We start from the raw sequence: 57,671 nt of genomic DNA on the forward strand, positions 1-57,671 counted from the left end.
CTCCGTCTCTTACTACAACGGCCGTTTTAGCTTGTAAACCCATCATCTTTTTAATTGCTTCTGAAGAACGGCCTTTGGCATTGGCTTCAAATAATTTCCCTAAAAGAATCAGCGTAATTAATATAGCACTCGTTTCATAGTAAAGCTGAGTAGTATGAGCAGATGAGCCAAGCGATTTAAGAGAAGAGTATAAACTATAGAAATAAGCTGCGCTTGTACCTAGTGCTACTAAAACATCCATGTTGGCACTTTTGTTACGAAGAGCTTTAAATGCACCTATATAAAATTGCTTACCTACGACGAATTGAACAGGCGTAGCTAAAGCGAGCTGAACCCATGGATTCATCAGCATATGAGGCAAAGGAATAAACGACGTAAACGTAAAATGACTAACCATTGCCCATAATAACGGTACGCTTAAAATAAATGAAAACCAAAACTTTCCTTTTTGTTTACTCAGTTCTTTTTCTCTGTAGCTTTGCTCTTCTTCTTTTTCTTCTGACTTTAGCTTGGCTCCGTATCCAAGCTTTTCAACTCGCTGCGTTATGTCTTGCGGATCTATTTGAGAAGGGCTGTATTCAACAGAAGCCGTTTCTAAAGCAAGGTTAACACTTGCCTTTGTCACGCCTTCTAATTTGTTTAACCCTTTTTCAATACGAGTCGAACAAGCGGCGCACGTCATGCCCGTAATAGCAAATTCGGCTTTTTCACTTACAACTCCGTACCCAAGCTTTTCGATTTTTTCTTCAAAGGCCTGTGGACTTGTTTTAGACGGATCAAATATGATAGTAGATCTTTCCAAAGCCAAATTCACGTTTGCTTCTTTTACACCTTCTATTTTTTTTAACCCTTTTTCAATCCGGTTAGAACACGCTGCGCATGTCATACCCGTAATTTGCAAGGTGGCTTCTTTTTGTTTGTCACTCACCGCATTTCGCCTCCTGTTATATACCTATAAGGGGTATATCTTTCTCCTAAATCAAGCGTGCGAAGGTATTCGCACGCGATGCTGTTTATGCTACGTCATAACCTTGGTCATCAATAGCTTCTTTAATATCTTCGACCGTTACTTGACTTGGATCAAATGCAACCGTTACTTTTGCATCTTCTAAGCTTACTTCTACGCTTTTAACGCCATTAAGTTCGCCTACGCCGCCTTCAACAGCTTTGACACAATGACCGCAAGACATTCCTTGTACTGATAATGTTACGTTTTCCATTTCTAGCATCTCCTTTATTTCATTAATCGTTTAATGGTTGTTAATAATTCATCCACTACTTCTTCATCACCAGCTTGCACACGTTCTACAATGCAATGCTTCAAGTGACCTTCAAGCAAAATTTTACTTACACTATTCAAAGCAGACTGCGCAGCTGCGATTTGAGTAATCACGTCGTCACAATACGTATCTTTTTCAATTAATCCTTTAATTCCTCGAATTTGTCCTTCAATTCGATTTAATCGGCTTGTTAGGTTTTTTTTCACTTCTGGAGAATGGTGACTTTTTCTTTCACTATTTATCGTACAACATTTTTCTTCACTATTCATGTGATTCGCTTCGACCATCTAACATCCTCCCTTCATAATTTCATGATACTATACCCCCCTAACCTATGTAAAGCGAAAAGCTGGCTTCTGCTTACTTTATCTTTTCACCAATTTTAGTAGCTATGCTCATATCATTTTCAACTAACATCAACCCACTTATAGCCTATTCCCCATACGGTTTGCAAGTATTCGTCTACGGGAAAGCCCGCTTTTCTAAGCTTATCCCGAACATTTCGCACATGAGAGTCAATAGTACGGTCTCCAATCTCCGCCTCATATCCCCACACTAACACAAGCAAGTCGTCTCGGCTGAACACACGATTTAAATGCTGAAGAAGTAACCCCACCAATTCAAACTCTTTAGGCGTTACTTGAATCTGCTGATCTTTATATTGTAATACGTGATTTTCCTTGCTCCATACTAACCCTTTGTAGGTGATTTCATGTTTTTCCTTTAACGAACGTCTAAGAACCGCACCGATGCGTGCAACCAATTCTTCTTCGCTAAACGGTTTGGTAATATAGTCGTCTGCCCCTATATTTAATCCTTTTACTACATCTAATGTTTGGCTGCGGGCTGTGAGCATAATGACAGGTAGATCAGACATTTTTCTTACTTCTTGGCAAATCTCCCACCCATCTTCGCTTGGCATCATAATATCTAATAACATCAAATCTGCTTTGTTACCTTCATAAAGATAGCGCAGCGCTTCTGTGCCTTTTTCAAATTTTATACATGTAAATCCGTTTGGCAGCAGATAAAGTTCTAGTAAATCCAGCATCCTTGCTTCATCATCTACTAATAAAATAGTTGCCATCCTATCCATCCTCTCTTAATACAATCTCTACAGTCGTTCCTTTTCCCGTCTCGCTTGTGATTGTTATTTCTCCTCCATGAGCTTCTACAATCTCCTTTACAATTGATAAGCCTAATCCGTAGCCTCCGCTTTTTCTCGAGCGGGATTTTTCCACTCGATACAGCTTGTCAAATACGTAAGGTAGATCTTTTTCTGGAATGCCTATTCCTTGATCTTTAATAGTTATTGTCAATGATTCAGCTGATTTTTTTACACTTAAATCAATTTTAGTCCCTTCTTTTGAATAGTTCATTGCGTTATCAAGTAAATTGATAATCACTTGCTGAAATCTTTCAGGATCTAGTGAAACGTAAAGACCTTGAGGGCAGCTTATCTCCAGCTCCATCTCCTTTTCTTTTAAAGCTAAATGAAAATGCGCGCATACGGTGTGCAAATACGTAGCTAGCTCTACTTTTTGTTTTTGAATAAAAAATGTATGCTGATCCAGCTGCGCCAGCTGAAACAAATCTTTGACTAACTGTGAAATTCTTCCTGCTTCTTCTTCCACAATAGCAAGATACTTATCACGTTCTTGCGGTGTATTAGAAGGCCTTCTTGCTACGTCTGCATAGCCCTTTAAATACATCAAAGGCGTTTGAAGTTCATGTGAAATGCTGCTTAAAAATTCATTTCGCTCTTTTCGTAACCGCTGCAGCTCATTCGCTAACGACTGAATGGACATTCCTAATTGTCCGAGTTCATCTCTTGAATGAGCGCCAAGTTTCACAGACAAATCTCCTTGACTCAGCTTCTCAGTTGCTTTTTTCATTTTGATTAAAGGAGCGGTTATAAATTTAGACAGAGCAAAAATAGTCACAATGGAAAATAAAACGGACACAGCTCCCGCTACGTAAAAATGATGCTGTAGTCTCGCAATCATTTCGTGAATATCCTTTGTGTTTTTGAACATATAAACCGTTCCGAACTGTTGATGGCCTTCTTTAATAGGTGATGCCGTGGCGATATAAGGTTTGCTTTTCCAGTCGCCTTGCATAATTTCACCTTTATATGTAAGAGACTTTCCTTTCCATTTCTCTACTGCTTTTCTTGCACCTTGAATTAAAGGTCTAGATGAACTGATAATTTTCCCTGTTTTATCCGTTATGATAACATCAGTTTCTGCTTCTGATTCCATCAGTGCAACATGGTTAAGCGTCGCCGAATCATGATGCTTCTCTAATACTTCCCGGTGACTGTTTCCTCTTAAACGCAAGCTTTGCAGCTCCTCTGAAATTCGTGTATTGGCAAGACCGCTATATAAATAGAAAAAGAGAGCGGCTTCAATTAGTAAAATGAACATTAAAAACAAGAGTCCAAGCTTAATAGAAATACGATTCATTTATTCACATCCCTTGCTTTCATTATAAAAGTAATAAATGAAGAAACTGTGCAGAATAAAACATACCTAATTAAATAACGGTTATTCTTTGACATTTTACCACGGGTATCTGACAGCTTAGCGTATGAAGTAAGTTTATCATACAGCAAATTTCGAACTTACGAAGCGTGCAGCAATACATAATCCAAAAGCAAAAAGAGATTGAGACATAACAAAATCACTCTAATCTAAAGACGAACAAATTGGATAAGGGAGCTAGTATAAATTACTGGTCACACCGCAGTTGATTTCCGTGCAAGACTTCGCTTTCCGCGGGCGGCCGCTGAGCCTCCTCGTTGTTTCCGCTCCTGCGGGGTCTCACCTGTTCCGCTTTCCCCGCAGGAGTCTTCGTCTTACCCTCCAATCAACTGCTAGAAGCAACTATATACATGAAACCTACGTTCACCATACCAATAAAAAAATCCAAACGAGTTGGATTCTTCATCAAGAATCTCGATTCATCGTTCGGATTTTTCTTTAACTAAATTTGCCTCAGCCTCTTTTTATTTAACAATAATAACAGGACATTCTGCGGATTGAGCAACTTCGTGACTTACACTTCCTAGAAAGGTCTCTTTAACAAAGCCCTTTCCTCGGCTTCCTATCACAATGACGTCTTGTTGATTGTCACGTGCGTATTCAATAATTTTCTTTGAAGCGGTGCCTTCTACACCGTATGCCTCATATGGAATACCTGATTGAGTTAAATGATTGTGAGCTTCAGATAAAATATCGCGGTTTTCTTCTTCTATCAGTGCGTCCAAGTCAACGCTAAAAACAGGCTGCTGCAAGTGAATTCTTTCCTTAATATGTACAATTGTCAGCTTATTAGCATTTACGCTTTCAGCTAGTTTACTTGCATGTTGAAGAGCACGAATAGAAGGTGCGGAACCATCAAAGGCGACTAAGATTTTGTTATACATATCAAGAACCCTCTCTCTTTTTGTTCTTTCATGATGTATTACCATCTAGATGCTGTAGATGATAAAGCAAAAAATAATAAAGTAAGAGACTTCTTGATTTTTGCTTTATCATCCATACTATACTTTTACCGCTTTCAGAAAAAACAAAACATTTATCCGTTTTTTTCCATATAAAAAGCCTTTGCTCACTAGAAGCAAAGGCTGATTGTTTATGTTAGTAGGTTATTTAACAAACTTCTTTTAACTCTTCAGTTAAACGTAAAAAAGTTTCTTTATCTCTTTTTTCTAAAGACTGATCGATTTGCAGTAAAAGCTGTGCTTTTTTAAAGTCACGAAGAGATTTGTTTAGCACTAGTTGAGCTGCTGTCGCGTCTGATACTTTTACTTCTTCTCGTGTCATTTTGCGGGACGTATAGTTTTCCATTACAAGTCAACTCCTCATCCTTTTCGCTATTATATAAGAAATCATATAATTATTCAAATATTTTTTCTTATTTTTCATTTTAAATTTGACCCCCAAAAACCGAGATTAAGACATAGCGAAATCAATTCAATCTAAAGACAAACAAATTGGATACATGAGCTGAACCGCTTGTGACACCGCTGTTGATTTCCGTGCAAGCACTAGAAGCATCTACCCACATAAACGAAACCTACGTTCATCACAATAACAAAAAAATCCGAACGAGTTGGATCCTTTATCAAGAATCTCGATTCATCGTTCGGATTTTCTTTCCACTAAAATAATTTTGTCTCAGCCTCTTGTTATCACAACCACTCTGGGCGTGAAGAACCTCGAGGAACGAGAACCGTCTTATATTCCCCTGGAGTTTCCGACATTTCAATTTGTTCTGTAAGCCCTTGGTACAATCCTAAAGGTGTTTGAGCTGTAAAGAGATCCGGTGCAATGTACTCATGCTTCTCTGACGAACCAGCTGTTTGATGAGCATATGTTTTATCATAGATGCCCATTGATAAGATCCATAAAGATACGCGATCTAATGATACACGCACGCGGTAGCTGCCTCCTTCTTTTGCTCTTCTTTCTAGTGCCATTAAAGCACCAACTTCAAGCAGCCAAGAAACCGCATAATCATTTACCACTACAATAGGAGGCAGCTTAGGATTTTCTGGCGATCCTTCTAACGCCATGACTCCCGTTACGCTTCCCGCTGTTTGGTCAAATCCATTTCTTTTTGCCCAATCTCCTTGCGTTCCGTGCAGGTTAACGGTGCAGTGGATGATTCCAGGTTTTAATTTTGCACACTCTTCAGCTGTTAGACCGTATCTCTCTAGGAATCCGTAGCGACGGTTCGCAAAAAAGATATCTGCTCCTTGTAGAAGTTCAACCATTTTTTCTTTTCCTTCTTTTTCACCGATATCCAGCGTTGAAGAGCGCATACCGACATTAGACGTAGCGTAAATCGTATCATGCTCCCAATCCGTTGGCTTCCAAATATTTAAGACGTCCGCACCGTGTAAAGCGAGAGCTCTACCGAATCCTGCTCCTGCAATAACGTGACCAAGCCCTAATGCTCGAATACCGTCTAGCGGCGTTTTAGGGTTCTTGGAAAAAGGAATTGGCTCACTTTCTCCAATCTTTTCAATTTCAATCAAAGGAAGCTGCGCTACTTCTTCATACACGGACTCATTCATAAACTCTTTAATTGTCCGCACAACAGGCATGATAACTCCTCGCTCCGCTGCAGCTTTTTCCAATTCTTCTGCATTCCATCCGCGAATCGCTTTTGCCACTGCATCAGGGTCTTCTATACAATTTAATAGCTTGAGCGTTTCATGCTTAGAGCGTGGATACGGATTCAGCGGCATTACCCATTTGCCGTCTTTTGTTTGATAAAAGCGAAAGCCTAATGGATTATAAGGATCATTTGCTTTACTCGGTGCGTACCCATTAAGCTTTTCCCATTTTTTATCGTAAAAAGGTGATAATCTTCGTATCGCTTTTCGTAAATCCATATGAATATCTTGACCTTTTCCTCCCCGTATTCTCCAAATTTTTGAGACAGCTACTGACTTAGCAACCAGTGCAATAGCTGCTGCTGAGGCAAGTCGCAGCGTACTAGGAACAATTGGATCTTCTCCGTAAAATGTAATGTTTCCTCCACTGTCTTTTGCTGATAAGCCGACTCCTTGAAGCACATTTTCCAGCTCTTGATAGATATCAAAATCACTATTATCCGTTAAACGATTTTCATTTGCTTTCACAATAGATTTTGTTAGCTGACCTTTCGTAATGTTGCTCATGTGTAGTCCCTTCTTTCCTCGTATAATTACCTCATTATGTCCCTGCTTGCTGAAGTTATGCCCTCATCGAGTTAAATCAAAACACTTTAAATATAACCTTTACGTTAACGTTAATATTATCTTAAAACGAATGTATCATATATCACTTGGGCGAACAAATAATTTGTTTCATAAACAAACAAAAGCGTTTTATGTTTTTGTACATAAAACGCTTTTTCCTATTTTATATTTTCTTTTTCGAACTACTTTTCGATTGGTTTTTTTAATGCATGTAAATTTTCTTCTGCAGAAAGCATGACCTGGTTCATAATATCTTCCGCATCTTTAATGGCTTGGTTATAAAAGTGAGGACCTATATGTTCTTTAATAAACTCCAATACATTTTCCGCTGCAAATTCACTGATTTCTTCATCTCGTTCGTTATAAAAAAACGTTTGAATTTCATTCAGCATTTTATCTTTGTCTTCTTTTGAAAAATTAATAAACATAAACAAAACTCCTCTTTACATTGATATCTGTCTACCTGACATCATAGCAAGAGGAGCTGAGAAAATGCAGTCTTTTTTTCTTGTGATTTTTGTGTACAATGCTTGTGTTGATTTGAATTAGCTAGACACTTTCATAGCCGGTTTTTCTTTTATGCGGCTTGAGCGTTTTTTCATATCCTGTAAAATCTCTAAATATCTCTTTTCCGTCAACTCATATTTTACGAGTGGGACAAGTGATAACAAGCAAAGAATACCCGGAATAATCGTAAAGATTAAAGCAATCCAAATGAGCGTGCTGTGTGACTGAATTTGATTTGGCACGTACCCTACTGCTGAAAGGATGTACCCACCTACTGCTCCACCCACTGCTGAAGCGACCTTTGTTTTGAAAATATTCGTAGAAAACACCATTCCTTCTGCTCGGTTCCCCGTTTTCCATTCGCCGTATTCTACACAATCAGCGAGCATAGATGTTTGAGCAATGTTACTAACCCCACCGCCAAAAGAAGCTAAAAAGCTTAAAATCATCACTGGCATAACGTGGAAACCCGTTGCAAACATTGTAAGAGTGGCTACAGCATTTAGGGCAATTCCCCCTATTGCTGCACGTTTCTTTCCAAATTTATTTGAAATGAAAGGAGACGCGATCGCTCCTACAATTTGTGCTGTGAAAAATAAGGTTAAATAAAGAGACGCGATGTTCTCTGCATTTAAATTGTATTTAAAATAGTAAATAGAAAACGTAGTTCGAATCGTTAAAATTGTTTCAACTAAAAGCATTGAGAAAATCAGGTAGCGCAACGGTCTATTTTGAATAAATAAGTTCCAAACTGCTTTTGGCGTCTGCTTTTCCTGTCTTTTTACGGTATAGTTTTCTTTTACTCCTGAAAATGTGATGATCATTGTAATCATTAAGATACACGCATAAATAAGACTAAGCATAAACCAGTTTCCAAAATAATGAGCTAGTGGAAGAGTTAATAAACTAGCAAATAAAGACCCTACTGCTGCAATGGTTCTAGGAAAAGCTACAACTTTATTTCGTTCTTTTACATCTTGTGTAATCGTTGCTGAAAGCGACCAATAAGGAATATCCATGATAGCAAAGCTTGTTCCCCACGCGATATAAGTGATATAAGCATAAATTAATTTTCCTGTGTGAGAAAGATCAGGACTAATAAAACACGCGACTGTAGCAACAGCTGCAAAAAATCCGCCTATTAAAAGATAGGGCCTAAACTTACCAAATCTCGTTTCTGTATTATCAACAATCATTCCGATAATAATGTCTGCAATTCCATCCCATATCCTTGCAATAAGAAATAAGGTTCCTACGGCTGCAGCATTTAATCCTACGCTGTCCGTATAAAAAATCATTAAATATGTACTTGTTAATGCATAAATAATATTGTTTCCAAAGCTCCCCATTCCGTATGATAATACGGTCTTTAGAGAAACTTTTGACTGTACCCCCATGCTCATATAACCTAACTCCCTTCTCCTATAAAACGCTTTCATATCATATTATGAGTGACTAGAATCTCATTGCTTTATGAGATTCTAGTCTCCTGTTGCTACTACATGTTTTCTACAACTCGACTTTCGTAAGGCTGCAGAACAATATCTTTAAATACTTTTACTTCTGGCGTATGGTTCATAAGGAAGTAATAACTTGTCTCTCCAAGCTTGCGAGGATATACTTCAACTCCATCTTCACTTTCCGTATGCTCAATCTGCTGCTGTTTTACAATATCAAGCGCAATTTTTTCAAACGTTTGCCCTTCAATTCCACAGCCTACATAATAAACCGTCCCGCGACCAAACTGATTTTTTGTTACAGCGGCTTGATTATAAAATGGATCATCATACTCATACAGCACTTCAGCTGTTACAGGTGTGATAATGTCTCTCCACACGGACGCACTTGCTTGTTCTCCTTCATACGATCCTTTTCCTTTAATAGCTGCTTTTTGAGTAGAAGACAGTGCTTCCACTTCATGAATTTCAATCCCTGTTATTTCTTTTACATATCCGGGCAGCGTCTGTTTAAAGTGAATATTATTTTGTTTGTCTTTAATGCCGGTTCTAAACGTAAAAACGATAACGCCTCCGCTTTCAGTAAATTCAGTAAATCTTTTACCTAGTTCTTCATCAATGATTTGCAAAGCTGGAACAACCAGTACTTTATAGCTTGAAAAATCTCTTGTAGCAGGAATAACATCAATAGGTGTATTCAACTTATAAAACGGTGTATACCCTCTAAGAAGCTCTTGCGTAAAGTCAAACCCTTCACTTTGCTGCTGAAAGCGCCATGACCATATATTTTCATAGTCATATAAAACAGCAACATCCGACTTAATGTCAGATTCAAGTACATGTTCGTACTTAACGATTTCACTAAATAACGACTGAACTTCTTTGTAGCGTCTTCCATAATGATTATCGTGACCTACAATTCCGTAGCAGTATTGCTCAGCTCCTCTTGTCATTCCGCGCCAACGGAAATACAGCATGTCCGTGCATCCATGAGCAAACGCTTGATAAGACCACATTTTTGCCTGATTAGGCCTCGGTAGATAACCGATGACATCATGACCTTGAGCACCCATTAATTCCTCTACAATCCAGAAATTTTTATGTAGCAGACCTCTATTAAAATCATGTCCCAGTGCAATATGAGCAGGGGTAATCGGCTCTGTTTGACCGCCCCATACCGGATAATTGTCATAGGATACAAAGTCCATGACTTCTAGATTCTCTTCATGGTCAAACCATTTATCAAAAAAGCCTCCTGAGACGTTCGTTGTCAACAGCTGGTGATCACCTTTATATCTCTTCACAATTGCTGTTTGTTCATGAGCATATCTGTTTAACGAAAAAGAGCGAAAGCGCGCCCAATCAAGCTTTAACGAAGGACTGTGTGTCGTAATTGTTTTTACAGGCATAGGCACTTCGGTAAAGTCGTTATACGTTTGTCCCCAGAAAATAGTGCCATACTTTTCATTTAACTCATGAATATCTTTATATTTTCTTTCCAAAAACTGCTGAAACTCTTTATGACATTGTTCGCAGTAACACATATCACTGCCTTCATGGCCAAATTCATTGTCAACTTGCCATGCTACGATTGCTTCTTCTGAGCAGTAGTGCTTTACTAGTTGTTCTGTAATCTGAGCGCTATACTGCCGGTAAAGAGGAGAATTAAAACAATATTGACGTCTTCCTCCAAATGCTCTGACCGCCCCATTTTCATCTATTGATAAAATAGAAGGATGCTGCTTCGCAAGCCAAGCCGGAAAAGTGGCAGTAGGGGTACCAAACATAATGTCAATATTCTGTTTTTTAAGCTTATTGATAACGCTATCAAAAAAAGAAAAGTCATATTGCCCTTCTTTAGGCTCCATAAGATGCCAAGCGAACTCCCCTATTCTCACCATATTTGATCCTAACTCTTTAATACCTTGGATATCTTCTTCTATCATATTCTCTGGCCAATGTTCAGGGTAATAATCGACGCCGATGTACATTTTTCTCTACTCCTATCTATTTCTTTATTTCATTAAATGAACGTTTTGCTGTTACTTGTTAAGGTATTCTTGGAAACGGTGATCAAAAGCAAAAAAATCACATTTCCTGTCTTCATAAATAATTCTCTATTCAACTTTTAAGATACATACTTTCTAATCTTTTAAAACGCTTACAAGTTTATTTTATGAACTTTATTCAAAATATTCAATGGTAAAAATTTAGAGAAAAACATCCTTTTTTTGCTCTTTATTAAAATAAAGAATAAAACGCTTACAAAGACAAATGTTTTTATAATTCTTTTATATATCTTCCCTCACACTCCCCACATCCACATTTAGGTAATAAATTGCTTAGAAAACACTCTTCAAAAGTCATTTCTTTCATACATGTTATCTATCAATTAGTAAGAGTCATTTGACTTATCTATAAAATAGTAAAAATTCCAGAGCAGGTTTTTACCATTATTAACACATTGATCCTACGTTCACCATCACAACAAAAAAAAGACCGCACAATGAATCGATAATCTCGATTCATTGTGCGGATACTTCTTGGGCTAAAATACGTTTGTTCTACCTCTTACTTGCAGCTGATTATGAACACGCCCTTTTACGGATTTGTATTCATGCAGCTTCCATTTATACAAAACTCTTCAAACACAGGGCTCTTTACATTCTCCATTAACAATGGGGTTGCAACATGCTGGAAATTAGAATGACGAATTGTTAGGTTTGTAACGGGAGAACGTTCATAGGCTCGAATCCATAAGCCGTATTTCCCTCCATTGCTTTGCAAATTTTCTATGTTGATATTACGAACGACGGGCGTAAAACTCCCTGTGTCTCCTTCTTCATAGTACATGTCTATTTGAATCACTTCACTGCCAACGCTTTTGACCGTATTGCTGCTAAAGTCGATATCTTCAATCGTTCCGCCGCGAACTGAATTTGTTTTAATACGCAGCGCCCGGTCTAGATTGGGACTGTCCATAACATTGTGCTGAGCAAATACGTTCCGGACGCTTCCTGATATTTCGCTGCCGATCACAACGCCCCCGTGGCCATCTTTCATTTCGTTTCCTTCAATAATAATATTTTCACTTGGTACGTTGATTCTTCTTCCATCTGCATTACGCCCCGACTTAATCGCAATACAGTCATCCCCATTGTCAAAATAAGAATCTTTAATAAGCACATTTTTACTCGATTCAGGGTCTACTCCATCATTATTAGGACCATGACCTATAATTTTTACATCATCAATTAAAATGTTCTCGCTTAAGACAGGGTTGATTTGCCACATGGGCGAATTTAAAATGGTTACACCTTTTATCATGATATTTTTGCTGTGATAAGGCTGAATAAAACTAGGTCTCAAATAGTGCCCTTTGCCAAATACGCGCTCTTTAACAGGAACTTTCTCTTCTGCCATTTTAAACAGCAAATCGCGATCTTGCTGTTGATTGGGCTCTCCTGCTTTCCATCCAAACTCCTTTTTTCCTTTCCAGGGCCACCAATGTTCGTTATCACCCTGTCCATCTAACGTACCTTCTCCTGTAATCGCAATATTTTTTTCGTTATAAGCATAGATAAGCGGTGAATAATTATATAGCTCCACGCCTTCCCATCTTGTTAAGACAGCAGGTAAGTATTTGTCAGGATTTTGACTAAACTGAATGGTAGCTTTTTTCATTACATGAAGATTTACGTTGCTTTTTAAATAAATCGCACCGGTAACATAAGTTCCTGGTGGAACAACAACGCGCCCTCCTCCTGCTTTGTTAGCCGCTTCGATTGCTTTTTTAAAAGCAGCCGTTGAATCAGACTTTCCATCTCCTGCTGCTCCGTACCTCTTAATATTAAACGTACGGTTCGGAAATGAAGGAGGCTGAATTTGTTCTTTAACTGCTGTTATTTTTTCACTTGCTGAAAGAGCTTCTCCTTGGGCAGAAAACGGTAAAATAAGCATCAGAGTCATCACAAACAAAGAAAGCACATATTTTTTCACTAGCTTTTCCCCTTTCGTTTAACAATCTAGTAACCGACTTATTTATAAAGTAACGCCTGTTTTAAAAATGGCCATTTCTTTAAAATCATTTTTTTCGTTATTTACAAGCTCTCCGCTAGAAACCCCGATCATGTACTCAATAAAGCTTTCTAACGTAGCTTCTTCTGTGTCACCTTCAACCAGTACCCCTCCATTAAAATCAATCCAGTGCGGCTTCTTGTTATAAAGAGCGGTGTTTGTAGAAATTTTTATAGTGGGCACAAACGTTCCAAACGGCGTTCCTCGTCCCGTTGTAAACAGTACAATATGACACCCTGAAGCCGCTAAAGCAGTTGAGGCAACTAAATCATTTCCAGGAGCACTTAGTAAATTTAAACCGTTAGTTTGTAAGCGATCTCCGTAATTTAACACGTCTACGACTGGGGCCGTGCCTGCTTTTTGAGTACAGCCAAGTGATTTATCTTCTAACGTTGTAATGCCGCCTGCTTTATTGCCGGGAGAAGGATTTTCATACACCGGCTGTTTATGATTGAGAAAATACGTTTTAAATTCATTAACCAGATGAACAATTTTATCAAATGTTTGTTCATCAACAGCTCTTTCCATTAGCAGGGTTTCTGCACCAAACATTTCAGGTACTTCTGTTAAAACTGTTGTGCCTCCTTGAGCAATGAGCCAGTCAGAGAATTTACCGAGCAGCGGATTTGCTGTAATACCAGATAATCCATCTGACCCACCGCATTTAAGACCTACTTTCAGCCTGGAAATATCAACGTCTTCTCTTTTATCATCTTTAGCAGCAGCATAAATTTCTTTTAACAAAGTGACTCCTGCCTCAATTTCATCCTCGACGTCTTGAGATTGTAAAAACTTCACTCTGCTTTCATCAATTGTACCTAGCGCTTGTTTAAATTCTGTTAAGCTATTATTCTCACATCCAAGCCCTAATACTAATACGCCTCCAGCATTTGGATGCTGTACCATTCTCGTAAGCATAGTTCTTGTATTAAGGTGATCATCACCGAGCTGAGAACATCCGTAATTGTGTTTTAAAACGGTTACATGTTCAAAAGGCGAGATATCACCTATTTCTTTTTGAAACTGTTTAATCATTTGTTCGGCTATACCATTTACGCACCCTACCGTTGGAATAATCCAAAGCTCATTTCTAATTCCAATGTCTCCGTTTTTGCGGCGATACCCTTTAAACGTTAGCGATTGTTTTTTTTCTTTAGGAGCTGCTAACTTTTGATGAAATTCATATTCGTTAACATTATTTAAATTTGTTTTTGTGTTATGCGTATGCACCCATTCACCAGGTGAAATAGAGTGCGTCGCATGCCCGATTGGAAAACCATATTTTATAATGTTGCCGCCCGCTGAAATTGGCGTAAGAGCTATTTTATGGCCCCTTTTTACTTCTTCTTTTAGAGAAATTTCTTTTCCATCAACCATAAGGTTCTCTTGTGCTAAAAAATCTCGTAAAGCTACTGCTACATTATCTTCCTCATGAATACGAATTACTTCTTTCATATGCTTCACCTCTTACTGTTTAGTTGCGGTTACATAGAGAATTTCTTTTATTGCCTGTTTCATTCCGAGAGTTTCAATGGCTAAGACTCCATTTGTTACGGCTTCTGTTAAGCTAGGAATCGTATTTAAATTCTCTCCCCAATGCTCTTTATATCCCAGCACTTCTTTTACAATGTAAGAAATGCTTTTTTCAGTACCGTCAAACGTATTCCAAAGAGATTCGTACATTTCTAGAACTGCAGGGTCATCTGATAGTTCAATTTTTTCTCCTTCTCTTTTTCCTTTATAAAAAGAAATGAGGGCACTGAGAGAAAATGTAAGCAAAGCCGGCAGCGCTCCTTGCTTTTCAACGTACTCTTTAAGAGTTGGGATGTTTCGCGTTTTAAACTTTGTCATGCTGTTCAAAGAGATGCTCATTAATGCGTGGTGGATAAACGGATTTTGAAAGCGTTCTAATGCAGATTTAGCAACTGGCAAAGACTCTTCTTCCGAAACTGGTAAACTAGGAATAATTTCTTCATACAGACACTTTCGAATAAACGTTCCGATTACATCATCTTCGACTGCTTCTCTGACCGTATTTAGTTCCGCTAAATACGCAACAGGCATCATAGCAGTATGAATCCCATTTAAAATTCTGACTTTCTGCAGCGCATATGGTGCAATGTCGTTCACAAATTTCACATGTAAACCAGCTTCTTCCGCGGGAAACTCTTCTTTTACCCACTCAGGTCCCTCAATAACCCATAAGTAAAATGGCTCTGCGATCACAAAAAACTCATCTTCATAACTCAGTTCATTGAGCAGATTTTCATCGTTTGGATAACCTGGCACAATTCGGTCAACAAGCGTGCAGCAAAAAGCATTTGCTTCGTGTATCCATTCGGTAAACTTTTTCTCTAAATTCCATTTGTCGGCATAGCGCAATACCATTTTCTTTAACAAATCCCCGTTTCGCTCCACTAATTCACAAGGAAGGATAATAAGTCCCTTTGTTGGATCTCCTTGAAAAGCTTGAAACCGCTTATATAGAAATGCCGTAACTTTACCAGGAAAACTCGTTTGCGGTGCATGTTCCAAGCGGTCTTCTTCTAAAAATGCGATACCTGCTTCTGTTGTATTAGAAATAAGAAATCTTAGCTCTTCTTTCTCCGCTAATTGCATATACGCCTCATAATCTTCATATGGATTTAGACCTCGGCTAATAGATTCAATTACTTCATGTTCTTTGACTGCTTTACCGTCTTGAATTCCTTGAAGAGAAACCGTAAACAAACCGTCTTGCTCATTCAATTTACCTGCATTTCCCGTAATTCTCGGATTGACAGCTACTATACTGCCTTTAAATGCAGTGTGTTTGTTCATTTGATGAATTTGCCAATCAGCAAACCCTCTTAGAAATACGCCTTCTCCAAACTGCAGTACTTTTTCTGGGTATATACGTGTGTTAGCTTGCATCTGACGGTTTAACTTCATGTTAGCATCTCCTTCTTTGCACACATTAACATTGTTATTTTTATAGATTTTTATATTGTTTTATTTCTTAAAAATGTTAACGTTAACATTTTTGGGCCGGTTATACTAAATAACCGGCTACATAGATGAGCGTGACTTTACAGACTGGCGAACCATTAATTCGGTATTAATTAAAACTTTATTTTGCAGCATCTTTTTGTCATCTTTGTCCATTAATGATAAAACTGCTTCTGCTCCGGTCATGCTGATTTTCTCGATTGGTCTTTTAACGGTTGTGAGTGAAGGAGTGGTGTATTTGGCTAATTCAATATCATCAAATCCAATAATTGAGATATCACTCGGTACGTTTAGCCCAGACTCGAATGCGGCGTTCATAGCACCGATTGCCATATCATCATTTGAACAAAAAACAGCAGTAGGCGGCTGCTTTAACCTTAACAGTGCTTTCATTCCTTCATATCCGCTTTGCATATCGTAATTTCCTTGAATCATATACTCTTGGCGAATGGAAACATTGTGATCAATTAACGAGTTAAGAAATCCTTCCTTACGCTGTTGAGTTGATTTAAAACCTTCTATTCCTTCTATGATTGCAATATGCCTGTGACCTAATTCAATCAAATATTCGCCGGCTTTGTAGGCTCCTTCTTTGTCATTTGACAAAATATTAATAATCGATGAATCGTCAACTTGACGGTTGAGCACAATCAACGGGATGCCTTTTTCTACTACGTTATATATAAAAGTGTTATCACGGTCGCTTTGACTCATTAAAATAATCGCATCAAAGCGTTTATTGTTGATGTACGTATAATCATCATAATCGTCAATGCCTCTTACAAATAAATTATACTGAACATCAATTACTTTACTTACCCCTCTAATACTATCTACTAAAAAACTTGGTGACGTACCGTTTGCCATGCTCGTAAAAAACAATCCAATTGTATGAGATTTTTGAAGCACTAAATTTTTCGCATGATAATCAGGAATATAGTTAAGCGTATTTGCAATCTCTAAAATTTTCTTTTTTGTTTTTTCTTTAATAAGCGGACTATTGTTTAATGCACGTGAAACCGTTGTATGTGATACGTTTGCTAGTTTTGCAATATCCTTAATTGTAACACCCATTTCATTTACCTTCCTTTAATGAATCAGTATCGATTTTTATTATAAGGATATCACAAGTTAGTAGGAATAATAAGCAAATGGTGAATGTTATGACAGTTTTGACTAAGACCTAGCATGAATATCTTGGACAATCTCCGCGTGTTTCTTATCCGTTAGCTTATACATAAAACCAATAATCACTGCAGCAATGGACAAAGCAATAGCAGGATATAGTAACAGCAAACTTTTAATTCCCACTAATGTACCTGCCTTTTGTGCCACGTTTGGGATATACCCAACTAACCCTAAACCAATACCTGATAAGAAGCCGGATAGCGACTGAGCAAGCTTTCGAGAAAAGTTGAACAATGAATACGTTGTGCCTTCTTTTCTTTCGCCTGTTTTCCATTCACCATAATCAATAATATCTGATACAAATGCCCATGTAATCCCGTTAGGAATGCTGATACCTATAAAAGCAATACTTGCTAAAATCGTAAAAATTACGACGTTAGAAGGCATAAAGAAATTTACTGTGTCCGCTGCAATACTGATTCCTAAGCCAATCATTGCAGCTTGCTTTTTTCCAAATCGGCTAACAAGCTTTGGCAGCATAATGACTCCTAGAAAGGATGAACCAATAATAATAAAGTTCATGTAAGCCATCAATTTAACATTTCCTAAATTATACTGTGCAAAGTAAATAAGCATAGCTGATTTAATATTGTAAGCTGAAATGGTAAATACCGTCATAAACACTAAAATTAAAAGAGGTTTGTTACTTACAAACGTTTTAAAAATAGACTTGACTGATAGTTTTTCTTTTGGACTCTCTTTTACGACAATGCGTTCTTTGCAATTGCGATAGCATACATAAAAAGCGATGATTCCAATGACCGACATAATTCCCATAACAACGGGATAACCGATTTTTTCATTTGGAAATAACAGAATGAGCGGTACAACAGCAATGCTGGTTACAAACAGTGCACCTAGCGATCCTGTTTGACGAAAAGCAGCAAGAGACGTGCGATCAGAAGTATTTTGAGTCATGGATGCGCCTAGCGATCCGTATGGAATATTGACAAATGAATAGCCAATTCCCCAAATCATATAAGAAGCGTACGCATAAATTAATTTACCCGCCGGTGAAAGATTTGGCGAAATAAACGTGAGTACGGTTAAAATGGCTAACACCATACTTCCGAATAGTAAATACGGCCGGAATTTCCCTTTAGCTCCGATGTTTTTTCGGTAATCAATGGACGAACCAACAATGGGATCACAAACTGCTGCAAATAACTTACTTACTAGAAAAATCCCTCCCGCAGCCGCGGCAGGGATGCCTGCCACATCTGTAAAGAACTTCAACAAATAAAGCTGCCCTAAATCAAACATGAAACCGTTACCAAAATCACCCATACCATAAGATATTTTTTCTTTTACACTAAGATTTTTCTTTTCTACTTTTATTTCAACCTTTCTTTCTGTTGCCACAACACTCATGGTAATCCCCCTTCTCCCCTTGCAATTCTTTAAACTATTTTGCCCCTTTATTTTTGCAGCGTATAGGCTGGGAAGCTAAAGTAGTCTTTAGCATTTTCATAACATATTCCTTTTACAATTTGCTCAAGCAGCTGTTGGTCATTAGGTACTTCCCCTTCTTCTACCCACGTACCAATTAAGCTGCATACTAGTCTTCTGAAATATTCATGCCTTGTATACGAAAGAAAACTTCGGGAATCTGTTAACATGCCGATAAACCGACTAAACAACCCAACATTTGATAACGCTTTCATTTGTTCTAACATACCTTCTCGTTGATCATTAAACCACCAAGCCGTGCCAAGCTGCAGCTTGCCAGGAATACCGTCTCCTTGAAAGCTGCCAATTATACTTGCTAATACATAATTATCTTTTGGATTTAACGAATATAAAATCGTCTTTGGCAAACTATTTTGTACGTCCATTTGATCAAGAAGCTGTACGAGAGGCTCTGCCACTTGTCCGTCATACATCGAGTCATACCCTGTATCTGGACCTAACTGACGAAACATTTTGGTGTTATTGTTTCTAAGAGCATGAAGGTGAAATTGCATTGCCCAACCTAGCTCATTATACAGCTTCCCTAAAAAGATTAACGTATATGACTTGTATTTACTTTCTTCTTCAGTACTTACGCCTTCACCTTTTAAGGCTTTTAAGAAAATCTCCGAAACTTCTTCTTTCGAAGTCTTCGTATATACCATTTTATTTAGTGCGTGATCAGATAAACGCCCTCCCATGGAATGAAAAAAACGAGCTCGACTTTCAAGAGCTTTTAACAAATCATCATAGGTGTGAATGGAGCGGTTTGAACAATCTTGCAACTTTGCAATCCAGCTCTTAAACCCTTCTTGGTTGATTTCAAGCCCTTTATCCGGACGAAAACTTGGAAGTACTTGGGTCTCAAAACCTTGGACATCTCTTAGTTTCATATGATACTCTAATGAATCTGTTGGGTCATCCGTTGTACAGATAACTTTTACGTTAGAACGTGTAATAAGATCTCTTGCACCAAACTTACCGCTGCGTAATTTCTCGTTTGCTTTTTCCCAAATAAACGGTGCCGTCTGTTCATTTAATATTTCATCAATATCAAAGAAACGCTTTAACTCTAGATGCGTCCAATGATATAGCGGATTTCCAATCGTCATTGGAACTGTTTTAGCCCACGCGAGAAATTTTTCATAGTCACTCGCTGATCCTGTTATCTTTTCCTCTTCAATTCCGTTCGCTCTCATCAGTCTCCATTTATAGTGATCTCCATCTAGCCAAACGTTAGTTAACGTTTTAAACTGTTTATTCTCATAAACTTCCTGCGGGTTTAAGTGGCAATGATAATCAATAATCGGCATATCTTTTGCGTAAGTATTATACAAGTGTGCTGCTGTTTCATTTGTTAATAAAAAATGGTCATCCATAAACTTTTTCATTTCCATTCACTCCTTCGTTTTTTTGTTAACGTTAACAAAATTAGATAAATTGATGAATAATCTTATTTATAGATAACTATATTAATAAGTTATAATCTTTAATACTAAAAATGTTAACGTTAACATTTTATTTAATTCTATTACTTATTTCTAAATTTTACAACAATTTATCTTTATATTTTTAAATTTTTTTCTCTCTTTATTTTTATATACTGATTCTTCATTTTAAAAAACAGGATTTATGACATGTTTCCATAAGAATTAAAGCAAGTTTTTTCACATAGGGCTTATACAAGAGTAATAAGGCGAGCGGCTGTCTTTAATGCTATAATAAATTTCATATGCAAAATATCACTACTAGCATTTAAATCATACATAGCCGCTCCACCTTGTTTTCGTATCATTTAAAATAAAGGAATTTTAAAGAGAAAAGTGAATAGTATAAACATGCACTTTATTTACTATCTCTTTTTAATTTTCATATATTCATTGCTTTTAAAGGAGAGGATATCATGCCAGGAGCCACAAGCATGGTCGTAATCGGGATTACTGCCTTAATTGTATTTGGACCAAGTAAATTGCCGGACATAGGACGAGCATTTGGACATTCCCTGCGAGAATTTAAAAATGCAGCAGAAGGAATTATACAAGATGACGACAAAAAAACTCCAGAGGATACCACTAAAGATAAAGAGGAAAAAGCCTAATTTTTATTTAAATGAAAGTTATACAGACTAAAAAAGCCCACTTTTAACGTGCAGTGGGTTTCTTTTTTGATGTATGATAGTAAAAAATAGTAAAGAAAGAGGGTAACTTTTTGTTTAAATCGAAACTGCATTTTTGGACATTAGAACTATTAATGATTGCTTTACTGATTTACATTTGTAAACATATTTCGTTTGTTTTTCTACCAATCGGTGTGTTTATCTCCACTTTGTTTTTCCCTATTCTTGTAGCTGGTTTTCTTTTCTTTTTATTCGAACCAATTGTGTCATTTCTCACAAGAAAAAAAGTGCCAAAAACACTGGCCATTTTACTATTATACGTTGTTTTTATCGGCGTAATTGCTTCTATTGTGGGCGGTGTGGGACCTACCTTATCTAAACAATTAACTGATTTGGCTAAGAATATTCCGTCTTACATTGTAGAGACGAGAGAGTACATAAATGATTTATCTAACTCAAGATGGTTTAACTGGCTCGTTGAACAAAAATATGTGTCGCTCGATCATATTGAAGAGTCACTTTTAAACTACGCGTCTACTTTACCTACGAATCTCACAAACAGTATTTCATCTGTTTTAAGCGTCGTAACAAATATTACACTTACGGTTGTAACCGTTCCTTTCATTCTTTTTTATATGCTCAAAGACAGCCATAAACTTCGTAAAAATACGCTGCGTATGGTTCCTGCTTCTTATCGAAAAGAAACGTTGCGTACAATGAAAGAAACAACAAATACGCTAGCTACTTATATTCAAGGCCAAATGCTCGTTTGTTTGTTTGTCGGTATTAGTACATTCATTGGTTACCTCATCATTGGGTTGCCTTATGCATTAATACTCGCACTAATAGGAGCCCTTACTAATATTATCCCGTACGTCGGCCCTTTTATTGGCGTAGCACCCGCTTTAATCGTAGGCTTATTATACTCTCCTACAAAAGCGATATTAGTAATTATCGTCGTCGTAATCGTTCAACAGCTCGATGGGAACATTATTTCTCCGCTGGTAATTGGAAAGAAATTAAACACTCATCCTTTAACGATTATTATTTTATTGCTTGTTGCGGGTAATATTGCAGGAATACTCGGAATGATCTTAGCGATTCCGGCTTATGCTGTAACAAAAACAATTGTGATAAATATTGTAAGAATGATTCAATTCAGAAACAAATCTATCAAGTTATAAAATGCAAAGGCAATACAATAAAAGGACCTTCTCTTGAAGGTCCTTTTATTATTCCATAGGTTCAGCATTCACACACCATAAGATGATTTCCATCTGGATCTTTAAATATAAACCAGTGATCGTGTTCAATTCCTGTCGTTAGCTCTACTTTTTTCTGTTTCATATACTCATAAGCTTCTTTGATATCGTTTGTATTCAAATGAAAAGCCGGTGTTTTAAAAAGCGTATTTTTTGAATAAGTTTTGCTATCTAATACAATTCCTGTTCCATTCATAGGTATCACATATAAATGATCATATAAAATGTCTCCATCTGCCGGCAAACCTAGCACGTCACAATACCAGTCTCGTGCTTTTTGTATATCTTCTACAGGAATAAAAATCGTGCCTACTTCATTTAATATAGGGTTCATTCATGACCTCCAGGGTATGTTTAGTAGTTTTAGAAAGTATTCTCTTTTAACCGCTGATATCCTTTTATTTTAAATTGCTTGCTATTCATCCAGTAAACTCCGCAGCAGAATTAGCAGTCTTGCGAACAGAGTTATCCTTCTTACATAAGGTACACAGCAAATGTATATACTTCATGACCAAATTTGGATTGCGAAAAAAGAAAATAAGAAAATCTCCCCCTTCGCCCCCTTTGCACGTGTATAATGAAAAATAGACTATAGATAGTAGCCGTCTTTTGTTTGTGGCATCGAACTTTCGTGCATTACAATAGGTTTAAAGCTACTATCCAACTAAGAATTAAAATGACTAACTTAAGATTAAGGAGGTTAGATGTGTATGGATTATTCATCTTTACTCATACGCGAAGTCATTGATAGAGTATCTAAATTACGCCTCTTATCTGTTTATAACGAAAGTATAAAAGGTGATTTAGAGAGCACCATCCTCCCTCTTTATCAGCAGCACTTTGAAAATAAAGATGTAAACGAAGCGTTGAGGATTTTAAAAAAAGACTTTCTCAATCGTACGAAACGCAGGTGGTTAGATGCTGCTATACGCGACTATGAGCAAAAAAAGCCCAAGAAGAATAAAGAGCTGATTGGGGAATACAGAGCGCTAACAGCTTATTATAAAACAAACGGAAAAGAACTCTTTTGCAAACAGTTTGAAAACATACCGTCTCCGGAAGAAGTCATTAATAAACGAATTGATATCCTACGTGAATGGAGTCAAGAAGATAGCTTCTTTTTAACTGATTATCCTTATATTCATCAAAAAACCAAAACGCAGCGAGAAAAAGCAATTCATACGGATATATCTATTATTATTGGGCTGACTATACTGGACCCTAGCTTCCAAAACGGAAACCATAGTATTATTGAAAGCCCATTTTCAACTGTAGAGAACCCTTTTTTCTCTAACTCAAGAGCAAAGCTTCTCGTCGAGCAACCCCTATTAGAGAAAGAAGGAAAAGAATATTTCTTAAGTACTTATAACTCTGAAGACGGGACAGATTACGAATTGTTAATAGAAAAAGAATACGCTGAAGAAAATGGAAATAAAATTAGTGATTTAGATCGGTTTGATTATAAAGTGTTTTTAGAGATCATGAGCCAACGCGACGAGTTGTTCGCTACACAAAAAATCATTAATGTAAAGATTGGTGACCTTGTGAAAGCACTTTATAAAACAGACAGTAAGCGCAATTACCAGATGATAGAAGAAAGAATTACAAAAATGAAGCACTACAGCATGTCAAAAGTACAGCATAATAAGACAATTGCCTATGGTATTTTTGACTTTGTGGATATTACTACGATGCCAAACGGAACGCGAATTGCTGAAATTCACGTCAATGAAGTGATATATAGAGACTATATTCAACGCCAAACGGTGCGTATTTACAAAAATAAAGTAGAAAAATTAAGTTTAGACGCCGCTTACCATTTGCTATTCGTTATGCAAAAAGAGCGTCTCATTTGCTATGAAACAAAATCTTCATACAATGTCACAAGAGATTATTTATATTTTTCGACAAGAGTCCGCTTTCGAAAAAGACGCAAAAAAGAAAACCTTGTCGAAATTGAAACAGCCTTAGATGAGCTAGTCGAACAAAAACTAGCTGTCCAATCTTATAAAAGAGTGGGCCAAGTGTTTCAGATCACCTTTATTCCTGTGGGAGAAAGTGAAGTAAAAGACTTATTAGCCGGTGATTACGAATATGCTCCCCTTTCTATCTATCAAAACGTAACAAGCTCTATAGGCTAAAAAAAGAATGCTCTTATGATCTTTATAAGAGCATTCTTTTTATCTGCCTACCATTAGTTACTGCATTTTTTGCTCCACATTTCCGTGCAAAAGTGTTTTTTTGCTCCAATTCTCCATATAAACATACTATTTCCCCTGCTGATATAGTTATTAAACTTCACCTTCCCTATCATTTTGTGAACTTTTTGTGTCTAAAAGAAGTGTTATAACTAATTTTTGCTCCAGGTTCCCGTGCAAAAGTGTCGTTTTTCTTTCTATACTGCATTTACTATAAGTTTGGCTCCAATCTTCCGTGCAAATATGCCACTTTTACATAATTTTTCTTGAGACAGCGACTTCCCCCCTTCGTTTTCTGCATTTTTTGCTCCAAATCTCCGTGCAAAAGTGTTTTTTGCTCTAGATTTCCGTGCAAACATGCCACTTTTTTAAAAAAGCGCGATTTTTTCTGCAAATGTTCATTTATTCTCTGTAAAAATGTGAACTTTCTGTGTCTAAAAAAGGGCATTTTTTTGTTTTATGTCCCTATTTTCCGTGCAAATGTGTCACTTTGTTGCCCAAATCTTTATTTTTATCATTTTTGCTCCTATTCTCCGTGCAAATATGTCATTTTTACATCAAATTTTTTTTTGAATTTGTCACATTACGTGTATTTCATCCGCCATAATACGACATTTGTCTTAAGAATGCTGTTTTATCAACGTTTATGAAATGTCACGCTATTTTTGCTCCACATCTCCGTGCAAATATGTCACCTTGTAAATAGATGTCTCGTCCCTTGGTATCACTAGTCTTTTAAAAAAATGCACCATTTTCCCGTGCAAATATGTCATTTTACAGCCTATATGACTGTGTCTATACTGTAAAAGATGACGTATATAGTTTTGGAAAGGAGGTAACTACATGAGTATACAAAAGCTGGCACTAAAACGGCACACTCTGATAGCAAACAAGCTGCTGATTGTCATGAGTGGTTTAAATAGAGAGACGAAACGAGACAACAGCTATTACTATGAAAAACATTCATTTGGTCTAGCAAAAAACTTTGTAGACATAAAGTGGACGGGTTCTCTGATGAAGCAAATTTTAGCTTACGTAGCCAAATGTAACAGCCAAGGTCATATTTCAATTATTTCTGAGCAAGAACTGGCTAATACAATCCAATGTTCCGTTCGGACCGTTCAAAATAATAATAAGCTTTTAGAAGACTATGACATCATTCGCTGGGATCGTTTATGGGGAGACTATATTCAAGTTTCTTTAAACAACTATTTAGAGGATTTTTTAGATTTACATATAAAAGAAGCTGCTGATGCTCAAAACATATTATATACTCCGGAAATGCTTGATAAAGATCACAATACATATACTTCAAAAGGTGGTTACACTTCTGTTTCGATGGAAGTGATTTATCAATTGCTGGCTATCAAAAATATTAACATGCTGCGCCTGGCTTTACGTGCTTTGTATGTATACGAATCTGATGTAAACGTAAAGAAAGATTCAGAAGCCCTTTTATCTTACACCGAGGTAAAACACATTCTTCCGAAATACATTGGCTATAAAGCTGCTATTAAAGAAATGGCTAGTAAATTAAGTAAAATTTTCCGTATCGATGTACTAGAAAAAGATGATTGTGTCAAAACATTATTAGAAGAAAAGCAGCCAAGAAAATCGATTATTGAAAAAATCAAGGATGGTTTTATTTTAAGTTTCAATTTAACTGGTGCTCATGATAGTAAAAAACAAAAAGAAATCGAAAAAATCCGTGGAGAGCATGCATTTGCTCAGTTTAAGAATTTCTTTAAATCTTTTGGCCATTATTCTATTAAAAAAGAAGATATTCATTCCATTGTGCATGAGTTCGGTTTAGATATAATCGAAAAATCATTAACGTCCGTTCAGCGTTACCTACAACAAACTTACATAGAAGAAAGTATGGATGCATTTCGCCCTCTTGTGCATGAAATGGAGTCAAACTTCTTTACGTATATCCGCAAAATTGCCAACGGGTATTATCAGGCAAAAATTAACGCTCTATAATACTCTTTTTTGTTATGCCTTTTTTTCCTCATCTCTACTCTATTTCCCTCCTACTCTTCTTTTCTCTTTAACTTACTAAAACATATTTGTCTCTCAGCTATAATAAATCTCTTTAAATGATAATGATTTTCGTTTTCATGAAAAAAATCAACTAAATGAACAAAAAATACAATAAATAAACGTTATTTTCCGATCGACTGCGTAGAAAATATAGCTGTTATAAAAAAATCCTATATTTTTTCGTGAAAATTCTTGTAGTAATCTGCAGTTTTTTTGATTGCTTCATTCCCTATAACCTCAGTCAGCAGAAGGCGTTTGTCCATATAAGTTTTAACAATGTTTATAATTTCTTTAATTTCTTTTTAATCTCTTATAAATGTATAGTAATTTCTTTAAAATAAAGAGCAGCAAATAAATAACATTTTTTATAGATAGAGACATTAAGCTCATATACAAATTGTAATTATAAATTCGTTTAGTTTAATGACCATCAAATATAAAAACACACAAAACAGATGCCCAGATTTTGTGTGTTTTTTATTCACTAGAGCTATATAGGTTAAGAACTTTTACATATTCTAAGACAAGTCATTTAATTAGTTGGAGTTTAAATGATTTCTATCTACGGCTGCCGGTGGTGTTTCCATCCAGCCGTTTTCCATCATAATATCCGCTGCATCTTTTACAAACCTCGAGATATTTGTCATTGATTTTCCATATAACAGCGCCAAATCATGTCTTCCATTGACGGCTACCGAATTTCCAAAAGCCCTCATTTTCATTGAGAACATATCCATTTTGTGAAACAGCATTAATTTATCGGAAAATGGTGAAAAAGTCGAAGTAGTAATTAAATGATCAAGAAAAGATGGCGCTGGTAAATTATCTAGATGAAGCTTTTCAACATAGCGTTCTACCGCTTTATTTGTCAGATCTTCGCCTTTTACAAATAATGCACGAATTTTTTCACTTTTAACAACTTGACTAAATGCCAAAATTAAGGCTTTGCTTGTCACATTATTCTCGATGTTATCATACAGATGAGCAATTTCTAATGCGTGCAAAGGTCGAACATCTCCTACAAACCCGCTTAAATAATGAGTAGTAGCGATGTTCACTTTTTCTGGTGCGGGAATAATTGGCGGCTTAATAATAAATCCTTTATCCATTAAGATTGCCTTTATTTGCTCCATCAATTCCATTGTTGCTTTCATACAATACGTTAAAAGCGTCTTTACATCTTCTCTATACATTAGCGGCAGTGCAATACTGTAAATGCTTAAACCCGCTTTAGCAGCATATTTTAAATAATGCACGTAAAATTCATCTTCAAACAGCTTTGGAGCACCTAGGTTCACGTCTTCTTGCGTAAATCCATACGGAATTGGCACATTCTCTTTTGTGAAAATGTCTTTTACGTTACTTTGAAATTCTTCCGTTAAACCTTTTGCATGTTGTAACAGCTTTTTTATATCCGGATCTTCAACGTGTTCAAGAAAATAGCTTAAAATATGTGAAGACATGTTGTTGCCCATATAGGTTGCCCAAAGTTTACCCATTTCGGGGGCTGTTAATTTCTCTTTCACGCTTGTTTTTTTTGAACCTATTTTAGTTGGTTTGATTGTTTCCATCTATAATCTCCTAATTCGATTTGCTTTTTGGTTGGTCTTTTCTATTTTATCTATTCTTACACTTTTGATTTAACATTATTAGGTGAGAAATGCAGGTTTTCAGTATTTCAATCTATAGTCGGACCTATTCGCTGTTTGTTTCCGTGCTTAACCTGTACGTTGACCTTCACGTTTATTGAGTCTTTTGTTAGAGGAATGGCCCCGTTGCTTTGAACAGCTTTCCATTTACGCAGTTCTTTTTTGTAAAGAACATGAGAAAGCCTGTAAACATCGCTGTTTATACTTAAGCCTTGCGCGTATGTTTCAATAATTTGTTTCTTAATTTTCTGTTCAGCTTCTTTTTTTATAGTTGATAGTTTTTCGTGCTGCGGCATAACTAAAATCGTTGCTTTTGCCCGAACTTTTATATTAAAGGTTAGATTACTACCTTTTAGAACAGGTTCGATCTTTACTTTTTTCTTGTCTACCACAAGATCAATATCGGAATGATCAGGTAGCCTTACTCGTAAACCAGCTCGTACAAATTCATCAGTTATCCATCTAAGCCCTTTGATTTTATTTTCAGAAAAAACTCCTTTTAATTCAGATGATGTAATAGCCACTGCTCCGTTTACTTGAATAGCTGTTTCACTTTTTTGATCCGTTGTTAAATGTTCTTTAGTCTGAACTAAAGGGATGTTTACTTCGTGACTTGGTTCATTAAGATGGATAATGAGCTCTCTTAAATCAACTGGTGGAATAAAGGAGTTTTGCTTGAAAATCACTTTAGGATCGCTCAAGCGAGAAAGAGCATTCGATACTTCGAACATCGGCGTAGCTAACAGCGTTTTTTTCAAAGGGCTTTTCGTAGCATACATCCAAATGTTATATCTCGTTTCCCGATAACGATCTAAAAAGTCGACCGCAGATTTGACAGCACCATGCTTTAACGCATCGTCCGTTAGAACAAGGAAAGCTAAGTGCCCAAAAAAGATTCTGCGCTGAGAAATTTGATAATATCTAAAAATAGCTTCATCAATGGTTTTTCCTGTTGCGTAGCCAACTTCTACTTTGACTTGACCCGCGCCAGCACCGCTTGCCTCAGATTTTGCCAATAAACTTAAATTGATTGTCTGCAGGTAAAGAACGTAACGATTATCTTTAAAATCTACCCCCATTCCCTGTGCGTATACCATTTGTTCCGGTTCATTCGTATCCCAGCACCCCGAAAGAAACAATAAAAAAGAGCTCATAGCAAGTATAAGTAAGTTCCTTATGGTCCTTTTCACTAACTTCCTCCTTCTTCGCGGGTGGAATCGCTGGGGTTAAGCATACTAGCTCTCGTTGCTTTTTTACTTTCGGGCAGGCGGAAGAGAGATTTTAAAATATTTTTCGCATCTAATCGGGTTGCTAATTCGAAATATGGCACACCAAACGTTCGAATGTTTGTAATATAGATCATGACTAAAAAAATGGAAATAAAAAAGCCAAAAAAACCTAAAATGCTAACACAGATAATACTAAAAAAGCGGATCAGTGAAATTGTTCCTATAAGGGACTGATTTGCTAGCGTAAAGGTAGCAATCGTAGAGCCTGCAATGACAACCAGCATAGCAGGACTTGTTAAACCGGCTCTAATGGCTGCATCACCGATAATAAGCCCTCCGATTACACTGAGTGTCTGCCCGACAGAAGTCGGGAGTCTAAACCCTGCCTCTCGAAACAATTCAAATAAAAGGAGCATTAATATTGCTTCAAGAGAGGTAGGAAACGGGACACCTCTTCTTGCTTCAACAATCGTAGCTAATAAGCTGAGAGGAAGCTGATTTTGATGAAAAGCCGTCATTGCAACCCAAAAACTAGGCAAAAAAGCAGCGATAGAAAGCCCGAAGATTCGAAGAATACGCTCAAAAGAGCTGTATAAATATGTATTTTCTTTATCCTCAGATCCTTTTAATAAGTAAAAAAGGTTGATGGGTGTAACATACGCATATGAAGTTCCATCAATTAATATAATGAACCGGCCATTTAACAGAGATTGAACCGCAAAATCAGGTCTCCCTGTATAAGCGTGGCGAGGAAAAAAACTATACGGATTTTTATTAATGAGCTCTTCTAGCTGTGTTCCGCTGAAAATACCGTCTATATCGATATTCCCTAGCTTCTCCATAATTTCGTCAAGTATCTTCTTGTCCGCTACGTCTTCCATGTATAAAATGCTTACTTTTGTTTTTGTTCGTTTTCCAATCTCTAAAGATTTTGTTAACAAGGAAACCGATTTAAGACGCTTGCGAATTAAAGCAATATTCACAGGTAAGTCTTCAATAAAATTATCTCTAGGACCCAATATGGTTACTTCATTTTTCGTTTCTTCTGGACTTCTTTGAGGACGGTCAGAAATATCGATAGACACAACAGCGTGTGGTAATCCAAAATCAATGAATAATTTGCCGGAAAAAATTTCTGAAACTGCCTGTTCTTCATTTTGAACGATAGAAACTGAGGGAAGGTTTAATAATTTTATGATCTTGTCTCCTTCTACTTCCCCCTCTAGCTTAGCGCAGCATTCCTCTAATCTTTTAGGGATCATTCCATATAGCATTTCCGTACTCACTAAACCGGTACAATAAATCATAAGCACTCGTTTGTTATAAAAATAAACGGTCTCGAAGTTAATATCACCGCATTTTCCAAATAAATCTCTTAACGTGCACTCATTGATTACCTGAGAACGAGAAGAACTTTCTTTTAAAAGACTTTCGCTCTCTTGTTTTTTAGAGCTGTAGTCTTTTTGCTTCTTAAAAAATTCCACTCTTATCCCTCCTTGTTTTATGAGAAATTAGAAAGACTATGACTACTAAGAAAAGAGAAAAAGCAATAAACAGCCAGAAAGTAGCTGGTATGATTGTAAAAAATAAAAGATTTGAAAAAGTAAAGTCTGTTATAGGAGCTAGAGTGCATACAGTGATAACCACTAAAATGAGTAAAAGAAACCTTTTGTGGCCTTTTTGAATCGGCACTAATTCTTTCATAATAAAAAGAAAGGTCGAAATGCGGATGAAGGTACCCGACAGCCACTGATAAATAGATAAAAAGTCGATATGCTCTATAAACTTTCCAAGTGATGCAATTCCCCATTCTTCATAGGGAGGGAAACGTTGCCTAGAGGCTTCTACAGGACCAAATTCAGTAATTGCCCCAATAAGAGGCCCAATCGTAAGGCCTGTTAAGAGAATTCCAGCCACCGCTAAATGCTTATAGCGTATAGGCTGCGATACTTTGTGCTGCAAAAAAAGCAGCAGCAGCAGCTCTACCATCCCTGATCCTTGAAATACAATACTTTTAATAACAGGAAAATAGCCATTTTCTAAAACAGGCTGCAATAAAGAATAATCTTTAAATTGAAAGTTTGTAAAAGAAACAAAAAAACCTAATAGTACAATAAAAAATAAAAGAAACACGTTTACAATACTAATCGTTCTAATGCTCGTAGCGGCAAGTAAGCAACAGGTAAAACCAAATAGTAAAACGAGTATAATTAAAGGTGTTCGCTGAAGAAAAATAATATTGATCCATGTAATCGTCTCTCGTAAGGTGGCAATTTCCATAATGATCAAATAAGCGATTATAAGAAAAATAACAACGTTGGTAAATGACTTATTCATATGTTTTTTCATCCATTGAAAAAGATGTTCACCGTTTGTTTTTTTATTTACATATACGAGTAAAGGAACCCATATGAGTGTTAAAAGACAAGTAAGAAGAACAGTGATCCAAGCATCGCGCCCTGCCGTTTTAATTAATGGAGATATAAGCATCACATGAGTTTTTAAGCCAATAAACGTCATCGAAAGAAGGATCAGCTGAAAAACAGAAATTGAGTCTGACTTATTCATGGTAACCACTCCTTCTCTCCGGTAAATTTACTACTGGTAGCTTATCCTAAATTTCTCATAATATAATGGAGAATCATTATTCACAAAATAAAAAAGAGCTGTTTTATACGTGAAGTTTCTCACGGATAAAACAGCTCGGTCTGTTATTCACTTATTTTCACGAAGCCCTATTCTCTGCCCATTATTCAGCGCGTTCAATTACTAGTTAGCTGGACTTCTTTCTTATCTTCATTTTCTTCTATTCCCGCTTCTTCTATATTCACAAAAGGTTGATCAGCAACGGTCACTAGGTCGCCGCCGCAAACGTGACGAACAACGGTTACGAGCTCTGGAAAATCGGGAAATTTTCCGTATAACGTTTTTAAAGGAAGTGCGCCTTTGCACACCTTACTGTTATGTGGTTCATACCCTTTGAGCGTGTCAAGCAATAATTGTTCTCCCTTTTCAGTCAGTTTGATGTAGGTATTTCTTTTATCATTTTCTCTTTTGGATAGATGCAGATACCCTTGATTTTCTAATTTTTTCGAAAAATTAAATGCTGTAGAGATATGCATAGCGCCTAAGTTAGCTAACTCTGACATAGAGATTTCTCCCGTGCTGCTAGCCAAACATAAAATATGATGCTCATTTACATTCAGACCATAAGGTTTCACCCATTGCTCCCAATCATCTTCTGCAGCTCGCCAGATGGCTTTACTTACCTGCATTAATTTAAATCCAAACAATGATGCATCTTTTATTGTGTATTCATTTTCTTGTTTCGACATACTATCATTCCTTATTTGTAGGCTATTGTAAGTTAGTTTATTTTTAAAGCGTGTAAAAACATTTTTATTTCATCTAATTTATCAGTATACCTACAAAATCAGACGAAAAAATACACGTGCAGTTTAATTTCTCAGCTTTATTCCACAATATCTCTGCAATTTTGAAGAAACGTCTACCAACTAAAAAGAGTTGCTTACCTTATTTTTATTTAAAAAAGTAATACATGTCTTTTTAATTACTAATAGGTGATGCAGATTCTAAGTGAGCAAATGCTTGTTCTAAGTCTGCAATTAAATCTTCCGTATCTTCAATTCCTACAGATATGCGAACCAGTCCTTCGGATATTCCAAGAGCTTTACGTTCTTCAAGCGTACATTCTACGTGACTAGTCGTTCTTGCCGGACCGTAAATCGTTTCAACTGCTCCTAAATTACCGGCTTTATTTGCATACGTTAACTTTGGCAGCAAAATTTTAATAGCTTCCATTTCTCCTTTTAACACAAAGCTTAATATTCCGCCAAAGCCTTTCATTTGTTTTTTGGCAATATGATGATGAGGGTGTGTTTCCAATCCAGGATAATAGACGGCTTCAACAGCTTCTTTCTTTTGAAGAAATTTAGCAATTTCCAAAGCGCTTCGTTCTTGTTGACGTATACGCAGCTTTAACGTCTTCATTCCTCTTAAAATAAGATACGCTGACATAGGGTCCATGGTCGCGCCATTGATCTCACGGTAGTGATACACATGCTGCATTAATTCTTTAGAGCCGCATACTACCCCGCCTAAAGCATCGGCGTGTCCGCTTAAAAATTTTGTGGCGCTGTGAATGACAAGATCTACTCCTAATTGAAGAGGGTTTTGGTTAATTGGTGTCGCAAACGTATTATCAATAATGACCACTGCCCCTACCGATTTTCCTGCTTTCGCTATTCTTTCAATATCAATAATTTTCATCGTAGGATTTGTAGGTGACTCTAAATACAGCACTTTACATCCTTTATTTACTTCCGCTTCAATTTCTTCATGATTTCCCGTATTACATAAGGTTACATCCACTCCAATGTTAGGAAGGAACTCAGTGAAGATTTTATTTGTTCCTCCATATGTATCTTTTACCGATACGACTCGGTCTCCCGGTTTTAAAAAAGTGTACAATGTGCTGCTAATAGCCGCCATGCCGGAGGAAAATGCGACCGACTCTTCTGCTTCTTCAAGTATCCTTACTTTTTCTTCAAAAGCTTTAACCGTAGGATTACTCATGCGATTATACGTATAGCCTGGTTTGTTTCCTAACGCAACTTCTTGCCATTCGTCTACATCATCATAATTGTAAGCTACGCTGAAGACGACGGGAACTTGAGTGGCATTGTAAGCAAGCGATTCTTTTTCTCCTGCCCATACCGCTTTTGTTCCGTCTTGTACATTTTTAAACTGTTTGTCTGTCATTCACTCATCACCTCTGGTTTTGTTAATTAGATATTGATTAAATTATATATTGTATACAATATACTGTATATAGTACAGAATAATCTGATAATAAAATATGCGTACATTCTTCATTAAATTTAAAAAAGATCGAGATATAACGAAATCAATTCAATCTAACGACGAACAAAGACGAACAAATAGGATACATGAGCTGAACGCTCGTGACAGGTCAGTTGGTTCCGTGCAAGACTTCGCTTTCCGCAGTCGGCCGCTGAGCCTTCTCGTCGCATACGCTCCTGTGGAGTCTCACCTGTTCCGCTTTTCCCGCAGGAGTTTTCGTCTTGCCCTCCAATCAACTGCTAGAAGGGTCTAAAACAAATCGAACGTACGTTCACCCTAAAAAAAAAACGAACCACTAATCGAAAATCTTGATCAATGGTTCATTTTTTACTTCGTCTAAATTTAAAACAGCTAAAAACTCTCAGCTTATAAATTGAATTTTTTTAGTCTGTTATAAAATGTACTTCTTGGTATATCTAACAGCTTAGCAGCAAGCGACACATTTCCCTGCGTTTTACGTAAAGCATCCATCATCAAGTTTTTTTGAACTTTTTCACGAAATGTGAGTGCGGATAGGGACGTAAAATCGTTTTCTTCTATTTCTTGTGAAGTATCAGAGTGAGAGATGTTCCTCTGACCACCAAGATGTAAAGAACTCAAATAACTCAATATTGTCTCTTTTTCTGTGTCCGCGTTTAGTGAAATTTTCAAGCGTTCAAGTACATTAAATAATTCTCGAACGTTTCCGGGCCACTGGTAATCTATCAATTTATCTACTAGTTCCTTGGGGAAATTCATATTCCAATCATTCGTTTGACAAAAGTACCGCATAAGATGCGGAATATCTTCTTTTCTTTCCCGTAAAGGCGGAACATGCACGGGGTACACGTGAAGCCGGTAGTATAAATCTTCTCGAAACTTCCCTTCATTGACAAGTTGGCGAAGATCTCGATGAGTAGCGGTAATAATCCGAATATCTACCGGAATTTCCTGATTGCTTCCCACAGGCGTGACCTTGCGCTCTTGCAATACTCTTAACAAAGAAACTTGCATAGAATGAGGAAGTTCACCTATTTCATCAAGAAAAATCGTACCATGATTAGCCTGCTCAAACTTCCCTTGATATCCTTGACGCCGTGCTCCTGTAAAAGCTCCTTCCCCATAGCCAAATAATTCACTTTCCATAAGTTCCTTCGGAATGGCACCACAATTAAGAGCAATAAAAGGTCCGTTTTTACGCGAACTGTTTTCATGAATCGTTCTCGCCACTACTTCTTTTCCAGTACCTGTTTCCCCTAAAATATAGACTGTTGTATCCGTAGGAGCCGCCTGCTTTATTTCTTCTAATGTTCGCTGAAAGGATCGGCTTATGCCTGCTTCTCCTTTAAAACAAAATGATTGAGCAGAGATCTGTTTAGTTGTTTGGTTATGAGTCGTTTCTTCTGATAAGTAAACAATCTTTCCAATAGAATGACCGTGTCTTTTTGAAATGACAGGCACTTCCATCACTATACGAAATCCCTGTTGTACAATCGTATTCAACTGTTGTCCTGACCATTTAGGTATACATTCCCGAACGGTTTTACTTGCTCCTACAATCACTTCTTTGTAATTGCAAAGCAGCAAGAGCTGCTTGCTATCGACAAAATTCATAGAAGCATGAACCAACTCAATTTCGTCTTTGTGCATTCGAATGCTTAACTCCCGTTCGATTGTATACGCAATGGACGTAACCATTCCAAGCATATAAGGATGCGCTCTGTTTACGGGACAGGAAATATTAATAATCCCAATTAAATTTCCGTCGTCATTTCGAACAGGCGCCGCCGAACAGCTCCATTGATGCGAAGCAATCGAATAATGTTCTGTACCTGTTATCATAATGGGTTCTTCCGTTTGCAGAGCCGTCCCGATTGCATTTGTTCCTACTTCTTTTTCTGTCCAACAGGCACCTTCCACAAAATTAATTTTTCTTGCTTCATTCAGTGTAAGTCTATTTCCTGTAATAGATAAAATATAGCCTTCTGGGTCAATTAATAGAGCAACCATTCCTAAATCTGCCGCTGATTGTCTGATTCTTTCTAAGTGCGGCAACGCCGTTTCAAGAAATAAAGAGTTCATTTGTTTTCGAGAATGAAAATCTTCGTTCCTTAAAATCGATCTGCCTTTATCTAGGTAAGGGTTAACATCTGCGCTTTTACAGCGGTGCCACGATTTTACAATGATGTCGTTTAATCTTGAAGATTCAAGTGCTCCTTCGTTCACAAAACGTTTCCATGTGTTTAAAGAAAGTGTGGATTCCATTTCTTACCTCTCCCCTATAAACTTAATTGAATATAGTAAATCAAGGCTTGTTACTATTATTATAAATCACAAAGAAAACGTTATCATTACCAAAGATAGATTCTTAAACTCACGTTATGTAAAAATTAATAGAAAAACTAGACGAGGATGCAGGAAAATCCCTCTCCCGCTTTCATGATTCCTTCATCCTCTAGTTTACCTTTTTGAATCATTCATTTTTACTTTTCATTCTTAAAGAGCTTAATAACTTGAGCACTTGTATAATCATGAGTGAACGGCCTGACCCGTTGACTGCAAAAGAGCTTCATGAATCGCTTCGGATAATGTAGGATGAGCAGCGATAAAGTCTTCCATTACATCCGTGGTCAACTCCCCGTGCAGCATGATAGTTCCTTGTCCAATTAATTCTGTAGCATGTGCACCTACAATGGAAAGCCCAATAATTTCATTAAACTGCGGTTCTACGATTACTTTCACTTTTCCAACAGAATCATTTGCAATCATCGCTTTGCCGTTTGCCGTAAACGAAAATTCTCCGATACGAACATCACCGTATTTTTCTCGGGCCTGTTTTTCTGTCAAACCGACACTTGCAATTTCAGGATGAGTATAGATGCAGCGTGGTACAGCTCGGTAATTCACGCTCTTATCTTTTCCGTATGCATGCAAAGCAGCAACTGTGCCTTCATGAAAGGCTACATGAGCAAGCTGAATTCCACCGACTACATCTCCACAAGCATAGATATTAGGTATATTCGTTTGCATATGCTCATTAACATCAATTCCTTGTTTTGAAAAATGTATGCCAAGCTTTTCTAAACCTAAACCTAGCACTCTAGGCTTTCTCCCAATTGAAATTAATGCATAGTCAGCCTGCAGTTCATGCAGTTCTTCTTTATGTTTAAATAGAGCCGTTTTATCTTCTGGCTGCATTTCTGTTAGCGAAGCGGATGTATAAATCGTTACGCCTTTTTTCTCTAACTCTTCCTGCAACATAAAGGCGATATCGGCGTCTTCACCAGAAAGCAGCTGATCTGCCGCTTCCACAATCGTTACTTTTGTTCCCATTTGACTGTAAATGCTTGCAAATTCACACCCAATTACCCCTCCTCCTACTATTAAAAGAGATGAAGGGATAGCAGGCAGCGACATCGCTTGTCCACTGTGAATGATCCACTTTCCATCAAACGGAGCAAACGGCAGGCTAGCAGGTTCTGAACCTACAGCAATAATAAACTGTTCAGCCTCTATTTCTTCTACTTGATTTTCATTTCGCACGGCTAGGCGATGATTTGTCAAAAAAGAAGCTTCTCCTTTCATGACTTTAATACTGTTCTTTTTCATCAAATAGCCAATTCCCCTGACCAAGTTTTTAACAATGGTTGTTTTATGATGCTGAACGCCATCCCAGTTAATTTTCACTTGTTCTAAAGGAAGAGTGATGCCGAATTGCTCAGCTTGCTTTATTTTCTCATAGGCTTCCGCGCTTGCTAATAATGACTTTGTTGGCATGCAGCCCTCATTTAAACATGTTCCACCTAAATCTTTTTGTTCGATTAACGTAACTTGTTTTCCTTGCCGGGCGGCAGTGATTGCCGCCACATATCCTGCAGGACCGCCGCCAATGACAACTAAAGGTTTCATGGAATGCACCACCTTTCTATAAGAGTAGTAAAATAGGTTGCTCTAAGTATTGTTTAATAGTTCCAAGGAAATTAGCTGCAGGTGCTCCGTCCAGTACGCGATGATCAAACGTCAGGCTTAAAGGCAGCACGTTTCTTCTTTGTAAATCGTCTCCTATATACATAGGTACATCTTCAGTAGCTCCCACACCAAGGATTCCTGTTTCAGGCGGGTTCAATACAGGTGTAAAATACTCTACTCCGTAAGCACCCAGATTAGTAATAGTGAATGTAGAACCTTGCATGCTATCAGTACTCAACTGACCTTGCCGAGCATCTGCTGCTCGTGTTTTAATCTCTGCAGCTAATTCAACTAACGGCATTTTTTCAGCATGTTGCACAACAGGAACAACTAGCCCATTCTCTAAAGCCACGGCCATTCCAAGATGAACATGATGATAGAGATGAATTTCGTTATCGATATACGCACTGTTCATTTGCTTGTGTTCTTGAAGTGAAAGAACAACAGCGCGAGCAATAAAATCAGTTAGAGAGATTTTCACCTTATGGCGTTGTTGAATCACTTCTTTAATTTCTCGTTGAAGAGACAGCAAATCCGTCACGTCAGCTTTCATATTAATCGTTAATTGAGCACTGTTTAGTAAGCTATTATGCATTCGGCCTGCAATGACTTTCCTCATCCCCGCTACTGGAAGCGTTTCTTTTTTTGTAGCTTTATCTATTTCAACTGGTGGATGACTTGTTTCTGAAGCTTTTTCTGTCAGCACTTTCTCTACATCCGCTTTTGTGATTCTTCCTTTTGGTCCCGTGCCTTTAATCATTTCAATGTCAAGGTTTTCAGATTCTGCTATTTTCCGTGCAATTGGTGAAATGCGCACAGTTTCTTTGCTCTTCTTTGATGAAACTGCGTTTGCTGGTGGCTCTTCTAAAGAGATAGTGGCGGCTACCTCGTTTTTAGGAGCCTGAAGCTCATTTGCTGAACTGCTTTGCTCAGTAAGCTGCTCGTTTGGATTTCCAACATAACAGATAATCGTTCCAGGAGGCACACCTACATCTTCTTGCACAAGGATATCAAGAATCACACCGTCCTGCGGCGCTTCAATTTCCATTTCTATTTTTTCAGAATTAATACTTGCAATCATATCTCCTTTTGAAACGGAGTCTCCCACTTTTTTATTCCATGTCGAAACGGTTCCTTCTTTCATTGCCATACCTAGTTTTGGCATTACAACCTCTGCAGCCATTTGCTTCCTCCTCCTTTCTCTTTACTTACACGCTTAGAAGCGATTTATCTCCTAGCAACTCCGATACAACTTCAATTACTTTTTGCGGTGTTGGCAGATAAATATCTTCTAATGGAGGTGAAAATGGTACAGGTGTATGTGGTGCTGTAATTCGTTTAATAGGTGCATCAAGCATATCAAATCCTTTATCAGCAACTAGCGCAGCAATATCTGTTGCGATGCTACATCTTGGGTTAGCTTCGTCAATAACAATTAATCGATTCGTTTTTTCTACAGAAGAAAGAATCGTCTCTTCGTCAAAAGGTGATAGACTTCGCGGATCGACTACTTCTACGTCAATTCCTTTGTGAGATAATTGATCTGCGGCTGTAAGTGCAGTATTTACTTGTTTGCCAATCGCTACAATAGTTAAATCTGTTCCTTCGCGTTTCACGTCTGCTTTTCCTAATGGAATCGTATAATAGCCTTCAGGAACCTCACCTTTCATGTTGTACAATGTTTTGTCTTCAAAAAAGATAACCGGATCATTGTCTTCAATTGCTGCTAATAATAAACCTTTTGCATCGTAAGGGGTAGAAGGCACCACTACTTTAATGCCAGGAATGCTAGTGAACAAAGCATACAAGCTCTGAGAATGCTGAGCCGCAGCCCTAAACCCTGCTCCATGAGTCGTTCGAATCGTGACGGGCACTTCTGCTTTTCCTCCGAACATGTATCTAAATTTTGCGCCTTGATTCAGCACTTGATCTAAGCAGCAGCCAATAAAGTCATTAAACATTAATTCTGCAACCGGTCTTAACCCTGTGGCTGCCGCTCCCATTGCAGCTCCTATATAAGCTGCTTCTGAAATAGGCGTATCAAGAATTCGTTCACGTCCAAATTCTTGTACAAGTCCCTTTGTCACTCCAAGGACACCGCCCCAAGCCTCATCATCTTGCAGGTGGTCAATTTCCGCTCCGCCAGCTACATCTTCTCCCAGCAGAATCACATTCTCATCTTTTCGCATCGCTAGTTTCATTGCTTCATTGATAGCTTCAGACATACTTAATTTTCTAGTCATTTTCTTTTCCCCCTTTAATTAGTAAGATACATAAACATCTGTTAATAGTTCGGAAGCATCAGGATAATCGCTTGTTTCTGCTAGCTCAACTGCGCGTTTTACTGCTTTTTCTACGTCACTTTCAATATCTCTAAGCTCTTTTTCTGTTACTACTTGTTCTGAAAGCAAATAGTTTTCAAAAAGAGCAATCGCATCTTTTTCCTGAAGGTGTTCTTTCTTTTCACTGCCTGATTTATACGTTTGTGCGTCGCCTTCGAAATGCCCGTAATTTCGATACGTTACACATTCAATTAACGTTGGGCCTTCCCCTCTGCGAGCTCGTTGAATCGCTTCAGCAGCTGCTTCATAAACTGCCATCACGTCTTTTCCATCCACTCGTACGCCTGGAATATTGTAAGATGCGGCACGGTCTGCAATCGTGCTGCAGCTTGAAGCATAAGAAAAGGGAGTTGCTTCTCCGTAGCCATTATTCTCAGCAACAAAAACAACCGGCAGTTTCCAAATGGCTGCTAAGTTAATTCCTTCATGAAACGTTCCTTCATTGCCCGCCCCGTCTCCAAAAAAGCAAACGCTTACATCTTTTGTCTTTTTATACTTAGCAGTTAAAGCAGAACCGCATGCAAGCGGAAATCCTCCTCCTACAATTCCATTTGCTCCTAAAATTCCTTTATCTAAATCCGCGATATGCATAGATCCACCTTTTCCTTTGCCTAACCCGGTTACCTTCCCAAATAGTTCAGCCATCATTCCATCTAAATCGCCGCCTTTAGCAATACAATGACCGTGTCCACGATGAGTGCTCGTAATACTGTCACTGTCATTAAGGTGAGCGCACATTCCAACCGCTATCGCTTCTTCACCTGCATACAGATGAACAAAACCAGGCAGTACACCTTTTGCAAAAATTTGATGTACTTCATCTTCAAACTTTCGAATTTCTACCATTTTCTGATACATCCAGCTGGCTTTTTCTTTCGTAAGCTTTTCTATTTTATTTTGAGCAGTTTTCATTATGGTAAGCCTCCTCATTTGATTTCTAGCCTTCACTTAACTATTCTTGCAAGTACCGTGCCAACATGAAAACCGCTCTATCTTAGCAATCCATTGTTTTATTTGCTCTCATAAAGTTAGACAAAATTGGACACTGTTCCAACTTTGTCTAACTTTGTCCAATTTTAGAGGAATCAATTATGCAAACTGAATTTAAGGTGCATAATAAGCGTGTGGGTTGAAAATCACATGAATAATTAGCAAGAAAGCTTTTATGTAAATATGATATAATGCTGAAGGAATCGTCTTTATTTTAAAGAACACCAAAGCTTTTAAAGGAGGTTGGTTAAAGAAAAGCGGATTTTATAGAAGTTTCACCGTAAAGTTGGATGTAAATTAAATGATGAAAGATGAGGTGAAAACCTGGAAAACATCCAAAGTTTGCGTCATCTACACTTCGCGACGTCTAGATGACATATCCCCAGGTTACAGTTATGCACAATGCAATTCAACACATTACAAGTTTTCATGTATACGCAGCCATTATTATATTTATCATTACATATTTTCTGATTATGACTGAAAAGATCAATCGCGCTTCAGCAGCTCTTTTAGGTGCCATATTAATGATTTTGTTAGGCATTGTTGATTTTAATAATGCTATTACCGAACACATTCAGTGGGAAACAATTGTCCTTCTTATGGGTATGATGATTTTAGTCGGCATTACAAATAAAACGGGTGTGTTTCAATACGCAGCCATCAAGTCTGCTAAAATTGCTAAAGGTGATCCGGTTCGAATTCTAGTTATTTTATCGATTTTAACAGGCGTCGGCTCAGCTTTTTTAGACAATGTGACAACCGTGTTATTAATCGTTCCCGTTACATTTTCGATTACTACTATCTTAAACATTAATCCTTTTCCGTTTCTTATATCAGAAGTGCTGTTTTCAAATATTGGAGGAACGGCAACTTTAATAGGCGACCCGCCTAATATCATGATTGGGGCAGCGAACCCTCACCTTGATTTTAATGCTTTTTTATTAAATTTAGCTCCTGCAGTACTGATTATCGGTGTTGTTACACTGGGGATTCTTGTTCTTATCTATCGTAAAAAGTTAAAAGTAGAAGATAGTAAAAAGCAAGAGCTAATGAGTTTAAATGAAAAAGATTATATTCAAGATTATGTTTTAATGAAAAAATCGTTAACTGTATTAGTATTAACGATTCTAGGTTTTACCCTGCATTCTGTTTTGCACATTGATGCGGCTATGGTAGCCATTACAGGTGCTGCTGTACTACTGGTAATTGGATTAAGAACTCATGATGAAGTAGAAAGCGCATTTGATTCTGTTGAATGGACAACCATTATTTTCTTTGCAGGTTTGTTTGTTCTTGTCGGAGGCTTAATCGATGTAGGCATTATTAAAAAGCTGGCTGCTGGCGCGTTGAACGTTACAGACGGCAATATCGCACTGTCAGCTTATCTCATTTTGTGGATTAGTGGCATTGCCTCAGCTGTTATTGATAACATTCCTTTTGTTGCTACAATGATTCCACTTATTCAAGATATGGCTCATGGAATGGGAATGAGCCCTGATTCTGCTCAAATCAATGTACTATGGTGGTCATTGGCTCTAGGAGCATGTTTGGGAGGAAACGGTACGTTAATTGGAGCATCTGCCAACGTCATTGTAGCTGGCATGGCTGTAAAAAAAGGACATAAATTTTCGTTTATGGATTTTTTGAAAATTGGAGCTCCAATTATGCTTGTATCTCTTTTGATTTCAACGTTATATATCTTTCTTCGCTACCTTTTATTCCTGTAAAGAAAGAGCAATTAAAATTTACATGAACAGTAAAAAGACTTCTCAGCTGAGAAGTCTTTTTTTCTCTAGATATATGCGTTCAAGCAGCCCAAACGAAGTTGATAATAAAAGCGGCGCTAATCATATACATAATCCAGTGAATTTCCTTCGCCCTGCCGGCTAACAATTTAACGAATGTATAAGATAAAAACCCTAGCGCTAAGCCTTCGCCGATACTAAACGTTAACGGCATCAAAATAATGGTACAAAAAGCAGGCACAGCATCTGTTATTTCGTCGAGAGGAATGTTTTTAATTTCTGTTAACATGAGAGCTCCAACCATAATTAAAATAGGCGCTGTAGCAAAAGCAGGAATAATGCTGATCAATGGAGTGAACAAAATACTGACTAAAAACAGCGTGGCAACAACCAGTGCTTTAAGACCCGTTTTGCCTCCTTCTGCAATTCCCGCAGCGTTTTCTACATACGCGTTCATTGCGGTAGATCCCATAGCAGCACTGGCTACAGTCGCAAGAGAATCTGCCATAAGCGCTTTATCTAACCCTTTAATTTCTCCGTTTCCATCCATTAGTCCAGCTTTTTTAGATAATCCAATCATCGATCCTAAATTATCAAATAGCTCCACAAGCGTAAATGAAAAAATAATAGAGAAAAGACCGTAATGGAGAGCAGATTTAATATCCATTTGTAAAAAAGTTTCTGACATGCTTGGCATTGAAAACGACACAACGCTGCTGATGCTTTTAGGTGCTTCTACTATGCCCAGCGCCATCCCTGCAATTGATATCAGTAAAATACTAATCAAAGCAGCTCCTTTAATTTTTCGAGCAGTTAATACAGTTACCGTGATGAAACCTAATAAAGCAAGTAATGGGCCCGGTTTTGTGAGTTGTCCAAGCGCTACTAAATTTTCTTTGTTGCTTACAATAATTCCAGCTTGCTTAAAACCGATAAAAGCAATAAATAGACCGATTCCAACGGAAATAGCACTTTTTAAAATAGCGGGTATCCCTTCAATAATCTTCTTGCGTAAGCCTGTTATGGTTAAAATAAAAAATACAACCCCTGAAATAAATACGGCTCCTAAACCTGTTTGCCACGTTAACCCTTCACCCAATACCACTGTATACGTAAAAAAAGCGTTTAGCCCCATTCCTGGTGCAACTGCAATAGGCATGTTCGCCCACAATGCAAACAAAAGAGTTGCAAAAACAGTGGCAAAAATTGTTGCCGCAATTGCCGCTTCTTTTGGAATGCCTGCATCTGCTAAAATCGTCGGATTAACAAAGATAATATAGCTCATCGTCACAAAAGTCGTAATTCCCGCAAGAATTTCTGTTTTTACATCTGTTTTACGTTCTGTTAAATGAAACAGCTTATCTACCCATGAAGGATTAGGTGCTGATTTTTTTGTTAGTTCCATATGCTGAGTTTCCATTTTTTCATTCATCGCCACTTGCTTTTCACTCCTTTAATGATCGATTGAATTTTTTTAACTAGTTTTTACAGCCGCTTTATCAACAAGTGTATATTCAGTCATTTCCCCACTCCTTTTTTATGAAAATATGTATAAAAAGAGCCGTGAAAACAGAAGGAAACCCTTCTATCTTCACGGCTCTTTGCTTCTGTAAACAGAAGATAAGCATCCGTCTTTTACGTTTTTTGCAAAACAAACGATTTCATCCAACGTTTTGCCATTTATATAGAGAAGTTATTTAAAGCAAATAACCGTACAAGAATTCTCAGTAGCAGGATCATAATCTCTAAATAAAGAAGTGACCTGGATATCGAATAATAGCTCCACTTTTTGCTTTAGCATTTTTTTATATTTAGTCGACAAAGCCGCATCAAGAGACATCACTAATTCTTTATATTCTTCACTGAGGGCGTCTAGCGCTGGCATTCTTTTTGATTGAGCTAGTATAAGAATTTTATTATCAATAATATCTATTTTTTGAGTATTCACGCCTACATTAAAAATTTCTTGGCTAATTTGAGTATACAAAGTAGCTATCTTCTTTTTAGAGATCGGCTCCATATGCTTCACCTTTTTCATTGTTAAAAATGTAGTTTTATTATGTTGTTTTCACTTGATTAGCGTCTTTTGACCAGCTGCCGATAAATTCAGGCTCATTATAGTCAAAGAAATTGGTTAAATTCTCATGGCGGTTATCAATAAAAAGCTGATTGGCGACTTCTGATACGAGCTTTGGTATCGCATATTTCAGCCCTGAAAGAGCGGAAGCAGAAATTCCACAGCTAATTAAAGCAGAATAATTAAAAGCAAAAAGGCCATATACCATTTTTTGACCTTCCCCATTGCGATTTGAAAAAGCAAAGCCATTACTAAGGTAAGGGTGGGCATCCAATACTGGATTGGCAATTTCATGCGGTGCTTTGTAATGATCGCTCCAGCGGGCGATGTGTTTTTCAACAAGACGTAATTCTGGACGAAGAGCCGGATCTGTTAGAAGGCCTGTGCTAATAATTAAATAGTCAAATGTAAAGACTCCCTGAGGAGTTGTTACAACTGCTTTGTCCTGTTTTCCCTCGACATCGAGCCACGGTGCATGTACGTGCAAATGAAAACCTGGCCATGAGGAAGCGCGTCCAAATGTATCATTCGTAGGCGGCTGATTGTATTCGAAAAAATGAGCCATTACTTCATATTTTTCAGCATCTGACAGAGCATGAAAACGCTCAATCATTCCTGAAGCTTCCATTTGTCTGATTGGATTAATACGCGGAAGTTCTTTTCGTCGAACAAATACATGAGCTTCAGCAACTCCTTCGGAAAGCGCATAGTTGGCGTTATCAAACGCCGAAGCTCCTCCTCCTAAAACAGCTACTTTTTTGTTCTTTAACGTAGTAAAATCAATCGTTTGTGAAGTATGAGAATAAAGATGAGGCGGCAATTTTTCAGAAATCATAGGCGGGACATGCCACTCTCCTCCTCCTTGAATTCCTGTAGCTAGTATAACTTTACGTGCCATCAGTGTAGGACATGCAGCTCCATTTCCTTCAATATGCAAGCGATGAATACCTGTTTCCGTCGGCTCAATTAACGTTAATTTTATTTCATTTGCCACAGGAAGGTTAAGAATACTCCGGTACCAGCGTAAATAATTCATCCAGTCTCCTTTTGGAATTTTGTCAAGAGCTTCCCAGCCCTCTGAGCCAAATTGTGCTTCCCACCACGCTTGAAACGTAAGCGAAGGCATACCTAAATCGATAGATGTTAAGTTTTTGGGCGTTCTCAGCGTAATCATTCGTGCATACGTTTCCCACGGACCTTCTAAACCCGAACGGTTTTCATCAATAACAAGAATATTTGACACGCGTTCTCGCAGCAAGCCAAAAGCCGTTCCTAAACCGCTTTGACCTCCTCCAATAATGATTACATCGTATACGTGTCCACTTTTAGGGATAATTGGCTGTACTTCTGTTGGTTTCCTGAAAGAAAGGTAAGAAAGATCGGTTGCTACTCTTTTATTTAAAGCTTCTAAGCTCATCGTTATCTCTCCTTTCAATAAAGTTTCTCCGTGATAAAAAAGTTTATTTTATATCTAACATAAAATGATAGGTTTTATAACATCATTTGATTTATATTTATATTATCACTTTTGTAATATGATTGTATCTCCATTCTCTCTAAAGTTTTTTTTGCAAATTGTATAAAATCACTAATATAATTTTTTATATCTTATGTATGAAAGCATATTTACATTGTTTAAAAGAAAAAAACCATTACAAAGCTTAGTGAAGAAAGCTTTTCTGACATCAACTTTAAGGAAAACATGTGCGAGTTTGTGACAGTTATTTGTTAATTACGCTCTACTACTTGACTATCGTATTCATCAAATCTATAGTCATAATTAGTAACTCAACAAAGGGAGTCAACGTATGAGAAATTTATTTAAAATAACAGCTATATTTACAACGATTGTTATGTTTATTTTAATGATTGCCGGCAGTCTGGTCACAACCACAGGATCTGGATTAGGGTGCGGAAACGAGTGGCCATTGTGTAACGGGCAGTTAATACCCGAATACGCAGTAGCAACAATGATTGAATATACGCATCGTTTGATTACCGCATTTGCAGGTCTTCTTGTTTTAGCATTTTCTATTTGGGCTTGGATTCGTTATCGCAGAAACCGTGAAGTGAAAATTTTAGCGATCATGAGTATTGCATTTATCGTTATCGAGTCGTTGCTCGGGGCTTCTGCCGTTATCTGGCCTCAGTCAGCTGAGGCGCTAGCCCTGCATTTCGGTCTTTCGCTTATTGCGTTTACCGGTGTATTTTTACTTTCAATATTTGTTATTCAAAAGGACCGTTCGGATCATTTTATTAAAGGAGCCGTTACAGGCAAATTTAGATGGCTCGCATGGTTTACGCTTATATTTACCTACTGCGATATTTATTTAGGTGCATATGTGCGTCACAAAGGTGCAAGCTTAGCGTGTACAAGCTTTCCGGCTTGTTATGGCAACACTCTTATTCCAAAGCTATCAGGAACAACAGGCATTCACTTTGCTCACCGATTTGCTGCTCTTGTGCTGTTTGTTCTTATCATTTGGATTATGGTATCTGCTATCAAACAGTATAAAGAAACTCGCCGTGATATTTACTACGCGTCTATCATTGCAGTTGCTTTAACCTTTGCTCAAATATTTAGCGGTATCTTTGTTGTCATGTCTCGTTTAAATGTCTTTGCTACACTGTCTCACTCGGCATTTATTACAGCATTATTCGCTACGCTTAGCTACATTTGTGTACAAACTTTAAAAGGTAAAAGACGATAAAACAAAAAAACACGTGCAGTTCATAACTGCACGTGTTTTTTGTTTTAAGCTAGTTCTATTCCGCCTGTAATTCCGTAAACTTGAGCTGTTACGTAGCTTGCATCCGTTGAAGCTAAAAATACGTATACATTTGCTAACTCTACCGGCTGACCAGCACGCTGCAAAGGTGTATCTTGTCCAAAGCTTGGAATAGCGTCGCTTGGCTGCCCTCCAGAAATTTGAAGCGGCGTCCAGATAGGTCCTGGAGCAACGGAGTTAACGCGAATACCTTTTGGAGCTAATTGCTTGGCTAGTCCGCGAGTGAATCCGTTAATGGCAAACTTTGTAGCTGCATAATCTAATAAATTAGGACTTGGGCTATAGCCTTGTACAGAACTTGTGGTAATAATAGAAGCACCTGCCGGTAAATAAGGCAGCGCTGCTTTTACGATCCAATATAAAGAGAATACATTTACTTCAAAGGTTTTGCGCAGCTGATCCGTTTCTAAATCAGCAAGATCTTCTACTGCCTGCTGTTTACCTGCTACGAGCGCTAAAACGTCTAATCCATCTAATTCTTTATAAGCTTTTTCTACTAGCTCCTTGCAAAAAGATTCTTCGCCTACATCACCAGGTATGAGTACTGCTTTTTTGCCTTCTGCCTCAATAAGCTTTTTTACTTCTTCTGCATCAGTTTGCTCTTGTGGCAAGTAATTAAGCGCAACGTCCGCTCCTTCTCTTGCATAAGCGATAGCTGCTGCTCGGCCAATACCTGAATCCCCACCTGTTACAAGAGCTTTTCTGCCTTTTAATTTACCTGCACCTATGTAACTGTTCTCCCCGCAGTCTGGGATGACGTTCATTTCTTTTTGTACACCAGGCGGTTCTTGATACTGCTTTGGATAGTCTTCATGGAAATATTGAGTTAATGGATTATTTAACTTTGACATATTCGTCACTCCTTTATAAATCAACCTTAACCAACTAAGGAAAAGTTTTCTATATGCTTGTTCTTCCCCTCTTCTTCTTTCATAAACATGTTTGATGTGCTCTACTATCCTCACCTTTCTTTCTGCTATTCCCTTTCAATCAACAGCTAGAAACAGCTGGATACATGAAAACTACATTCACCATCACAATAAAAAAATCCGAACGAGTCACGTTCTATCTTGAGAACCTTGACTCCTTGTTCGGATCTTCTTTTAACTAAAATACGTTTCCCCCCACTCTTTAAATAAATGAAATGGTGAGAGCTTTGTATTTTGCTGTGCACAACAAGTTTTATTTCTCGTCTGTACCTGTTACTCTGTTAGTTCTACTTGTAAAGGCTTTGATTCCTCTTCAGCTTCTTTAGGGGTGCGAACGATTAACACATCACATTTGGCATAGCGTAAAATATGCTGAGATACACTTCCGATTAAGATACGCTCTACCGCGTTTAACCCGGTTGCACCGCATACAATTAAATCAACGTGCTTATCGGGAGCAATTTTTTTAGATATTTTTGTTTTAGGAGAACCGTGTTCAATTAAGGTCTCGACTTTCGTTACTCCAGCCTTAATTGCTAGGTTACTATAGTTGGTTAAAAGTTCTTCAGCAAATTTCTCTGCATCTTGAAAGCGTGTATCCGTATAAAATGCATAAGGTGATGGACTTAACGCCTGTATATCGATAACGTGACAAATTATCAAATGAGCGTTATTTTTTTTCGCACTGTTAACTGCTTTTTTGAATGCCCACTCCGCTTCTACAGAACCGTCTACTGCTACGAGGATGTTACGATAAGCCATATTCATCATAATCTCTCCTTTAACATTCGTTTATAAAGAACTTTCTTTGCTACACTTTTATTGTACTTCTTGCGCAAGCAAAAGTATGTGATTTTTATCACAAGTTATAGAAATTAATAAAAAATGGAGCCGCGCACATCGTACACGGCTTCATTTTTATTGAACTTGAGAGTTAAAAGTCATTATCCAAACAGATCCTGCTACAATCGTAATAACAAAAACGATTCCAAGTATTAAAGCCATCACATTATAACGAGGCTTCTCTCCGTCTTTAATATGCATAAAGAAAAACAATTGAACGAAAAATTGAAGCACGGCCATTCCTAGAATGCTAGCTAGTAATATATTTTTAGCAAGTACGTGGTTTAATACCAGCAGCAGAGGAATAACGGTTAAAATAATTGAGAAAATAAATCCGGTTGTATAAGCTTTTAACGACCCATGGTTCTCCATCTACATCACCCCCATTAAATACACAACCGTATAAAGGAAGATCCAGACGGCATCAAGAAAATGCCAGTATAAGCTGATAATCGTCACTTTTCGTTTTGTTACAGAGGTAATTCCGTATCGTTTTAACTGGATTGTAATTGAAATCATCCAAATGATGCCAACCGAAACGTGCAGCCCGTGTGTACTAACTAGTGTGTAGAAAGCCGTAAAAAATGCGCTCGTAGAAATGGTTGCTCCTTCGTGAACCATTGTTTGAAATTCATGAATTTCAAGGCCAACAAAGCATACACCTAAAAGCAGCGTTACGATTAGCCAGCAAATTAAAGGCTTTATTTTTCCTTTGTGCATGCTTAATACAGCTAATCCGCTCGTAAAGCTGCTCGTTAATAAGATAAACGTTTCAGAAACAAATCCTGGAACTTCAAAAAAATCCTTTCCCGTAAGGCCTCCCGCAGTATGATTAACAAGAACAGCATACGTAGCAAATAATGCTCCAAATAAGATGCAGTCCGTTACGAGGAAAAGCCAAAAACCCATAACTTTGATTTCTTCATCATGTTCATGATGATGTTCTTCGTGGTGCGCTGTCGCATATGCCATGTTACCCGACCCTCCCTACTGAATTTTCTGTATGTCGAATTTCATCCACAGGGATATAATAGTCCGAGTTGTATTGAAAAGAACGAGCTAGTAAACAAGCTCCTACTCCTGTCAAACCGAATATCGCCACCCATACCCAGTGGAACGTTAAGCCAAAACCAGCAATGAACCAGAAAATCGACATGATAAATGGAATACCTGAATTCTTAGGCATATGAATTGGAGAAAAAGCCGCTGTTTCCTTCGCTTTTTTCTTTTTTCTTTCTTCTTTTATCGTCCACCACGCATCTTGCCCGGTTACTGTTGGAATCACTGCAAAATTGTAGTGCGGCGGAGGTGAAGGAATGGACCATTCTAATGTGCGGCCATTCCAAGGATCTCCTGTTACATCTCGTTCTCCGTACTTAATGCCATGAAGAATCTGCCATGCTTGAAAGATAAACCCTATGCCCATAAAGAAGGCTCCCACTGTAGAGATAACGTTCAGCGGTCCCCATCCCATGTCAAAATCGTACGTATAAATACGGCGCGTCATTCCCATAAACCCTAGTGCATATTGAGGCATGAAGCATACATAAAAGCCAATATTCCACGTCCAAAATGCCCATTTGCCAAGACGGTCATTTAACTTAAAGCCAAACATTTTTGGCCACCAATAGTACAAACCTGCAAAGAAGCCGAATACAACGCCTCCGATTAACACTTGGTGAAAGTGTGCAACTAAAAAGTAGCTATTATGATACTGATAGTCTGCGGGAGCTGCTGAAAGCATAACACCCGTTGCTCCTCCCACAACAAAGCACGGGATAAAAGCAATTGTCCATAGCATCGGCTGGGTCATTTGAATACGGCCGCGGAACATTGTAAATAACCAGTTGAACACTTTAACACCCGTTGGAATCCCGATGGCCATCGTGGTAATAGCAAAAAACACATTTACATTAGCACCTGCACCCATCGTAAAGAAATGATGCACCCATGTGAAATACGATAGAACGCTAATAATCATCATTGAAAAAACCATAGATTTATAGCCAAATATCTTCTTTTGAGAAAACGTTGCAACAATTTCAGAAAAAATGCCGAATGCCGGAAGCACAACAATATACACTTCAGGATGTCCCCACATCCAAATTAAGTTAATGTACATCATCGGATTTCCACCGCCGGTCATGGTAAACAAGTGTCCGTCAAAGAAGCGGTCGATAAACAATAAAGCAAGCGTTACGGTTAATACAGGAAACGCGAAAATGATAATAATACAGCTTGCTAGAACAGACCACGTGAATAGCGGCATATGCATAAGTTTCATGCCAGGCGCACGCATTTTTAAAATGGTCATAATAAAATTAATTCCAGAAGCCAAGCTGCCAATACCTGATATTTGAATGCCCCAAATATAAAAATCTTGACCTGGTCCAGGACTGAACTGCATGCCAGAAAGCGGCGGATAACTCAACCACCCTGCATCTGGCGATCCTCCGATTACAAACGACAAATTGAAAAGCATGGCGCCAAAGAAAAATAGCCAAAAGCTTACCGCGTTTAAAAAAGGATAGGCGACATCTCTTGCTCCAATTTGAAGCGGCACAACGATATTAAAGAAAGCAAACATAAGCGGCATTGCCATAAATAGAATCATAATGGTTCCGTGCGTAGTGAAAATTTCATTGTAATGATTAGAATCTAGAAAATGCCACTGGGGAAATGCTAGCTGCATACGCATTAATAATGCATCTACTCCGCCTCGAAACAGCATTAACAATGAAGAAAGCATATACATGATTCCAATTTTTTTATGATCCACCGTTGTGAGCCACTCACGCCATAGCCACTTCCACTTTTTAAGATACGTAAGAACAAAAATAATACCGGCGAGTGTTAACAATATGGCGACATCGGCTCCGTAAATCATTGGCTCCCCTGTCACAAAAAAATGAGATGAAAAATCTTTTAATTTGTCTAACAACTTAGTTTCCCCCTTCCTGGTGCTCATGCTGTGTATGTGCTTGTTCTTCAGAAGCCACATTCATAGTCTTCATGTCTTCATTTTTCATATGGTGATGCTGACTATAATATTGACCACCGTTTTTAATAACAATTTCTTGAAACAAACCTTTAGGAATGGTAGAGTACGATTTTTCCAAGGAAAGACCTTGTTTGGCAAGATTGTTATAATCAGCTTTTGTTAAAGCTGGTGATGTTTCTTTCACTTGCTTTACCCACTGATTAAATTCTTTTGTCGATGTAGATTTAACTTTAAAGTTCATATGAGCGAACCCTTCACCCGTAAAATTAGCACCCGAACCAAAATATTCTCCCTTGTGATTAGCTTGTAGCCAAAGCCCCATGGCCATTCCCGGCATGGTATATAATTGTCCTCCCAACTCCGGTACCCAAAAGGAATTCATAGGTGCATCTGACGTTAGCACGAATTGAACGGGCACATCTTTTGGAATGTTGACATAGTTCACTGTCGCAATATCTTGATCCGGATATTGAAATAACCATTTCCAATCAAGAGACGTTACTTCAATCGTTAGCGGCTTTACATCTTTTTTCGGCGGATCTACTAATTCATAAGTCGTTTTGGCCGTAGCGAAACCTAAAATGCCGATAATAATAATGGGGATGCCCCACCAAATAAATTCAAGACGCTTGCTATCGTCCCAGTCTGGTCGATACGGAGCCTTGTTTCCAGGCTTATCACGGTAGCGTAAAACGATATACACAAGCAGACCTAAAACAGGAATAACAACAATTGTGCATAAAATTATGGAAAAAATAATTAACTGGTATTCTTTTTGAGCTACCGCCCCCTGCGGATTTAAAATCAAATAACGACTATCACAGCCTGCTAAAAAAATTGTAATGAATACGGAGAGAATGATTAACTTGCCAATATGCATTGATTTTTGCTTTCTCACCTCAGCTCAGGCTCCCTTCCTTTAAATCTCTGTACATAATAATGGTATATAAACGTTCATATTAGAGATGCATCTCAACAGATCAAAAGGCTAAAAACCTCCTAACATATTGAAGTTTGTCATGACATATTGCTTACTCCTAAAAAATTATCATGTTGTATGTTTAAAAGGTGTGATATTTCTCACACTTGAAGCGATTTTTATCTAGTTTAAATGGCTTTACCATAATTTCGTCACATATTTGGTTAAATGTGGTGTGAAATATCTTTCTCCTAGCGCGTAGATTCTGATAAAAGTAAAAAAGCTCTTCCAGTTCTTATTAACTGGAAGAGCTTTTTGGGAGTAATGAAGTATGGAGCTTTATTTCTTACTAGTTTGTTTGCTTTACTTGCTGAAACATCCAATCAATCATTTTTTGTTAAGAGAGTCACGACTTCCTTATACTCCTCTAGCTCTTTGGTCTGTGCGAGAGTATTGATTTTCTCTAGCGATAAAAGAGAGCTCTGAATGATAAACGTGCGAGGCTCCTTATCATTTTGCAGTAATTCACGTTAACGAACTATCAGCTATTGCCTTCTCTTCCTTAATACATCTTCTATAAAATAATGATAGAAATAATTAATAAGAGCAGTGGCAATCGAGATCACAAAAAGTTGAAAACGCGTCATGTTGACCATTTTGTATACCTTTAATTTTTCTGCCAAACTGGTCAAGGGATAAGCAAATAGATAGTCAAATAGGATGTTAATTAACAAATATTTTTTGAAATTCCCATAGGTCAGCTTGAATACCCAAAAATTAGCTATAAAAAACGGTCCAAATATAAAAGAAACGTCGCTTGAAAGTTTAGGGAAAAGAGGTTTCCTCACTTTCCACCATGTAAAGCTTTTAGATAACTCACTGATAAAAGCAATAACTAATGAACTAAATGTCAAAACAGGTAGGTATCTTTTAAAGACAAATTTATCAACTTTTATTATAGACAGCCAAGGCAATAAAAGTACTGCCAAAAGCGTTAACTTTCCTTTCATTATGTACCCAACTCCTGCCGTTACGAAAATGTAAGCTAAACCATATTCTCTTTAGTTTGTGTAATAGGCTCTTTTTTATGTGTTTATTACACTGCGTTCGTTCTTTTATTCGTCTTTTATTACAAGATTTTTTGCTTTCAGGAAATTATTGATTCTCATATTCTGCATGTGCATGGAGAAAATACGGAGGTGAATGTTTAATTAAAAGGAGGAATTAAAAATGACTACAGTACGTGAAGTTATGACTAAAGATGTGAAAGCTTGTGCACCGCACGACCCAGTAACAGCTGCAGCAAAATTAATGCGTGATATTAATTGTGGCTCTGTGCCAGTGTGTCAAGAAAATCGAGTAATGGGAATGATCACAGACCGTGATATCGTGTTAAACTGCGTGGCGGATGGAAAAGATTGCAACACTGTGCATTGCCATGATTGTATGACTAAAGATGTGATTACTTGTTCTCCAGATACGGATATTCATGAATGTGCACGTATGATGGCCGATCATCAAATTCGCCGCATTATTGTAGTGGAGAATAATAATATGGTTGGAATCTGTGCAATCGGTGACCTTGCGACCGTGAACGTATATGTTGATGAAGCCGGTGCAGCATTGAGCGAAATTTCTAATCAAGTTCATTAAAACTTTTTAGCATATAAATCCTTAATGTTTGTACAAAATAACCCTGTCTGCAAGGAGGTGCTAATATGCCAAATTTAAACGATAACAAATTTAAAAAGATTCAGTCTGAGAGTCAAAAGCAAGGAAAGTCTCAAGAAGAATATGCGGCTGAGCTTGACGCTAATCGTGCAAAAAGCCAAAAGAAAAAGTAAGAATAAAAAAGGATTACAATCGGCAGAGGCTCGGTTGTAATCCTTTTTTTAGTGAAATCCTAATCTGTTTCTTTCTTTCTTTTCTCTTCTTCCTCTTCTTCCTCTTCCACTAATGTGCGGCGCAAAATTTTTCCTACCGTGGACTTAGGCAGCTTATTTCTAAACTCAATCAAGCGAGGGACCTTGTACTTAGCTAACCTTAAATTGCACCATTCTTCTAATTCCTGTTCTGTAGCAGATGCATCAGTTTTTAAAACAATCGCAGCTTTAACGGTTTCCCCTCGATAAAAATCTGGTACTCCAAACACACATACTTCTTTTACAGCTGGATGCTGATAAATAATATCTTCTATCTCCACTGGATAAACGTTATATCCACTAGCAATAATCATATCTTTTTTTCTTCCTACAATATAGAAATAACCGTCTTCATCCATAGTAGCAATATCTCCTGTATATAGCCAGTCATGTCGTATTACCGCTTCTGTTTCATTCTCTTTCCTCCAGTAACCTTTCATTACTTGGGGGCCTTTAATAATTAACTCTCCCGCTTCACCAGGCATCAATTCTGTAATGCCTTTTTCAATATCTACAATTTTAGCATCTGTATTTGGGTAGGGAAGACCAATACTTCCTTGTTTTCTTTTTCCTACAACTGGATTTCTATGAGTGGTCGGTGACGTTTCCGTCATACCATACCCTTCGAAAATGGGTAGATTAAACTTTTGATCAAATCTTTGAAGGATCTCTATAGGGAGAGACGCTGAACCACTACTGCAATATTTAAAGCATGATAAATCCTCAGCTGTTAAATCTGGATGGTTAAGTAGCGCTACATACATAGTTGGTACACCTGGAAAAATGGTTGGTCGGTACTTTCGAATTAAATTTATGACTTCATTTATCTCAAACCTTTCTACAGCAATGTACGTTGAAGCAGAAAAGATAGAACAATTCATACGAGCCATGCCATATACATGAAATAACGGCGCTAAACCTAGCATTCGTTCAGGTGATTCTTGATGTGGAAGAACGTTTAATGTACAGGAAAGATCTTGATAGACATTGGAGAACAAGTTAGAATGAGTCAGCATGACTCCTTTAGACTTACCTGTTGTTCCTCCTGTATATTGCAAAACCGCTAAGTCTTCCTTGGGTTCAATTTTAAGCTTTGGAAGTTCTTTCTCTCCTTTTTTAATCAAAAAATAAAGGTTATCTTCTTCATTTTGCTTGTTGTTAGTTGAAATAAAATTGAGTGGAGTCTTCAAGTTTATTTGATCTATTTTTGTCCTTTGGTCTTCACGACTAATAAACCATACGGCTTCAGAATCCTGTAAAATATAATCTAGTTCATCCGTTTGATACATGGGGTTTACCTGTACAATAATTCCTCCTAAGCGTTGAACTGCATAGTAGGAGATAATATATTCCGTACAATTTGGTAACATTACAGCGACTCGATCTCCTTTACAAAATCCTTTTTGATGTAAAGCTGATGCAAGACGCTCACAGGCTGTCTTTAATTCAACATAAGTTAGCTCCTTTTCTCTTTCTATCACCGCTACTCGTAACGGGTAACGATGAGCTGAATGCTCCAACAAGTCATATAGCGTTAATGAAGGAATTTCAATTTCCTGAGGCAGAGATTCAGGGTACTTCCTATTCCCAATCCAGTTCACTATTCTCACCCCTTAACTATTTTAATTCATTAACTTTGCTCCACCTGTTTCCCATTCTTTCCACAGTGGCTTTTGCCTCATTTACTACTCCTAAAATGATTTCTTGTACCGTTTTTATCTCTTGAATTCTGGCCACAGATTGACCGCATGAAAAGATTCCTGCATCGATATCTCCTTCGTTATATACCCGCACAGCCTTTTTCCCTGAAATTAGTGGCAACAGTTCTTCTAGTGAAGCCCCTCTACTTTCAGCATCCATCACTTGTAAAGCCATCGCATTTCGAGCGACTCTTGAAGTTGAACCAATTGTTTTTTGAATTAATGCCGTATCTCCTTCTGAAGCTTGTACCATCCACTTTTTCACGTTGTCGTGGACTAGTGCCTCTTGAGAAGCTAGGAATCGTGTGCCCATAACAATACCTTCTGCTCCGAGAGCTAGCATGGCAGCCAATCCCCGTCCATCCGCAATTCCACCACCGGCAA

50 protein-coding genes (2 of these 50 running past the window's edge) are annotated in these 57,671 nt (G+C 37.7%); 8 read left to right on the top strand and 42 right to left on the bottom strand.

Annotation, left to right across the window (positions count from 1 at the left end):
• The 17 genes from ACRPLQ_RS17140 to uxaC all read right to left on the bottom strand — a co-directional run.
• Nucleotides 1-928 carry the beginning of a heavy metal translocating P-type ATPase gene (locus ACRPLQ_RS17140; RefSeq protein ID WP_049164168.1) on the bottom strand. The gene continues 1,490 nt to the left of window position 1, outside the view, so 928 of the gene's 2,418 nt are visible here — the first part of the coding sequence; it begins with the start codon at nt 926-928; the stop codon falls past the left edge of the window.
• A gap of 85 nt (nt 929-1,013) precedes the next feature.
• On the bottom strand, nt 1,014-1,220 hold the full coding sequence (copZ, locus tag ACRPLQ_RS17145) for a copper chaperone CopZ (protein ID WP_013082796.1): 207 nt from the start codon (nt 1,218-1,220) through the stop codon (nt 1,014-1,016).
• Nucleotides 1,221-1,234: 14 nt separating this feature from the next.
• A complete protein-coding gene (locus tag ACRPLQ_RS17150; RefSeq protein ID WP_014460516.1) occupies nt 1,235-1,567 on the bottom strand; it encodes a metal-sensitive transcriptional regulator in 333 nt (110 codons plus the stop codon).
• A gap of 119 nt (nt 1,568-1,686) precedes the next feature.
• The gene (locus ACRPLQ_RS17155) at nt 1,687-2,367 is read right to left on the bottom strand and encodes a response regulator transcription factor (protein ID WP_028413687.1); all 681 of its coding nucleotides are present in this window, start codon (nt 2,365-2,367) and stop codon (nt 1,687-1,689) included.
• Between the two features lies 1 nt (nt 2,368).
• The gene (locus ACRPLQ_RS17160; protein WP_063247250.1) at nt 2,369-3,745 is read right to left on the bottom strand and encodes a sensor histidine kinase; all 1,377 of its coding nucleotides are present in this window, start codon (nt 3,743-3,745) and stop codon (nt 2,369-2,371) included.
• A gap of 542 nt (nt 3,746-4,287) precedes the next feature.
• The gene (locus ACRPLQ_RS17165; protein ID WP_028413689.1) at nt 4,288-4,707 is read right to left on the bottom strand and encodes a universal stress protein; all 420 of its coding nucleotides are present in this window, start codon (nt 4,705-4,707) and stop codon (nt 4,288-4,290) included.
• A gap of 226 nt (nt 4,708-4,933) precedes the next feature.
• Nucleotides 4,934-5,131, bottom strand: a complete 198-nt coding sequence (locus ACRPLQ_RS17170; RefSeq protein WP_013082792.1) for an IDEAL domain-containing protein — start codon at nt 5,129-5,131, stop codon at nt 4,934-4,936.
• Nucleotides 5,132-5,475: 344 nt separating this feature from the next.
• The gene (locus tag ACRPLQ_RS17175) at nt 5,476-6,972 is read right to left on the bottom strand and encodes a CoA transferase (RefSeq protein ID WP_430047867.1); all 1,497 of its coding nucleotides are present in this window, start codon (nt 6,970-6,972) and stop codon (nt 5,476-5,478) included.
• Between the two features lie 242 nt (nt 6,973-7,214).
• Nucleotides 7,215-7,460, bottom strand: coding sequence for a DUF2164 domain-containing protein (locus ACRPLQ_RS17180; protein WP_013082790.1), 246 nt, complete (start codon nt 7,458-7,460; stop codon nt 7,215-7,217).
• A gap of 117 nt (nt 7,461-7,577) precedes the next feature.
• On the bottom strand, nt 7,578-8,942 hold the full coding sequence (locus ACRPLQ_RS17185; protein ID WP_098112760.1) for a glycoside-pentoside-hexuronide (GPH):cation symporter: 1,365 nt from the start codon (nt 8,940-8,942) through the stop codon (nt 7,578-7,580).
• A gap of 95 nt (nt 8,943-9,037) precedes the next feature.
• Nucleotides 9,038-10,987, bottom strand: a complete 1,950-nt coding sequence (locus ACRPLQ_RS17190) for a beta-galactosidase (protein WP_098112761.1) — start codon at nt 10,985-10,987, stop codon at nt 9,038-9,040.
• A gap of 610 nt (nt 10,988-11,597) precedes the next feature.
• On the bottom strand, nt 11,598-12,995 hold the full coding sequence (locus tag ACRPLQ_RS17195) for a glycoside hydrolase family 28 protein (RefSeq protein ID WP_325077016.1): 1,398 nt from the start codon (nt 12,993-12,995) through the stop codon (nt 11,598-11,600).
• A 42-nt stretch (nt 12,996-13,037) separates the two neighbouring features.
• Nucleotides 13,038-14,528, bottom strand: coding sequence for a UxaA family hydrolase (locus ACRPLQ_RS17200; RefSeq protein WP_325077015.1), 1,491 nt, complete (start codon nt 14,526-14,528; stop codon nt 13,038-13,040).
• Nucleotides 14,529-14,540: 12 nt separating this feature from the next.
• Nucleotides 14,541-16,004, bottom strand: coding sequence for a tagaturonate reductase (locus tag ACRPLQ_RS17205; protein ID WP_047751145.1), 1,464 nt, complete (start codon nt 16,002-16,004; stop codon nt 14,541-14,543).
• A gap of 117 nt (nt 16,005-16,121) precedes the next feature.
• Nucleotides 16,122-17,135 (bottom strand): LacI family DNA-binding transcriptional regulator, encoded by a 1,014-nt coding sequence (locus tag ACRPLQ_RS17210; RefSeq protein ID WP_028413696.1) that lies wholly within the window; start codon nt 17,133-17,135, stop codon nt 16,122-16,124.
• Between the two features lie 102 nt (nt 17,136-17,237).
• Nucleotides 17,238-18,620: a glycoside-pentoside-hexuronide (GPH):cation symporter gene (locus ACRPLQ_RS17215; protein WP_028413697.1), complete on the bottom strand. Its 1,383-nt coding sequence runs from the start codon at nt 18,618-18,620 to the stop codon at nt 17,238-17,240.
• A 47-nt stretch (nt 18,621-18,667) separates the two neighbouring features.
• Nucleotides 18,668-20,089: a glucuronate isomerase gene (uxaC, locus tag ACRPLQ_RS17220; protein WP_257041628.1), complete on the bottom strand. Its 1,422-nt coding sequence runs from the start codon at nt 20,087-20,089 to the stop codon at nt 18,668-18,670.
• Between the two features lie 512 nt (nt 20,090-20,601).
• On the opposite strand from uxaC, the gene ACRPLQ_RS17225 reads away from it, so the two are divergent.
• Both ACRPLQ_RS17225 and ACRPLQ_RS17230 read left to right on the top strand, forming a co-directional pair.
• On the top strand, nt 20,602-20,796 hold the full coding sequence (locus ACRPLQ_RS17225) for a twin-arginine translocase TatA/TatE family subunit (protein ID WP_047751147.1): 195 nt from the start codon (nt 20,602-20,604) through the stop codon (nt 20,794-20,796).
• Nucleotides 20,797-20,906: 110 nt separating this feature from the next.
• Entirely contained in the window at nt 20,907-21,998 is a 1,092-nt protein-coding gene (locus ACRPLQ_RS17230) for an AI-2E family transporter (RefSeq protein ID WP_025751972.1), read from the top strand.
• Between the two features lie 61 nt (nt 21,999-22,059).
• Here ACRPLQ_RS17230 and ACRPLQ_RS17235 read toward each other — a convergent pair whose 3' ends face one another.
• Entirely contained in the window at nt 22,060-22,410 is a 351-nt protein-coding gene (locus tag ACRPLQ_RS17235; RefSeq protein WP_028413699.1) for a VOC family protein, read from the bottom strand.
• A 376-nt stretch (nt 22,411-22,786) separates the two neighbouring features.
• On the opposite strand from ACRPLQ_RS17235, the gene ACRPLQ_RS17240 reads away from it, so the two are divergent.
• Nucleotides 22,787-24,217, top strand: a complete 1,431-nt coding sequence (locus ACRPLQ_RS17240) for a hypothetical protein (protein WP_028413700.1) — start codon at nt 22,787-22,789, stop codon at nt 24,215-24,217.
• Nucleotides 24,218-25,117: 900 nt separating this feature from the next.
• The gene (locus tag ACRPLQ_RS17245) at nt 25,118-26,257 is read left to right on the top strand and encodes a hypothetical protein (protein WP_432236185.1); all 1,140 of its coding nucleotides are present in this window, start codon (nt 25,118-25,120) and stop codon (nt 26,255-26,257) included.
• A gap of 596 nt (nt 26,258-26,853) precedes the next feature.
• Here ACRPLQ_RS17245 and ACRPLQ_RS17250 read toward each other — a convergent pair.
• The 12 genes from ACRPLQ_RS17250 to ACRPLQ_RS17305 all read right to left on the bottom strand — a co-directional run bounded on the left by ACRPLQ_RS17250 (nt 26,854) and on the right by ACRPLQ_RS17305 (nt 41,281).
• Nucleotides 26,854-27,888 carry a DUF3231 family protein gene (locus ACRPLQ_RS17250; protein WP_328171713.1) on the bottom strand — a complete coding sequence of 345 codons (1,035 nt, stop codon included), beginning with the start codon at nt 27,886-27,888 and terminating at the stop codon, nt 26,854-26,856.
• Nucleotides 27,889-27,995: 107 nt separating this feature from the next.
• Nucleotides 27,996-29,156, bottom strand: coding sequence for a Ger(x)C family spore germination protein (locus ACRPLQ_RS17255; RefSeq protein ID WP_223546525.1), 1,161 nt, complete (start codon nt 29,154-29,156; stop codon nt 27,996-27,998).
• A complete protein-coding gene (locus ACRPLQ_RS17260) occupies nt 29,156-30,679 on the bottom strand; it encodes a spore germination protein (RefSeq protein ID WP_432236186.1) in 1,524 nt (507 codons plus the stop codon). Before ACRPLQ_RS17260 ends, ACRPLQ_RS17255 begins: the two co-directional genes overlap by 1 nt.
• Nucleotides 30,666-31,763 carry a GerAB/ArcD/ProY family transporter gene (locus ACRPLQ_RS17265; RefSeq protein ID WP_432236187.1) on the bottom strand — a complete coding sequence of 366 codons (1,098 nt, stop codon included), beginning with the start codon at nt 31,761-31,763 and terminating at the stop codon, nt 30,666-30,668. The genes ACRPLQ_RS17260 and ACRPLQ_RS17265 overlap by 14 nt, the downstream gene beginning before the upstream one ends.
• Before the next feature lie 194 nt (nt 31,764-31,957).
• Nucleotides 31,958-32,530, bottom strand: a complete 573-nt coding sequence (locus ACRPLQ_RS17270; RefSeq protein ID WP_048021363.1) for an HTH-type transcriptional regulator Hpr — start codon at nt 32,528-32,530, stop codon at nt 31,958-31,960.
• Between the two features lie 232 nt (nt 32,531-32,762).
• Nucleotides 32,763-33,977, bottom strand: coding sequence for a cystathionine gamma-synthase family protein (locus ACRPLQ_RS17275; RefSeq protein WP_048021365.1), 1,215 nt, complete (start codon nt 33,975-33,977; stop codon nt 32,763-32,765).
• A gap of 155 nt (nt 33,978-34,132) precedes the next feature.
• The gene (locus tag ACRPLQ_RS17280; protein ID WP_232216954.1) at nt 34,133-34,315 is read right to left on the bottom strand and encodes a hypothetical protein; all 183 of its coding nucleotides are present in this window, start codon (nt 34,313-34,315) and stop codon (nt 34,133-34,135) included.
• Between the two features lie 130 nt (nt 34,316-34,445).
• Complete coding sequence (locus ACRPLQ_RS17285; RefSeq protein ID WP_432236188.1) at nt 34,446-36,323, bottom strand: sigma-54-dependent Fis family transcriptional regulator; 1,878 nt, start codon at nt 36,321-36,323, stop codon at nt 34,446-34,448.
• 264 nt (nt 36,324-36,587) lie between these two features.
• Nucleotides 36,588-37,967, bottom strand: a complete 1,380-nt coding sequence (lpdA, locus tag ACRPLQ_RS17290) for a dihydrolipoyl dehydrogenase (protein ID WP_325077007.1) — start codon at nt 37,965-37,967, stop codon at nt 36,588-36,590.
• 16 nt (nt 37,968-37,983) lie between these two features.
• Nucleotides 37,984-39,210, bottom strand: coding sequence for a dihydrolipoamide acetyltransferase family protein (locus ACRPLQ_RS17295; RefSeq protein ID WP_243494529.1), 1,227 nt, complete (start codon nt 39,208-39,210; stop codon nt 37,984-37,986).
• 25 nt (nt 39,211-39,235) lie between these two features.
• Entirely contained in the window at nt 39,236-40,270 is a 1,035-nt protein-coding gene (locus tag ACRPLQ_RS17300) for an alpha-ketoacid dehydrogenase subunit beta (protein WP_028413711.1), read from the bottom strand.
• A gap of 18 nt (nt 40,271-40,288) precedes the next feature.
• Complete coding sequence (locus tag ACRPLQ_RS17305) at nt 40,289-41,281, bottom strand: thiamine pyrophosphate-dependent dehydrogenase E1 component subunit alpha (RefSeq protein ID WP_165635854.1); 993 nt, start codon at nt 41,279-41,281, stop codon at nt 40,289-40,291.
• A gap of 473 nt (nt 41,282-41,754) precedes the next feature.
• Between ACRPLQ_RS17305 and ACRPLQ_RS17310 the strand changes: the two genes are divergently transcribed.
• Nucleotides 41,755-43,089, top strand: coding sequence for an ArsB/NhaD family transporter (locus tag ACRPLQ_RS17310; protein WP_165635853.1), 1,335 nt, complete (start codon nt 41,755-41,757; stop codon nt 43,087-43,089).
• 79 nt (nt 43,090-43,168) lie between these two features.
• Here the strand turns inward: ACRPLQ_RS17310 and ACRPLQ_RS17315 are convergent, their stop codons facing one another.
• The 3 genes from ACRPLQ_RS17315 to ACRPLQ_RS17325 all read right to left on the bottom strand — a co-directional run bounded on the left by ACRPLQ_RS17315 (nt 43,169) and on the right by ACRPLQ_RS17325 (nt 46,601).
• Nucleotides 43,169-44,545 carry an NCS2 family permease gene (locus tag ACRPLQ_RS17315; protein ID WP_165635852.1) on the bottom strand — a complete coding sequence of 459 codons (1,377 nt, stop codon included), beginning with the start codon at nt 44,543-44,545 and terminating at the stop codon, nt 43,169-43,171.
• Between the two features lie 255 nt (nt 44,546-44,800).
• Nucleotides 44,801-45,127 (bottom strand): Na-translocating system protein MpsC family protein, encoded by a 327-nt coding sequence (locus tag ACRPLQ_RS17320; protein WP_014460548.1) that lies wholly within the window; start codon nt 45,125-45,127, stop codon nt 44,801-44,803.
• Between the two features lie 37 nt (nt 45,128-45,164).
• The gene (locus tag ACRPLQ_RS17325) at nt 45,165-46,601 is read right to left on the bottom strand and encodes an NAD(P)-binding domain-containing protein (protein WP_165635851.1); all 1,437 of its coding nucleotides are present in this window, start codon (nt 46,599-46,601) and stop codon (nt 45,165-45,167) included.
• 391 nt (nt 46,602-46,992) lie between these two features.
• Here ACRPLQ_RS17325 and ACRPLQ_RS17330 point away from each other — a divergent pair, with 391 nt between their 5' ends.
• On the top strand, nt 46,993-47,895 hold the full coding sequence (locus tag ACRPLQ_RS17330) for a COX15/CtaA family protein (RefSeq protein ID WP_014460550.1): 903 nt from the start codon (nt 46,993-46,995) through the stop codon (nt 47,893-47,895).
• Nucleotides 47,896-47,939: 44 nt separating this feature from the next.
• Here the strand turns inward: ACRPLQ_RS17330 and ACRPLQ_RS17335 are convergent, their stop codons facing one another.
• The 7 genes from ACRPLQ_RS17335 to ACRPLQ_RS17365 form a co-directional block, all read right to left on the bottom strand.
• Nucleotides 47,940-48,824, bottom strand: coding sequence for an SDR family oxidoreductase (locus ACRPLQ_RS17335; RefSeq protein ID WP_028413716.1), 885 nt, complete (start codon nt 48,822-48,824; stop codon nt 47,940-47,942).
• 351 nt (nt 48,825-49,175) lie between these two features.
• Entirely contained in the window at nt 49,176-49,670 is a 495-nt protein-coding gene (locus ACRPLQ_RS17340) for a universal stress protein (RefSeq protein WP_026106550.1), read from the bottom strand.
• A 150-nt stretch (nt 49,671-49,820) separates the two neighbouring features.
• On the bottom strand, nt 49,821-50,117 hold the full coding sequence (gene cyoD, locus ACRPLQ_RS17345; protein WP_028413717.1) for a cytochrome o ubiquinol oxidase subunit IV: 297 nt from the start codon (nt 50,115-50,117) through the stop codon (nt 49,821-49,823).
• Nucleotides 50,118-50,717: a cytochrome o ubiquinol oxidase subunit III gene (gene cyoC, locus ACRPLQ_RS17350; protein ID WP_325077004.1), complete on the bottom strand. Its 600-nt coding sequence runs from the start codon at nt 50,715-50,717 to the stop codon at nt 50,118-50,120. It lies immediately after the preceding gene.
• Between the two features lies 1 nt (nt 50,718).
• Nucleotides 50,719-52,686, bottom strand: a complete 1,968-nt coding sequence (qoxB, locus tag ACRPLQ_RS17355) for a cytochrome aa3 quinol oxidase subunit I (RefSeq protein ID WP_165635849.1) — start codon at nt 52,684-52,686, stop codon at nt 50,719-50,721.
• A gap of 1 nt (nt 52,687) precedes the next feature.
• A complete protein-coding gene (locus ACRPLQ_RS17360; RefSeq protein WP_034264685.1) occupies nt 52,688-53,626 on the bottom strand; it encodes a ubiquinol oxidase subunit II in 939 nt (312 codons plus the stop codon).
• A gap of 584 nt (nt 53,627-54,210) precedes the next feature.
• Complete coding sequence (locus ACRPLQ_RS17365; protein WP_028413721.1) at nt 54,211-54,675, bottom strand: hypothetical protein; 465 nt, start codon at nt 54,673-54,675, stop codon at nt 54,211-54,213.
• Between the two features lie 220 nt (nt 54,676-54,895).
• Between ACRPLQ_RS17365 and ACRPLQ_RS17370 the strand changes: the two genes are divergently transcribed.
• The gene (locus ACRPLQ_RS17370) at nt 54,896-55,318 is read left to right on the top strand and encodes a CBS domain-containing protein (RefSeq protein ID WP_013056563.1); all 423 of its coding nucleotides are present in this window, start codon (nt 54,896-54,898) and stop codon (nt 55,316-55,318) included.
• Between the two features lie 65 nt (nt 55,319-55,383).
• The gene (locus ACRPLQ_RS17375; protein ID WP_013056562.1) at nt 55,384-55,509 is read left to right on the top strand and encodes a hypothetical protein; all 126 of its coding nucleotides are present in this window, start codon (nt 55,384-55,386) and stop codon (nt 55,507-55,509) included.
• 59 nt (nt 55,510-55,568) lie between these two features.
• On the opposite strand, the gene ACRPLQ_RS17380 is transcribed toward ACRPLQ_RS17375, so the two are convergent.
• Together ACRPLQ_RS17380 and ACRPLQ_RS17385 are read right to left on the bottom strand one after the other, a co-directional pair.
• On the bottom strand, nt 55,569-57,188 hold the full coding sequence (locus ACRPLQ_RS17380) for a long-chain-fatty-acid--CoA ligase (RefSeq protein WP_432236189.1): 1,620 nt from the start codon (nt 57,186-57,188) through the stop codon (nt 55,569-55,571).
• A 16-nt stretch (nt 57,189-57,204) separates the two neighbouring features.
• A protein-coding gene (locus ACRPLQ_RS17385; RefSeq protein WP_034264623.1) for an NAD(P)H-dependent flavin oxidoreductase crosses the window boundary here: on the bottom strand, nt 57,205-57,671 show its 3' end. The gene runs 517 nt beyond the window's last position; only the last 467 of its 984 coding nucleotides appear in the window; its start codon lies beyond the right edge, outside the window; its stop codon occupies nt 57,205-57,207.

Source organism: Priestia sp. TRN 1309, from assembly GCF_050846875.1.
Lineage (GTDB): Bacteria > Bacillota > Bacilli > Bacillales > Bacillaceae_H > Priestia > Priestia zanthoxyli.

Bases quoted from the DNA above. Each gene is read 5' to 3' on its own strand.
- ACRPLQ_RS17365 (WP_028413721.1), bottom strand. From the start codon at position 54,675: ATGAAAGGAAAGTTAACGCTTTTGGCAGTACTTTTATTGCCTTGGCTG.
- ACRPLQ_RS17150 (WP_014460516.1), bottom strand. From the start codon at position 1,567: ATGGTCGAAGCGAATCACATGAATAGTGAAGAAAAATGTTGTACGATA.
- ACRPLQ_RS17185 (WP_098112760.1), bottom strand. From the start codon at position 8,942: ATGAGCATGGGGGTACAGTCAAAAGTTTCTCTAAAGACCGTATTATCA.
- ACRPLQ_RS17270 (WP_048021363.1), bottom strand. From the start codon at position 32,530: ATGTCGAAACAAGAAAATGAATACACAATAAAAGATGCATCATTGTTT.
- ACRPLQ_RS17335 (WP_028413716.1), bottom strand. From the start codon at position 48,824: ATGTCAAAGTTAAATAATCCATTAACTCAATATTTCCATGAAGACTAT.
- ACRPLQ_RS17225 (WP_047751147.1), top strand. From the start codon at position 20,602: ATGCCAGGAGCCACAAGCATGGTCGTAATCGGGATTACTGCCTTAATT.
- ACRPLQ_RS17250 (WP_328171713.1), bottom strand. From the start codon at position 27,888: ATGGAAACAATCAAACCAACTAAAATAGGTTCAAAAAAAACAAGCGTG.
- ACRPLQ_RS17240 (WP_028413700.1), top strand. From the start codon at position 22,787: ATGGATTATTCATCTTTACTCATACGCGAAGTCATTGATAGAGTATCT.
- ACRPLQ_RS17320 (WP_014460548.1), bottom strand. From the start codon at position 45,127: ATGGAGCCGATCTCTAAAAAGAAGATAGCTACTTTGTATACTCAAATT.
- ACRPLQ_RS17370 (WP_013056563.1), top strand. From the start codon at position 54,896: ATGACTACAGTACGTGAAGTTATGACTAAAGATGTGAAAGCTTGTGCA.
- ACRPLQ_RS17180 (WP_013082790.1), bottom strand. From the start codon at position 7,460: ATGTTTATTAATTTTTCAAAAGAAGACAAAGATAAAATGCTGAATGAA.
- ACRPLQ_RS17210 (WP_028413696.1), bottom strand. From the start codon at position 17,135: ATGGGTGTTACAATTAAGGATATTGCAAAACTAGCAAACGTATCACAT.
- ACRPLQ_RS17200 (WP_325077015.1), bottom strand. From the start codon at position 14,528: ATGAAAGAAGTAATTCGTATTCATGAGGAAGATAATGTAGCAGTAGCT.
- ACRPLQ_RS17300 (WP_028413711.1), bottom strand. From the start codon at position 40,270: ATGACTAGAAAATTAAGTATGTCTGAAGCTATCAATGAAGCAATGAAA.
- ACRPLQ_RS17265 (WP_432236187.1), bottom strand. From the start codon at position 31,763: ATGAATAAGTCAGACTCAATTTCTGTTTTTCAGCTGATCCTTCTTTCG.
- ACRPLQ_RS17170 (WP_013082792.1), bottom strand. From the start codon at position 5,131: ATGGAAAACTATACGTCCCGCAAAATGACACGAGAAGAAGTAAAAGTA.
- ACRPLQ_RS17155 (WP_028413687.1), bottom strand. From the start codon at position 2,367: ATGGCAACTATTTTATTAGTAGATGATGAAGCAAGGATGCTGGATTTA.
- ACRPLQ_RS17190 (WP_098112761.1), bottom strand. From the start codon at position 10,987: ATGTACATCGGCGTCGATTATTACCCTGAACATTGGCCAGAGAATATG.
- copZ (WP_013082796.1), bottom strand. From the start codon at position 1,220: ATGGAAAACGTAACATTATCAGTACAAGGAATGTCTTGCGGTCATTGT.
- ACRPLQ_RS17245 (WP_432236185.1), top strand. From the start codon at position 25,118: ATGAGTATACAAAAGCTGGCACTAAAACGGCACACTCTGATAGCAAAC.
- ACRPLQ_RS17160 (WP_063247250.1), bottom strand. From the start codon at position 3,745: ATGAATCGTATTTCTATTAAGCTTGGACTCTTGTTTTTAATGTTCATT.
- ACRPLQ_RS17305 (WP_165635854.1), bottom strand. From the start codon at position 41,281: ATGAAAACTGCTCAAAATAAAATAGAAAAGCTTACGAAAGAAAAAGCC.
- ACRPLQ_RS17340 (WP_026106550.1), bottom strand. From the start codon at position 49,670: ATGAATATGGCTTATCGTAACATCCTCGTAGCAGTAGACGGTTCTGTA.
- ACRPLQ_RS17205 (WP_047751145.1), bottom strand. From the start codon at position 16,004: ATGAAGTTAAACCGTCAGATGCAAGCTAACACACGTATATACCCAGAA.
- uxaC (WP_257041628.1), bottom strand. From the start codon at position 20,089: ATGAAAAAGTTTATGGATGACCATTTTTTATTAACAAATGAAACAGCA.
- ACRPLQ_RS17235 (WP_028413699.1), bottom strand. From the start codon at position 22,410: ATGAACCCTATATTAAATGAAGTAGGCACGATTTTTATTCCTGTAGAA.
- ACRPLQ_RS17330 (WP_014460550.1), top strand. From the start codon at position 46,993: ATGAGAAATTTATTTAAAATAACAGCTATATTTACAACGATTGTTATG.
- cyoD (WP_028413717.1), bottom strand. From the start codon at position 50,117: ATGGAGAACCATGGGTCGTTAAAAGCTTATACAACCGGATTTATTTTC.
- ACRPLQ_RS17360 (WP_034264685.1), bottom strand. From the start codon at position 53,626: ATGCATATTGGCAAGTTAATCATTCTCTCCGTATTCATTACAATTTTT.
- ACRPLQ_RS17295 (WP_243494529.1), bottom strand. From the start codon at position 39,210: ATGGCTGCAGAGGTTGTAATGCCAAAACTAGGTATGGCAATGAAAGAA.
- lpdA (WP_325077007.1), bottom strand. From the start codon at position 37,967: ATGAAACCTTTAGTTGTCATTGGCGGCGGTCCTGCAGGATATGTGGCG.
- ACRPLQ_RS17285 (WP_432236188.1), bottom strand. From the start codon at position 36,323: ATGGAATCCACACTTTCTTTAAACACATGGAAACGTTTTGTGAACGAA.
- ACRPLQ_RS17165 (WP_028413689.1), bottom strand. From the start codon at position 4,707: ATGTATAACAAAATCTTAGTCGCCTTTGATGGTTCCGCACCTTCTATT.
- cyoC (WP_325077004.1), bottom strand. From the start codon at position 50,717: ATGGCATATGCGACAGCGCACCACGAAGAACATCATCATGAACATGAT.
- ACRPLQ_RS17375 (WP_013056562.1), top strand. From the start codon at position 55,384: ATGCCAAATTTAAACGATAACAAATTTAAAAAGATTCAGTCTGAGAGT.
- ACRPLQ_RS17175 (WP_430047867.1), bottom strand. From the start codon at position 6,972: ATGAGCAACATTACGAAAGGTCAGCTAACAAAATCTATTGTGAAAGCA.
- ACRPLQ_RS17310 (WP_165635853.1), top strand. From the start codon at position 41,755: ATGCACAATGCAATTCAACACATTACAAGTTTTCATGTATACGCAGCC.
- ACRPLQ_RS17275 (WP_048021365.1), bottom strand. From the start codon at position 33,977: ATGACAGACAAACAGTTTAAAAATGTACAAGACGGAACAAAAGCGGTA.
- ACRPLQ_RS17325 (WP_165635851.1), bottom strand. From the start codon at position 46,601: ATGAGCTTAGAAGCTTTAAATAAAAGAGTAGCAACCGATCTTTCTTAC.
- ACRPLQ_RS17215 (WP_028413697.1), bottom strand. From the start codon at position 18,620: ATGAGTGTTGTGGCAACAGAAAGAAAGGTTGAAATAAAAGTAGAAAAG.